This window comes from Staphylococcus marylandisciuri, assembly GCF_025519785.1.
Classification (GTDB): Bacteria; Bacillota; Bacilli; order Staphylococcales; family Staphylococcaceae; genus Staphylococcus; species Staphylococcus marylandisciuri.
Genome location: NZ_JAOPKZ010000013.1, coordinates 1 through 57,671, shown reverse-complemented (window position 1 = coordinate 57,671; position 57,671 = coordinate 1). Strand labels below are relative to the sequence as shown.

General features: G+C 36.8%; 55 protein-coding genes, 1 pseudogene and 1 riboswitch (1 of these 57 running past the window's edge). Of the genes and pseudogenes, 30 read left to right on the top strand and 26 right to left on the bottom strand.

Annotated elements, in window-relative coordinates:
* Together fusA and tuf are read left to right on the top strand one after the other, a co-directional pair.
* Positions 1-1,822, top strand: the 3' portion of a protein-coding gene (gene fusA / locus N9R04_RS08485; protein WP_262856328.1) for an elongation factor G. It extends 269 nt beyond the left edge of the window; only the last 1,822 of its 2,091 coding nucleotides appear in the window; the start codon falls outside the window, past its left edge; its stop codon occupies positions 1,820-1,822.
* Positions 1,823-2,095: 273 nt separating this feature from the next.
* Positions 2,096-3,283, top strand: coding sequence for an elongation factor Tu (gene tuf / locus N9R04_RS08480; protein WP_262856327.1), 1,188 nt, complete (start codon positions 2,096-2,098; stop codon positions 3,281-3,283).
* 270 nt (positions 3,284-3,553) lie between these two features.
* Here the strand turns inward: tuf and N9R04_RS08475 are convergent, their stop codons facing one another.
* Entirely contained in the window at positions 3,554-4,726 is a 1,173-nt protein-coding gene (locus N9R04_RS08475; RefSeq protein ID WP_262856326.1) for a M20 family metallopeptidase, read from the bottom strand.
* 310 nt (positions 4,727-5,036) lie between these two features.
* Here N9R04_RS08475 and N9R04_RS08470 point away from each other — a divergent pair, with 310 nt between their 5' ends.
* Positions 5,037-6,224 (top strand): glycine C-acetyltransferase, encoded by a 1,188-nt coding sequence (locus tag N9R04_RS08470; RefSeq protein ID WP_262856325.1) that lies wholly within the window; start codon positions 5,037-5,039, stop codon positions 6,222-6,224.
* 506 nt (positions 6,225-6,730) lie between these two features.
* Here the strand turns inward: N9R04_RS08470 and N9R04_RS08465 are convergent.
* A complete protein-coding gene (locus N9R04_RS08465; RefSeq protein WP_262856324.1) occupies positions 6,731-7,171 on the bottom strand; it encodes a hypothetical protein in 441 nt (146 codons plus the stop codon).
* Between the two features lie 277 nt (positions 7,172-7,448).
* Here N9R04_RS08465 and N9R04_RS08460 point away from each other — a divergent pair, with 277 nt between their 5' ends.
* The 5 genes from N9R04_RS08460 (at position 7,449) to N9R04_RS08440 (ending at position 11,373) form a co-directional block, all read left to right on the top strand.
* Positions 7,449-7,955: a GNAT family N-acetyltransferase gene (locus N9R04_RS08460; protein WP_262856323.1), complete on the top strand. Its 507-nt coding sequence runs from the start codon at positions 7,449-7,451 to the stop codon at positions 7,953-7,955.
* Between the two features lie 1,145 nt (positions 7,956-9,100).
* Positions 9,101-9,463 carry a DUF3147 family protein gene (locus N9R04_RS08455; protein WP_262856384.1) on the top strand — a complete coding sequence of 121 codons (363 nt, stop codon included), beginning with the start codon at positions 9,101-9,103 and terminating at the stop codon, positions 9,461-9,463.
* Positions 9,464-9,478: 15 nt separating this feature from the next.
* Entirely contained in the window at positions 9,479-9,871 is a 393-nt protein-coding gene (locus N9R04_RS08450; protein WP_262856322.1) for a DUF3147 family protein, read from the top strand.
* Positions 9,840-10,385, top strand: coding sequence for a TetR/AcrR family transcriptional regulator (locus N9R04_RS08445; RefSeq protein ID WP_262856321.1), 546 nt, complete (start codon positions 9,840-9,842; stop codon positions 10,383-10,385). The genes N9R04_RS08450 and N9R04_RS08445 overlap by 32 nt, the downstream gene beginning before the upstream one ends.
* 25 nt (positions 10,386-10,410) lie before the next feature.
* Complete coding sequence (locus N9R04_RS08440) at positions 10,411-11,373, top strand: ornithine cyclodeaminase family protein (protein ID WP_262856320.1); 963 nt, start codon at positions 10,411-10,413, stop codon at positions 11,371-11,373.
* A 598-nt stretch (positions 11,374-11,971) separates the two neighbouring features.
* Here the strand turns inward: N9R04_RS08440 and N9R04_RS08435 are convergent.
* Positions 11,972-12,613, bottom strand: a complete 642-nt coding sequence (locus tag N9R04_RS08435) for a YIP1 family protein (protein WP_262856319.1) — start codon at positions 12,611-12,613, stop codon at positions 11,972-11,974.
* Positions 12,614-12,851: 238 nt separating this feature from the next.
* Between N9R04_RS08435 and N9R04_RS08430 the strand changes: the two genes are divergently transcribed.
* From N9R04_RS08430 to N9R04_RS08405, 6 genes are all read left to right on the top strand, one after another.
* Positions 12,852-13,922 (top strand): efflux RND transporter periplasmic adaptor subunit, encoded by a 1,071-nt coding sequence (locus N9R04_RS08430; RefSeq protein WP_262856318.1) that lies wholly within the window; start codon positions 12,852-12,854, stop codon positions 13,920-13,922.
* Positions 13,919-14,599 carry an ABC transporter ATP-binding protein gene (locus N9R04_RS08425; protein ID WP_262856316.1) on the top strand — a complete coding sequence of 227 codons (681 nt, stop codon included), beginning with the start codon at positions 13,919-13,921 and terminating at the stop codon, positions 14,597-14,599. Before N9R04_RS08430 ends, N9R04_RS08425 begins: the two co-directional genes overlap by 4 nt.
* Positions 14,596-15,792, top strand: a complete 1,197-nt coding sequence (locus N9R04_RS08420) for an ABC transporter permease (protein ID WP_262856315.1) — start codon at positions 14,596-14,598, stop codon at positions 15,790-15,792. Before N9R04_RS08425 ends, N9R04_RS08420 begins: the two co-directional genes overlap by 4 nt.
* 236 nt (positions 15,793-16,028) lie before the next feature.
* The gene (locus N9R04_RS08415; RefSeq protein ID WP_262856314.1) at positions 16,029-16,271 is read left to right on the top strand and encodes a hypothetical protein; all 243 of its coding nucleotides are present in this window, start codon (positions 16,029-16,031) and stop codon (positions 16,269-16,271) included.
* Positions 16,264-16,494 carry a hypothetical protein gene (locus tag N9R04_RS08410; RefSeq protein ID WP_262856313.1) on the top strand — a complete coding sequence of 77 codons (231 nt, stop codon included), beginning with the start codon at positions 16,264-16,266 and terminating at the stop codon, positions 16,492-16,494. The genes N9R04_RS08415 and N9R04_RS08410 overlap by 8 nt, the downstream gene beginning before the upstream one ends.
* Positions 16,495-17,701: 1,207 nt before the next feature.
* Positions 17,702-17,902 (top strand): LSM domain protein, encoded by a 201-nt coding sequence (locus N9R04_RS08405; protein ID WP_262856312.1) that lies wholly within the window; start codon positions 17,702-17,704, stop codon positions 17,900-17,902.
* 477 nt (positions 17,903-18,379) lie between these two features.
* Here the strand turns inward: N9R04_RS08405 and N9R04_RS08400 are convergent, their stop codons facing one another.
* From N9R04_RS08400 to N9R04_RS08390, 3 genes are all read right to left on the bottom strand, one after another.
* On the bottom strand, positions 18,380-19,045 hold the full coding sequence (locus N9R04_RS08400) for a hypothetical protein (RefSeq protein ID WP_262856311.1): 666 nt from the start codon (positions 19,043-19,045) through the stop codon (positions 18,380-18,382).
* A 15-nt stretch (positions 19,046-19,060) separates the two neighbouring features.
* Positions 19,061-19,453, bottom strand: a complete 393-nt coding sequence (locus tag N9R04_RS08395; protein ID WP_262856310.1) for a hypothetical protein — start codon at positions 19,451-19,453, stop codon at positions 19,061-19,063.
* A 252-nt stretch (positions 19,454-19,705) separates the two neighbouring features.
* The gene (locus N9R04_RS08390) at positions 19,706-21,508 is read right to left on the bottom strand and encodes an acyltransferase family protein (protein ID WP_262856308.1); all 1,803 of its coding nucleotides are present in this window, start codon (positions 21,506-21,508) and stop codon (positions 19,706-19,708) included.
* 375 nt (positions 21,509-21,883) lie between these two features.
* Here N9R04_RS08390 and N9R04_RS08385 point away from each other — a divergent pair, with 375 nt between their 5' ends.
* Entirely contained in the window at positions 21,884-22,948 is a 1,065-nt protein-coding gene (locus tag N9R04_RS08385; RefSeq protein ID WP_262856306.1) for an aldo/keto reductase, read from the top strand.
* A 352-nt stretch (positions 22,949-23,300) separates the two neighbouring features.
* On the opposite strand, the gene thiC is transcribed toward N9R04_RS08385, so the two are convergent.
* The 5 genes from thiC to N9R04_RS08360 form a co-directional block, all read right to left on the bottom strand.
* On the bottom strand, positions 23,301-25,037 hold the full coding sequence (gene thiC, locus N9R04_RS08380) for a phosphomethylpyrimidine synthase ThiC (RefSeq protein WP_262856305.1): 1,737 nt from the start codon (positions 25,035-25,037) through the stop codon (positions 23,301-23,303).
* A 433-nt stretch (positions 25,038-25,470) separates the two neighbouring features.
* Positions 25,471-25,573: riboswitch (TPP riboswitch) on the bottom strand.
* Positions 25,574-25,942: 369 nt separating this feature from the next.
* Positions 25,943-26,140 carry a DUF6440 family protein gene (locus N9R04_RS08375; protein WP_262856304.1) on the bottom strand — a complete coding sequence of 66 codons (198 nt, stop codon included), beginning with the start codon at positions 26,138-26,140 and terminating at the stop codon, positions 25,943-25,945.
* A 23-nt stretch (positions 26,141-26,163) separates the two neighbouring features.
* Complete coding sequence (locus tag N9R04_RS08370; RefSeq protein ID WP_262856303.1) at positions 26,164-26,358, bottom strand: hypothetical protein; 195 nt, start codon at positions 26,356-26,358, stop codon at positions 26,164-26,166.
* A gap of 400 nt (positions 26,359-26,758) precedes the next feature.
* Positions 26,759-27,982, bottom strand: a complete 1,224-nt coding sequence (locus N9R04_RS08365; protein ID WP_262856302.1) for an Nramp family divalent metal transporter — start codon at positions 27,980-27,982, stop codon at positions 26,759-26,761.
* A 59-nt stretch (positions 27,983-28,041) separates the two neighbouring features.
* Entirely contained in the window at positions 28,042-28,983 is a 942-nt protein-coding gene (locus tag N9R04_RS08360; protein ID WP_262856301.1) for an agmatinase family protein, read from the bottom strand.
* 217 nt (positions 28,984-29,200) lie between these two features.
* On the opposite strand from N9R04_RS08360, the gene N9R04_RS08355 reads away from it, so the two are divergent.
* Positions 29,201-29,794: a histidine phosphatase family protein gene (locus N9R04_RS08355; protein WP_262856300.1), complete on the top strand. Its 594-nt coding sequence runs from the start codon at positions 29,201-29,203 to the stop codon at positions 29,792-29,794.
* Between the two features lie 333 nt (positions 29,795-30,127).
* Here the strand turns inward: N9R04_RS08355 and N9R04_RS08350 are convergent, their stop codons facing one another.
* On the bottom strand, positions 30,128-30,286 hold the full coding sequence (locus N9R04_RS08350; RefSeq protein WP_262856299.1) for a hypothetical protein: 159 nt from the start codon (positions 30,284-30,286) through the stop codon (positions 30,128-30,130).
* A gap of 460 nt (positions 30,287-30,746) precedes the next feature.
* On the opposite strand from N9R04_RS08350, the gene N9R04_RS08345 reads away from it, so the two are divergent.
* The 3 genes from N9R04_RS08345 (at position 30,747) to N9R04_RS08335 (ending at position 32,855) form a co-directional block, all read left to right on the top strand.
* Positions 30,747-30,878, top strand: coding sequence for a beta-class phenol-soluble modulin (locus tag N9R04_RS08345; protein ID WP_262856298.1), 132 nt, complete (start codon positions 30,747-30,749; stop codon positions 30,876-30,878).
* A 144-nt stretch (positions 30,879-31,022) separates the two neighbouring features.
* Positions 31,023-31,154, top strand: a complete 132-nt coding sequence (locus N9R04_RS08340) for a beta-class phenol-soluble modulin (RefSeq protein ID WP_262856297.1) — start codon at positions 31,023-31,025, stop codon at positions 31,152-31,154.
* A 744-nt stretch (positions 31,155-31,898) separates the two neighbouring features.
* Positions 31,899-32,855, top strand: coding sequence for an NAD-dependent epimerase/dehydratase family protein (locus tag N9R04_RS08335; protein WP_262856296.1), 957 nt, complete (start codon positions 31,899-31,901; stop codon positions 32,853-32,855).
* A gap of 283 nt (positions 32,856-33,138) precedes the next feature.
* Here N9R04_RS08335 and N9R04_RS08330 read toward each other — a convergent pair.
* From N9R04_RS08330 to N9R04_RS08315, 4 genes and pseudogenes are all read right to left on the bottom strand, one after another.
* Positions 33,139-33,807, bottom strand: a pseudogene (locus N9R04_RS08330) (replication initiation protein); the annotation flags it as partial.
* A 1,424-nt stretch (positions 33,808-35,231) separates the two neighbouring features.
* Positions 35,232-35,393, bottom strand: a complete 162-nt coding sequence (locus N9R04_RS08325) for a hypothetical protein (RefSeq protein WP_262856295.1) — start codon at positions 35,391-35,393, stop codon at positions 35,232-35,234.
* Positions 35,394-35,497: 104 nt separating this feature from the next.
* On the bottom strand, positions 35,498-35,854 hold the full coding sequence (locus tag N9R04_RS08320) for a hypothetical protein (protein WP_262856294.1): 357 nt from the start codon (positions 35,852-35,854) through the stop codon (positions 35,498-35,500).
* A gap of 1,477 nt (positions 35,855-37,331) precedes the next feature.
* Positions 37,332-37,490 (bottom strand): hypothetical protein, encoded by a 159-nt coding sequence (locus tag N9R04_RS08315; protein WP_262856293.1) that lies wholly within the window; start codon positions 37,488-37,490, stop codon positions 37,332-37,334.
* A 187-nt stretch (positions 37,491-37,677) separates the two neighbouring features.
* On the opposite strand from N9R04_RS08315, the gene N9R04_RS08310 reads away from it, so the two are divergent.
* The 5 genes from N9R04_RS08310 (at position 37,678) to N9R04_RS08290 (ending at position 41,132) form a co-directional block, all read left to right on the top strand.
* The gene (locus tag N9R04_RS08310) at positions 37,678-38,757 is read left to right on the top strand and encodes a branched-chain amino acid aminotransferase (RefSeq protein WP_262856292.1); all 1,080 of its coding nucleotides are present in this window, start codon (positions 37,678-37,680) and stop codon (positions 38,755-38,757) included.
* 418 nt (positions 38,758-39,175) lie between these two features.
* Positions 39,176-39,757, top strand: coding sequence for a signal peptidase I (gene lepB, locus N9R04_RS08305; RefSeq protein WP_262856291.1), 582 nt, complete (start codon positions 39,176-39,178; stop codon positions 39,755-39,757).
* A 125-nt stretch (positions 39,758-39,882) separates the two neighbouring features.
* Entirely contained in the window at positions 39,883-40,581 is a 699-nt protein-coding gene (locus tag N9R04_RS08300; protein WP_262856383.1) for an HAD family hydrolase, read from the top strand.
* A gap of 9 nt (positions 40,582-40,590) precedes the next feature.
* Complete coding sequence (locus N9R04_RS08295; protein WP_262856290.1) at positions 40,591-40,980, top strand: UCP033725 family protein; 390 nt, start codon at positions 40,591-40,593, stop codon at positions 40,978-40,980.
* 14 nt (positions 40,981-40,994) lie between these two features.
* Positions 40,995-41,132: a hypothetical protein gene (locus N9R04_RS08290; RefSeq protein WP_262856289.1), complete on the top strand. Its 138-nt coding sequence runs from the start codon at positions 40,995-40,997 to the stop codon at positions 41,130-41,132.
* Positions 41,133-41,523: 391 nt separating this feature from the next.
* Here N9R04_RS08290 and N9R04_RS08285 read toward each other — a convergent pair whose 3' ends face one another.
* Complete coding sequence (locus N9R04_RS08285) at positions 41,524-42,468, bottom strand: LPXTG cell wall anchor domain-containing protein (protein WP_262856288.1); 945 nt, start codon at positions 42,466-42,468, stop codon at positions 41,524-41,526.
* Between the two features lie 407 nt (positions 42,469-42,875).
* Here N9R04_RS08285 and N9R04_RS08280 point away from each other — a divergent pair, with 407 nt between their 5' ends.
* Positions 42,876-44,915, top strand: a complete 2,040-nt coding sequence (locus tag N9R04_RS08280; RefSeq protein ID WP_262856287.1) for a helix-turn-helix domain-containing protein — start codon at positions 42,876-42,878, stop codon at positions 44,913-44,915.
* Positions 44,916-45,165: 250 nt separating this feature from the next.
* Here N9R04_RS08280 and N9R04_RS08275 read toward each other — a convergent pair whose 3' ends face one another.
* Together N9R04_RS08275 and N9R04_RS08270 are read right to left on the bottom strand one after the other, a co-directional pair.
* A complete protein-coding gene (locus N9R04_RS08275; protein ID WP_262856286.1) occupies positions 45,166-45,828 on the bottom strand; it encodes a deoxynucleoside kinase in 663 nt (220 codons plus the stop codon).
* Positions 45,821-46,438, bottom strand: a complete 618-nt coding sequence (locus tag N9R04_RS08270; RefSeq protein ID WP_262856285.1) for a deoxynucleoside kinase — start codon at positions 46,436-46,438, stop codon at positions 45,821-45,823. The genes N9R04_RS08275 and N9R04_RS08270 overlap by 8 nt, the downstream gene beginning before the upstream one ends.
* A 64-nt stretch (positions 46,439-46,502) precedes the next feature.
* On the opposite strand from N9R04_RS08270, the gene tadA reads away from it, so the two are divergent.
* The 3 genes from tadA (at position 46,503) to N9R04_RS08255 (ending at position 48,548) form a co-directional block, all read left to right on the top strand.
* Positions 46,503-46,994, top strand: coding sequence for a tRNA adenosine(34) deaminase TadA (tadA, locus tag N9R04_RS08265; RefSeq protein ID WP_262856284.1), 492 nt, complete (start codon positions 46,503-46,505; stop codon positions 46,992-46,994).
* A gap of 98 nt (positions 46,995-47,092) precedes the next feature.
* Positions 47,093-47,962, top strand: a complete 870-nt coding sequence (locus tag N9R04_RS08260; protein WP_262856382.1) for a Cof-type HAD-IIB family hydrolase — start codon at positions 47,093-47,095, stop codon at positions 47,960-47,962.
* A 19-nt stretch (positions 47,963-47,981) separates the two neighbouring features.
* Entirely contained in the window at positions 47,982-48,548 is a 567-nt protein-coding gene (locus N9R04_RS08255; protein WP_262856283.1) for an NADPH-dependent FMN reductase, read from the top strand.
* Between the two features lie 443 nt (positions 48,549-48,991).
* Here N9R04_RS08255 and N9R04_RS08250 read toward each other — a convergent pair whose 3' ends face one another.
* From N9R04_RS08250 to N9R04_RS08230, 5 genes are all read right to left on the bottom strand, one after another.
* Entirely contained in the window at positions 48,992-49,330 is a 339-nt protein-coding gene (locus tag N9R04_RS08250; RefSeq protein WP_262856282.1) for a transcriptional regulator, SarA/Rot family, read from the bottom strand.
* 1,374 nt (positions 49,331-50,704) lie between these two features.
* Positions 50,705-50,899: a hypothetical protein gene (locus tag N9R04_RS08245; protein ID WP_262856281.1), complete on the bottom strand. Its 195-nt coding sequence runs from the start codon at positions 50,897-50,899 to the stop codon at positions 50,705-50,707.
* Positions 50,900-51,311: 412 nt separating this feature from the next.
* Positions 51,312-52,193, bottom strand: a complete 882-nt coding sequence (gene folE2, locus N9R04_RS08240) for a GTP cyclohydrolase FolE2 (protein WP_262856280.1) — start codon at positions 52,191-52,193, stop codon at positions 51,312-51,314.
* A gap of 15 nt (positions 52,194-52,208) precedes the next feature.
* Positions 52,209-52,874 (bottom strand): bacillithiol biosynthesis deacetylase BshB2, encoded by a 666-nt coding sequence (gene bshB2, locus N9R04_RS08235; RefSeq protein ID WP_262856279.1) that lies wholly within the window; start codon positions 52,872-52,874, stop codon positions 52,209-52,211.
* A 12-nt stretch (positions 52,875-52,886) separates the two neighbouring features.
* Positions 52,887-53,282 (bottom strand): YojF family protein, encoded by a 396-nt coding sequence (locus tag N9R04_RS08230; RefSeq protein ID WP_262856278.1) that lies wholly within the window; start codon positions 53,280-53,282, stop codon positions 52,887-52,889.
* A 286-nt stretch (positions 53,283-53,568) separates the two neighbouring features.
* Between N9R04_RS08230 and hxlA the strand changes: the two genes are divergently transcribed.
* Positions 53,569-54,201: a 3-hexulose-6-phosphate synthase gene (gene hxlA / locus N9R04_RS08225; RefSeq protein ID WP_262856277.1), complete on the top strand. Its 633-nt coding sequence runs from the start codon at positions 53,569-53,571 to the stop codon at positions 54,199-54,201.
* Between the two features lies 1 nt (position 54,202).
* On the top strand, positions 54,203-54,751 hold the full coding sequence (gene hxlB, locus N9R04_RS08220) for a 6-phospho-3-hexuloisomerase (protein WP_262856276.1): 549 nt from the start codon (positions 54,203-54,205) through the stop codon (positions 54,749-54,751).
* 749 nt (positions 54,752-55,500) lie between these two features.
* On the opposite strand, the gene vraX is transcribed toward hxlB, so the two are convergent.
* Both vraX and thiD read right to left on the bottom strand, forming a co-directional pair.
* A complete protein-coding gene (vraX, locus tag N9R04_RS08215; protein ID WP_262856275.1) occupies positions 55,501-55,668 on the bottom strand; it encodes a C1q-binding complement inhibitor VraX in 168 nt (55 codons plus the stop codon).
* 479 nt (positions 55,669-56,147) lie between these two features.
* A complete protein-coding gene (thiD, locus tag N9R04_RS08210; protein ID WP_262856274.1) occupies positions 56,148-56,978 on the bottom strand; it encodes a bifunctional hydroxymethylpyrimidine kinase/phosphomethylpyrimidine kinase in 831 nt (276 codons plus the stop codon).
* Positions 56,979-57,671 lie beyond the last annotated feature (693 nt).

The following is a 57,671-nucleotide window of genomic DNA, read 5'->3' as shown; positions in this document are numbered from 1 at the left end:
TGAAGTTGAACGTTCATTACGTGTGTTAGACGGTGCGGTTACTGTACTTGATGCGCAATCAGGTGTAGAACCTCAAACTGAAACAGTTTGGCGTCAGGCTACAACATATAGCGTTCCTCGTATCGTATTCGTAAACAAAATGGACAAATTAGGTGCTAACTTTGAGTATTCAGTGAGCACTATCCATGATCGTTTACAAGCTAACGCTGCGCCAATTCAATTACCAATTGGTTCAGAAGATGACTTCGAAGCAATCATCGATTTAGTTCGTATGAGATGCTTTAAATATAACAATGACTTAGGAACTGATGTCGAAGAGATCGACATTCCTGAAGATCATCAAGAAAGAGCTGAAGAAGCGCGCACTACATTAATTGAAGCTGTTGCTGAAGTTGATGACGAATTGATGGAAAAATATCTTGGAGATGAAGAAATCTCTGCAGATGAGTTGAAAAACGCAATTCGTTACGCAACTAACGAAGTTGAATTCTACCCAGTGCTTTGTGGTTCAGCATTTAAGAACAAAGGTGTTCAATTAATGCTAGACGCAGTTATCGATTACTTACCATCTCCATTAGATGTTAAGCCAATCGTAGGTCACCGCGCTGATGAACCAGATGAAGAGGTTGTTTGTAAAGCAGATGATGATGCAGAATTTGCTGCATTAGCATTCAAAGTTATGAGTGACCCTTATGTTGGTAAATTAACATTCTTCCGTGTTTACTCTGGTACTTTAGATGCTGGTTCTTACGTTAAGAACTCTAGTAAGAACAAACGTGAACGTGTAGGTCGTTTACTACAAATGCACGCTAACCACCGTGAAGAGCTAAACACAGTTTACTCAGGTGATATCGCTGCAGCTGTAGGTCTTAAAGACACTGGCACAGGTGATACATTATGTGGAGAGAAAAACGATATTATCTTGGAATCAATGGAATTCCCAGAGCCAGTTATCCACTTATCAGTAGAGCCTAAATCTAAAGCTGACCAAGATAAAATGACTCAAGCTTTAGTTAAGCTACAAGAAGAAGACCCAACTTTCCGTGCGCATACTGATGATGAAACTGGACAAGTTATCATCGGTGGTATGGGTGAATTACACTTAGACATCTTAGTAGACCGTATGAAGAAAGAATTTAACGTTGAATGTAATGTAGGTGCTCCAATGGTTTCTTATCGTGAAACATTCAAGACACAAGCATCAGTTCAAGGTAAATTCGCTCGTCAATCTGGTGGTCGTGGTCAATACGGTGACGTTCAAATCGAATTCACACCAAACGACACTGGTGCCGGTTTCGAGTTCGAAAACGCTATCGTTGGTGGTGTAGTTCCTCGTGAATACATCCCATCAGTTGAACAAGGTTTACAAGATGCTATGGAAAATGGTGTCTTAGCTGGTTATCCATTAATCGATGTTAAAGCGAAACTCTTTGATGGTTCATACCACGATGTCGATTCATCTGAAATGGCCTTCAAGATCGCAGCATCATTAGCACTTAAAGAAGCTGCTAAAAAATGTGATCCAGTTATCTTAGAACCGATGATGAAAGTAACAATCGAAATGCCAGAAGAGTACATGGGTGACATCATGGGTGACGTTACAGCACGTCGCGGTCGCGTAGATGGTATGGAACCACGTGGTAACGCACAAGTTGTTAACGCATTCGTACCACTTTCTGAAATGTTCGGTTACGCTACATCATTACGTTCTAATACTCAAGGTCGTGGTACGTACACTATGTACTTTGACCACTATGCAGAAGTACCTAAATCAATCGCTGATGACATCATTAAGAAAAACAGTGGCTCTGCAGCTGAATAATAGTGGATTAAGCGCTTAGCGTTAGGTCAAGTTAATTCAGTTTAAATTTATAGGCTAGAGCAAAGTTTTATACATTGATTTTTTGGTAAAAATGCATTATAAAGGATATGTATGGTTTATAATAGCATGCATTATGCAGTCAAGTTTCGTTGATAGCTATAGTGCCTTGTGCTTCCATATAGCTATCTAGCGAACTGATTCTCATGGTGGTGAGAAACTGTCATGGGAGATAAATTTCAAAACAATTATCTATTGAAGAGGAGAGATTCTATAATGGCTAAAGAAAAATTCGATCGCTCAAAAGAACATGCCAATATTGGAACTATTGGTCACGTTGACCATGGTAAAACAACTTTAACAGCTGCTATCGCAACTGTTTTAGCAAAAAATGGTGACACTGTAGCTCAATCTTATGACATGATTGACAACGCACCTGAAGAAAAAGAACGTGGTATTACTATCAATACTGCTCACATCGAGTACCAAACTGACAAACGTCACTATGCTCACGTTGACTGCCCAGGACACGCTGACTACGTTAAAAACATGATCACTGGTGCAGCTCAAATGGACGGCGGTATCTTAGTTGTATCTGCAGCTGACGGTCCAATGCCTCAAACTCGTGAGCACATCTTATTATCACGTAACGTTGGTGTACCAGCACTTGTTGTATTCTTAAACAAAGTTGACATGGTAGACGACGAAGAATTATTAGAATTAGTTGAAATGGAAGTTCGTGACTTATTAAGCGAATACGACTTCCCAGGTGACGACGTACCTGTAATCGCTGGTTCTGCATTAAAAGCATTAGAAGGCGAAGAACAATACGAAGAAAAAATCTTAGAATTAATGCAAGCAGTAGATGACTTCATCCCAACTCCAGACCGTGACTCTGACAAACCATTCATGATGCCAGTTGAGGACGTATTCTCAATCACTGGTCGTGGTACAGTTGCTACTGGCCGTGTTGAACGTGGTCAAATCAAAGTCGGTGAAGAAGTTGAAATCATCGGTATGGCAGAAGAATCACAAAAAACTACAGTTACTGGTGTAGAAATGTTCCGTAAGTTATTAGACTACGCTGAAGCTGGTGACAACATCGGTGCATTATTACGTGGTATTTCACGTGAAGATGTACAACGTGGTCAAGTATTAGCTGCTCCTGGTTCAATCACACCACACACTAAATTCAAAGCTGAAGTTTACGTATTGTCTAAAGATGAAGGTGGACGTCATACTCCATTCTTCTCTAACTATCGTCCACAATTCTACTTCCGTACTACTGACGTAACAGGTGTTATCACTTTACCAGAAGGTACAGAAATGGTTATGCCTGGTGACAACGTTGAAATGGAAGTTGAATTAATTTCACCAATCGCTATTGAAGACGGTACTCGTTTCTCAATCCGTGAAGGTGGACGTACTGTAGGTTCAGGCGTAGTTACTGAAATCAAAGAATAATAAACCGACTATAGTAATAAGAGGCTGGGACATAACTCCCAGCCTCTTTTAGCATCTTGGCAGTAGATGACTGAATTGAAAAAAGCGCTTGTATCGAGCTTTTTTCAATTCTAGTCATCCTTGTCGGGGCGGGACTACAAAATTTTTTGTTCAAATTAGATTTCTGTCCCGCTCCCTTTTTGTATTGCTTACTTAACAGAGTTTAGTCCATGTAAGTCTCTATTCTCTATCTTTGATGATGAACTCAAAGGGCTCTTGTGAGTAGTTAGCTTAAGCTCTCAAGACGCCTTCTTTCTCAAGGATTGTTAAAAAGACACTTAGTGCGTACTTTAAGGCGGCTTCATCTATATCGAAATAAGGACTATGGTGCGGGTGCATAGTATCTTTCTCTTCATTGCCACAACCTGTAAGGAAGAACCCCCCAGGTATAACAGATTGATAGAATGAGAAATCTTCTCCTGTCATCATTAAATCGCTATCTGAATAAAGTAAATTGAGCGCTTTTGTAGCAGTTTTAATAACTTCATAACATTGGGGATCGTTATTTACTGGTAAATAGCCTTTAATATAATCAAGCTCGTAGGTGATATCATTGGCGACAGCGAGTCCCTCTAAAAGCTTCTCCATCTTATACTTGATATGAGATTGAATATCTGTATCAAACACACGTACTGTACCTCGGCAATAAGCAGAATCAGGGATGACATTATCGGCTGCACCAGCTTGAATCATACCGAAACTAATAACAGCATGTTTAACTGGATCAATCGTTCGTGTAACTATTTTCTGAGCGCTTAGAATAAATTCTGCCATAACCACTACTGGATCGATCGTTTCATGAGGCTTAGCGCCATGTCCCCCACGACCATGGATAGCTATATTAAATTCATCAGGCGACGCCATCATGGAACCTGAGCGAGAATATATTGAACCCGTTGGATAGCCAGACCATAAATGATTTCCATAAATACGATCTACACCTTCCAAACATCCAGCTTCAGTCATTTCTTTAGCTCCGCCTGGCATCAACTCTTCTCCATGTTGAAAGATGAGGACGACCTCGCCATTTAGTTGAGATTTATACTCTTCTAAGATTTCTGCCACAGCTAATAACACAGAAGTATGTCCGTCATGACCACATGCATGACTAATACCAGAGTGCTTTGATTTATATGGACTATCTCTCAATTCCTCTACGGGTAATCCATCAAAGTCTGCGCGTAAAGCAATCGTCGGTCCATTTCCATTACCTTTAAACGTAGCGACGATACCATTACTGCCCACAGGGTGTTGAATTTCACAAGAGAGCAACTGAAGTTGACTGAGTATATAATCATGCGTTTGATGTTCTTCAAACGAGATTTCAGGATATTGATGTAAATACCGTCGTGTTTGAATCATACTATTCTCTTTATCTTTGGCTAATTGTAACCAATCTGCCATGTGACATCCTTCTTCCCTTAAATATTTCAATTTATTATAACACTTTTATGAGTGGTGCAATAGGGGAGGAGACTGTATTGAATAGTTATTTATGTGATGGGAAATCGATCTCTAAATACGAGTTCTTTCGCTGTCATTGATGAGGTTTGTAAAAGCGCTTTCTTAATTTTCTACATTTACTTTTCAGAGTATTTAAAATAGGGTATGATTAAAAGTGAGTGATCATATTATCAGCGTGCAGATGTAATCAATGCTGAGTCAGTAATAATGTATTGCTAAGCAGGTTACACATAACAAAGGAGGATTTCTAGTGGTACAATCACTAAATGATTTTTTAGATGAAAATCTAAATTATTTAAAAGAAAATGGTCTTTACAATGAAGTAGATACTATAGAAGGTGCAAATGGTCCGGAAATTCAAATTGATGGCAAACAATATATCAACTTATCTTCTAATAATTATTTAGGTTTAGCTACGGATGATGATTTGAAAGCGGCGGCTAAAGAAGCTATTGATAACCGAGGCGTAGGTGCAGGTGCTGTTCGTTCTATTAATGGTACTTTAGATATACACGATGAACTAGAACAAACCCTTGCAGAATTTAAAGGCACAGAAGCAGCAATTGCATACCAATCAGGTTTTAACTGTAATATGGCAGCTATTTCGGCAGTAATGAATAAAAACGATGCGATTCTGTCAGACGAATTAAACCATGCTTCAATAATTGATGGTTGTCGCTTATCTAAAGCTAAGATTATTCGCGTAAACCACTCTGATATGGATGACTTACGTAAGAAAGCGAAAGAAGCGGTAGAATCTGGTGAATACAATAAGGTCATGTACATTACTGATGGTGTCTTCAGTATGGATGGTGATGTAGCGAAATTACCTGAAATCGTTAAAATTGCTGAAGAATTTGGTTTGTTAACGTATGTTGACGATGCACATGGCTCAGGTGTAATGGGGAAAGGCGCAGGTACTGTTAAACACTTTGGACTCCAAGATAAGATTGACTTCCAAATCGGTACGCTATCTAAAGCTATCGGCGTAGTTGGTGGTTATGTAGCTGGTAGTCAAAAACTGATAGATTGGTTAAAAGCTCAATCACGCCCATTCTTATTCTCCACTTCATTAGCGCCAGGAGATACGAAAGCTGTAACTGCAGCTGTTAAGAAACTAATGGCTTCAACAGAGTTACATGACCAGTTATGGGAGAATGCAAACTATCTTAAAGATGGTTTGACTAAATTAGGTTTTGATACTGGCGAATCTGAAACACCAATCACACCTGTAATTATTGGTGATGAGAAAGATACTCAAGAGTTTAGTAGACGACTCAAAGAAGAAGGCGTTTACGTTAAATCCATCGTCTTCCCAACGGTACCACGTGGCACAGGACGTGTGCGTAACATGCCAACAGCTGCCCACACTAAAGAGATGTTAGATCGTGCTTTAACAGCGTATGAAAAAATTGGAAAAGACATTGGTATCATTTAACAACTTTATATTGAACAGCATATATAGAGCATATTAAAAGTTCCTGAGGTATCGTTATCTCAGGAACAGAAAAGCTTCGAGATTTTCGTGAATATTTACGAGAAATCTCGAAGTTTTAGCTTTATTGATAAGTTGAAGAGATCGGGACATAAAAATTTCTGTGTTATGGGAAACCGATGAATGGCCTGCTAAAAACAAGATTGTCGACAGATAAGCGTACGATTCGGGAGCGGTACAGAAATCTAATTTGAATAAAAAGATTTCGTAGTCCCGCCCCAACTCGCAGTGTCTGTGGAAACTTGTTTACCAGTTTCTCTGTGTTGGGGCCCCGCGCCCAAATCTTCAATGCTTTTGTCCCGACCTCACATATCTCTCTGTATTTCAAATATTAAGGACAAGCCCTACTTATCGATTGACTTAAATAGTCTTCGAACTGCTATTAGATTGAGGCTCGAGTATAATTATAATGCTCCTATCTATACTCTAGACGTAATTATTATGAATCATTATCGTTTGACTTTAGATTGTGCTTCCTTTAAAGAACGGCTTTGCATAAATGGTATAACACACCAAACGATGTGTAACAGCATTGCTAGTATAACAAGTATTATCGGAATAAAAATTTCAATAATACTAATATTGACAATGAATGAAATAATGATGAAAGCCGTAATAAATGGTAAGGCACACACTACGATGAGTACAAGTAGTACAAATTGCAATACTTGTGTGGCAAATGAGTTAAATAAGTCTAATGCCAGAATACCTAAATAGAAAATAGTAATAATAATTAGTATCACGACCAACCAGCCTTCAGAAATACCGTTTTGACTTTCGATATATTTCTGATAGGGAGTTAGCGTAGGTAAGATAAACAAGAACATCGTTGATAACCAGGCAAGTATGCCAAAGAAAACGAATAATATTCTGGATAAATTTCTATTCATCATTTACACCTCCTATGTAGAATGTATCTTAAGAGGTTAAGTTATGAGTAACTTTACGTAAATATAGGTTTCTTATTAGTAATATTACCCAATTTAGTATAATTAACTCATTTTATGAAAATAGGCACTATATCGAGTGAAGTGATGGATGGGATAAATATTATTTCCTGGTCACCTCTTGCAATTTAGTTCAGAAAGGCTTAAGATGAGTCCGTCAGTAAAGTCAGCCGGAACGTTGATAAAGTTTATGTAATGACGAGAGAAAGAAGGTGGCAACATGGCTGAGTTTCGTGAGTTAACCTTGTCAGACGAAGAACGTTATTGTAAATACATTAAAGAGTGGATCGATAATGATGAGTTAATCATTCCACGCGTAACTGATATCGTTAAATATGAGAATTTTGAAGATTTGGTTAAATCTCTTAAAGATAATAAGTCTCATGATAAAAGCATTGATAACACGACTTACTTCTTGTTTGTAGAAGGAGAAATAGTAGGGGCGGCTAACATTCGACACGAGCTTAATCATAATTTAAAGCAAGTTGGCGGTCATGTTGGATATGGCGTGCGTCGAAGTTATCGAGGCAAAGGCTATGGAAGCAAGATTTTACGCAAAGCACTAGATTACCTGTCTCGAATTGATGTGAAAAAAGCTTTAGTGACTTGTGAGAAGACGAATACTTCCTCGGCAAAAGTAATCGAGAAAAATGGTGGTGAAGAGATAGACCCTAGTGTATTAGACGATGGTACTGAAATTCGTCGTTTCCTTATAGAGATAGCCTAAAACAATGCTTTGTATGAAACTAAATGTGTTTATATAGGAGCGCTGATTAAGGGATTATTTAAGTTCTGAATAGAGAGTTTCTACAAAGTATAAAACGCTATAGCTATTTCACTTTTAATTGGCTATATGCTTTAAGATAGCATTAGGTATAGCTATTAGAGCTCTTAGTAGTTAAGTGGAGCAAAATCAGATGCTCAATTAGTTGTACTTCACCATCAACCAAATCATAAATTTATGATTAACTAACTGGAGTTACAGGAAGATATTTAATAGCCTAACTGAACACTTAGTACAAAGCGAATGTAATCAGCAAATAGCAGGTGTGGTAGCAAGAGTGGTGATTGAGTTGGCTGTGTAAGTTATGAGCAAGAAAAGAAAGATATACTTATTATTGCTGATAATTACAGCTCTTGACTATTTTATTTTGCCTCTAATAACGGGTAACTATAATATTATAACTAGATCATTTGGTATTATTCCTTTTATTTGCTTTGCTTTATTTATATTGAGTTCTGATGAGAAATCTGATAGAAGAAAGCATTGAGGAATTAGGGAGCGGGACAGAAATCTAATTTGAATAAAAAGATTTCATAGTCCTGCCCCGGCAAGGATGACTCGAATTGAAAAAAAGCTTGATACAAGTGCATTTTCAAATCAGTCATCTACTGCCAAGATGCTGAAAGAAGCTGAGACACTACATTATGTCCACTTGTAAGCGGCACCTGACTGCTTTTTTGGAACGAATTTCGTCTTATCTCAATATGTGCTCAACCGTCCAAACTCTCTGGGCGGTTATTTTTATATAGACGGACAAGGGATCTCTCAAATTTATAGGGTGATTGAATGATGGCCATTAAGGCAAATGTAATAGAATTCTATAAATATAGAAGGGATTAGTGTTAGATAAAGACCACATGACACTACTATTTTTGAACGCAGCGATCTTTATTTAAAGATTATATAGTGAACGATCGCTTATATCTTATGCCTCTCTTGTATAAATATAGAACAGTGCTTCTTAACATTTAGATATAACTATAAGAAAGCCCTTACATAAAATTCAGTATTTACAATTTTTATTAAGCGCGTTAAGCTAATTATTGAACGAAACGTATCGTTTTATAATGGAAGGAAGTTTAGATAAGATGTTTGGTATATCTATTACAAGTTTAGTGTTAAGGTTCCTCATTGGTGGCATTGCAGTTGCTGCGGCTTCTGTGCTTGCTGCGAAAGTAGGAGGTAAGGTTGGGGGCATCATTGCTACTATGCCTGCAGTGTACCTTGCAGCTATCTTTGCCCTTGCCATAGATCATAGAGGTAAGACATTAGTCAACATGTCTATTCACTTAAGCTCAGGGGCCATATTAGGAATTATATCTTGTATCGTAACCGTCTTCGTTACAGCTCTATATATTCAACGAAAAGGGTACCAGCGCGGAACTTTATTTGCCATTGGATTTTGGTTGATATTGTCTTGCGTGTTCTTTGGTATAAAGCATTTTATATAAGGAGAGCGAATAACAGTGAAATCATTAGTGATTAAATTTTTACTCGGTGGTATAGCTGTGGTAGTAAGTTATATCATCTCAATGGTTATACCGTGGAAAGAATTTGGCGGTATATTTGCTACATTTCCAGCCGTCTACCTTGTTTCAATGTACCTTTCTGGGTTAGAATTTGGAGATAAGGTAGCTATGTACGTAAGCCGCGGTGCTGTTTTCGGCATGATGGGTGTGCTAGCAAATATTATCGTGACATGGCTCATGTTGACGTATACTGGTATGTGGTTTATAAGCATATTGGTAGGTTTCATTGCGTGGTTTATCACTGCAATGATCGTTTTTGAAATTGTTGAGCTTGTGGCACGTAGAAGAGGTGGCGAACATGGCAGGGAGACCCAAAGATCCCACGGTTAATCGAAAAATATTTAATACAATAGAGACTATTCTTAACCAACAGCATTATCATGATATGACGATAGATCAGATTGCTGAGAAATCAGGTGTCTCTAAGACGACGATTTATCGTCGTTGGCCTGATAAATCATTTATTATTATTGATATGTTTTTGGAGAAGACTGAAATGTACAAGCCTGAACCCGTAAATCTCTATCAAGATTTATATGCTTTTCTAGTGCATGTGATGACTATTTATAAATCAAACCTTGGTATCGCAGTCATGGAAGTCTTAATCAATCAGTATCATAAAGAAGCTAAGAAACGTTTCATGGAAGCTTATTTTAATCAAAAACGTTCAGTTTTAAAAGAAATTATAGAGTATTATGCAGAAGTTGATGATGAAGATCTGTTTATAGATTTAATCTTTGCACCGATATATTTTAATTTAATTATTAAGCCAGAAGAGCTAGATGAATCTTATATTGAGAAGATGCTCACTCTAATTCTGAACTTATATGATACAACAAAGTGAGTAGTAAAGTGATGAGGGTGATTAGATGCGTGTAATCAGTAAACACGATCAACAAGAGTTACTTAATATGCGAGAAGTTATTTCAGAAACTGGGAAAGCTTTACAGGCATACTCTGAAGGTAAGACTGAGACGCCACTACGTTATTCATTGCCTTATAATAAGGATAACCGTTACTTAGTTATGCCCGCACTAAGCGAAGAGTTAGGTATAGTAGGCATTAAAACTGTGAGTTACGCTCCTCGTAATCCTCAAAAAGGCAAGCAAACAATTGAAGGTTCAGTTCTTTTAACAGATTATGATACAGGAGAAACTCTAGCAGTACTTGATGGAGCGTATCTTACTAAGATTCGAACAGGAGCAATTTCAGGAGTAGCCACGCAATACTTGGCTCGTCAAAATGCTGAAACGCTAAGTGTAATAGGCACGGGTGAGCAAGCGGAAGGGTTGATTGAAGCGGTTCTCGCTGTGAGAGCTATTAAGCGAATTCAATTCTTTAACCGCACCTATGACAAAGCTGTTCACTTTGCTAAACAAATAAATGAAAAATACAGCGATATCGAAACTGAAGTCTACAAAGATGTTGCAACAGCTATGGATAATTCAGATATAGTTATCACTGCGACGAATTCATCTCAACCGGTGTTTAAGGGGCAATTGGCTCCTGGGACACATTTGAATGCAGTAGGCTCATTCAAACCAGATATGCAAGAGTTACCGAGTGAATCTGTCGTGAACGCAGATAAAGTGGTGGTGGAAGCGACCGAAGCAGCACTAGAAGAAACAGGCGATTTCTTCAAGCCTATTGAAGAAGGTAAGTGGAGTGCAAAAGATTTACATGGTGAACTGGGTCGTATCGTAAGCGGCGAACTGGCTGGAAGAGAGAGTCCAGAAGAAGTTACCCTCTTTAAATCAGTGGGGCTCGCGATTGTAGATATAGTAGTAGCAAATTATTTTTATAACAAAGTAGTAGAGCAGGATAGAGGATAAGATGAAATCTTGACTCGAGAGGAAATCATGATACTGAGTGTTAACAGTGTGGTATGATAGCTATTTCTATTTTAAATCAAGGGAGCGGGACAGAAATCTAATTTGAATAAAAAGATTTTGTAGTCCCGCCCCGGCAAGGATGACTAGAATTGAAAAAAGCTTGATACAAGCGCGTTTTCAAATCAGTCATCTACTGACGAGATGTTGAAGGGAGCGGGACAGAAATCTAATTTGAACAAAAAGATTTCGTAGTCCCGCCCCGGCAAGGATGACTAGAATTGAAAAAAGCTTGATACAAGCGCATTTTCAAATCAGTCATCTACTGCCAAGATGCTGCAAGAAGCTGAGACATTACATTATGTCCCAGCCTCTTTCTCTCTAGTCAAAGACCATTATATCCCAGTTTCTCTGTGTTGGGGCCCCGCTGGGCAACCGATTAACGGCGCCCCCAAAGCAGGATTGTCGACAGAAACACTTACGCGTCGACAAAATTTGGTTCACAATGTTGCTCATCGTTCGATTCTGCTGATATCCTTAACGCTTTTGTCCCACCTTCTTTTTAGGGAGGTTAGTCCCAAGGTCTTAAATCGCCATTCGTTTAGTGATTTTGCATACCTTCTTGTATGAGATGGTTGAAGCCGGCTCCGATTAAGGAGACCCCAATTAAGACTATAAGTGCTACAATTGCCCAAGTAATCGATGCTTTTTTAGAAAGTCTAGCTGTAAAGAAGTAGTACAAGCCTATTAGATAAGCAGCGATAAAGGATTTTAAATCAATAGCTGATAAGAATGGATTTCCTTTATCGAAAATGCTTAGAGAAGAAATAGTTTGCTCTGCCATATTAATCCCCGCCATTGCTTGGATAGCTGCCACAATTAAGGCGAAAGATTGAATGATTAAACTATATGACAGCGCTGCAGAAAAGATACTTAAAGGCGAAACTTCCGATTTCATAATCTTTGAAATAATTAAGAATAGCACAAAAGCGATTAATACAGAAAAAATACAGCTACTTAGTGTTCCGCCTATAACTTTCCCCCAAGAAAATTGAGACTGAGTTTCTATGGTTTTATGATCAACCCCCATTTTTTTGAGTTGTTCAGTTACATCAGTTGCAATCTGTGCAAACCAGCTCGCAAAAAATGAAATAATTAATAAAGCGATTAATTTAACCAACCACTTTGGTCTTTCACGCAAGCTTGCGAAATGGTCGGCTAAAGGTAGTTTTGAATTTTCCACTATCATTCTCCTCCTATGTATGTAATCCCTTTCAGAGTAACATGTTAATTTCATTTTTAAAATATAATTTTAAAACTTAAAGACTAATTACTAATATTTTAAGACTTATTGATAAATCGTAATTTTGTATTTAGTGAATAATAAAATTATTTGTACTTAAATCTCCTGACAATTGTTTTTTTACAACTGTATATATGCTACAATCACAGTTGGAAAATTTATAAGGGGGATTTCTAACGTGAAGAATAAATGGTTATGGATAATTATTGCTGTCGTTATTATTATTCTCATCGGTATTGCTTTTATTTTAAAGCAAGTCAATGGAGGCGGATCTCACGATGATGATAGCAATAAGGGATACGATACATATAAGGTTAAGCATGAACAACCGTTACATTTAGAAGGTAAAGCGTCACCTAAGTCAGTAAAGACCTACACGAACAATAGTCAAATTGGTGATTTCTCAAGCGTTCAAGTCAAAGATGGCCAAAAAGTGCAACAGGGTGATCCGCTTATTAGTTACGATACTAATCAAGGTAAACGTCAAGAATTAGCGGATAAGGTGGATGATCAACAAAGTGTGGTCAATGAAGATTATCAAAAGGTTAACCAAGAACCAAATAACAACGATTTACAGAAAAAGCTAAATCAAGATCAAAATGCGCTTAGTCAAGCTCAACAACAATTGAGTAAACATGATAAACAAGTGAATAACAGCACATACGCTTCATTCGATGGTAAAGTTGACATCAAGAACAAAAATGATGCAAGCGACGGTCAACCTATCTTGAAATTAATATCTACAGAACCACAGTTAAAAGCTACTGTTTCAGAATTTGACCTTGATAAGATTAAAAAGGGAGATAGCGTTAATGTCAAAATAGGTAACAACGGCAAGACAGGTAAAGGTGAGATCACTAAGATTAGTGAATTACCAACTAGCTATGATAAATCAGGAGGCCAAGGATCTGGCTCTAACCCTGTCGATAACGACCCTAGCGGTGGAAGCTCAGACAGTGCTTCAAAATATAGTGTGACAATTGGTAATATAGATATTCCAGTACGTGCAGGTTTCTCTATGCAAGCTGATGTACCATTGAAGTCGATGAAGTTGCCAGAATCTGTATTAACTAAAGATGATAAAGTATTTGTGGTTGATAGTAAGGATAAAGTGCATAAAAAAGACATCAAGATTAACAAAAATAACGGAGAAATTTTTGTGAAGAAGGGACTTGAACCAGGAGACCAACTTCTCAAACATCCGAAAAAAACTTTAAACGATGGAGAAAAAGTTGAGGTGTCGTCATGATTGAGCTTAAAGATATCAATCGACACTTTAAAAATGGTGACCAACTTAATCACATCCTTAAAGATATTAACTTTAATGTACAAGAAGGCGAATTCGTTGCGATTATGGGGCCATCAGGTTCAGGTAAGAGTACATTAATCAATATTTTAGGATTTATTGACCGAGGCTACGACGGCGATTATCTGTTTAAAGGCGAAAATTTCAAGAAAACGTCGGATAACCGTTTAGCAGAAATTCGAAATAAAACGGTAGGCTTTGTCTTTCAAAACTTTAAGTTGATCCAGAATAATACTATTTTAGAAAATGTAAGTATTCCGCTTGTTTACGCAGGAGTCTCTTCTCAAGAACGCAAAGAACGTGTACGAAAGAAACTCAATCAGGTAGGTCTATATGATAAAGAAGATCAACTTCCTAACAAGTTATCGGGGGGTCAACAACAACGTGTAGCCATCGCCCGGGCGGTTATCAATAAACCAGAGTTTATTATTGCAGATGAGCCTACAGGTGCGTTGGATCAAAAAACATCAGAAGATATCATCAATTTATTCGAAGACTTAAACAAAGAACTCAACACGACAATCATCGTAGTTACTCATGAACGTGAAGTAGCTGAAAAGGCGGATCGCATCATTCATATTTTAGATGGTCGTATCCAGGAAGAAGAGGTGATGAAATGAGCAACTTATCAAATATCATCGCCGTATCATTTAAATCGATAATGAAGAATAAACGCCGTAATATTTTAACTATTATCGGGATAGTTATCGGTATTGCTGCTGTAATGCTAATCATGTTTTTAGGAAATGGATTTAAGCAAACTTCCAAGGATCAGATAGAAAGTTCAGGAGCTGGTAAAGATACAGCCTCTATTGCTTACTTTCCTAACACTGAAAAAGTGACTGAGAATCCATTTAAATCAGATGATATTAGTGTGGCTGAAGAAGTGGACGGAGTAAAGAGTGCTAAAGTGAAAGAGTCGGATGATAGCGGCTATAGTTCAAAAATGACGAACGCCGAAAAGAATAAAGATATTAACGTATTTAAAACGAAATCTCTTTCTACTGTAGATGAAGGCAAAGGTTTTTCTGAGGAAGACAACGATTTAAAAAATAAAGTTGTCATTGTAGATCATTCTATTGCTAAGAAAGCGTTTCATAATAAAGCTGTAGGTAAGATAATTTATATCAATAATCAAGGGTTCGAGATAGTCGGCGTTGCTGATAAATCATCTAGTGATCCTATGGGCCTAGGAGGCTCTGATAATGCAGTCCAAATGCCATCTAAAACCTTTAAAAAATATATGAGTGATCTCTCTCAAGAATCTCCATCACTTACTGTAAAATTAACCAGCGGAGCGAATAAAAAGGAAGTTGCTAACAAGGTAGCTGACAAATTAGAAAAGAGAGGTAGTGGAGCAGACGAGGGACAATATATGTATCAAGACTTTGATAGTATGAGTAAACAATTTGATCAAATATTTAACATGATCACTTACTTTGTTGCCGCTGTTGCCGGAATCTCATTATTTATCGCAGGTATCGGTGTGATGAACGTCATGTATATTTCAGTAGCTGAACGTACTGAAGAGATTGCAATTCGTCGTGCATTTGGTGCTAAAAGTCGTGATATAGAGTTACAATTCTTAATTGAAAGTATTGTGCTTTGCCTGCTTGGAGGTTTAATAGGCTTAATTATTGGCATACTCTTAGCATTATTAGTAACAGCAGTTACGCCAGATCAAGTTAAAGCGGTTATTACCATCGGCCCGATCATTTTAGCTATAGGCGTTTCCACTCTGATCGGTATTATCTTCGGCTGGGTACCTGCACGTGCAGCTGCTAAGAAAGAACTCATTGATATTATTAAATAAATGGGAGCGGGACAGAAATCTAATTTGAACAAAAAGATTTCGTAGTCCCGCCCCGGCAAGGATGACTAGAATTGAAAAAAAGCTTGATACAAGCGCATTTTCAAATCAGTCATCTACTGCCAAGATGCTGAAAGAAGCTGAGACATTACATTATGTCCCAGACTCTATTATTAAATAAATGTCTATATAGTTCATGAGAGAAAGCAATAGCGTTGAAACGTTGAGGAGTATGGTGAATGAGTGAAAGTGAGTTTATGAGAAAAATAATTATCGCTTTTGAAGCTTTACCCGTGTTACTGTTATTTATAATAATGATAGATTGTTTGCTAGGTTTAATTGATTATCAAAAAGGAACACATCTAGAATTTCTACACTTCATACCTCACACAGAAATCATATTGTTCGTAACTTTCGCAGTGCTTGTAATTATAGGTCAATTACTAAAAAGTAAGTACAAATATAAAGAAGAGGATGAGTGAGATCATGCGCTATTTAGCTAACTTTTTTGCAACGCTAGGTTCGATAATAGGATTTATTTGCTTAGTTAATATATTGTTTAAAGTATTAGCAGCAATGACAGATTATGATTTTCGCTTTATGCAACTTATTCCTCACGGTCAAACTATTGCCGTTGTTATAATAATCTTATCTGTTGTCTTAGAAGAGTATTTTAGAGATAAAGCTAATAAATCAACCGATTAAGTAGTAGCATCGTTCATAAATACTAAAGGAAGAAGGACACCCTCAAGTGATATGGGGAGAAAGATTTTTGTGGAAGTACTATGCGAGCAAATACTAAAGTTAGCTCTAAAGTGACAGGGTCAATGTAATTGATTGTATTTCAAACAGGGGACATATTTATAAGTGGTATCATACCATAGTTGGCGTTTATGCCTATATTGTACCTATCACAGAAAAAGGTAACTTTACTTACAATACATTGTTGGTAACAAATACACCTCCTATAAAAGTAGAAAGTATACTAACGTGATTTACTTGTTAGTTAAATAGGTGTGATAGATTATAAAATAGGCTCTTTGTCAAATAGGACTGGTTATTGAAAACCAGGGAGCGGGACAGAAATCTTTTTTGTTCAAATTAGATTTCTGTCCCGCTCCCATTGGCCATGCTCTTTTTTTATGCTCATTACGTAGAGAAAGTAGGGGGCGAATGTAATTGATATGCTAGAATGCCCCAATCTTTAGTAGTATATTCAATAGGTACACCTCTTTAAACCACATAGACAATGGTATAGCCATAACAAAGATAAAATTTATGAAACAAAACCAAGAAAATAGTTACTTGGCAAAGTCAATGGTGGTAAAATAAAAGTAAATTTAAACAACGAGAAGTAAAATAAACATTAAAAAGTTCTAATACTCTGTAATTTTAGGTATAAGGTATACGCATGTGCTTTACAACACGCCTACGGACAGTTTTAGTACTCTGTAATTTTAGGTATAAGGTATACGTCACCAATGGAAATAACATACCTGCCTAGGTTTTAGTACTCTGTAATTTTAGGTATGAGGTATACCATTGATGGCTCAAAATCGCCGTTTTCACAGTTTTAGTACTCTGTAATTTTAGGTATGAGGTATACTGACAACGATTACTAACTCTTTGTTACGTGGTTTTAGTACTCTGTAATTTTAGGTATGAGGTATACTTGTTGAAAAATCTGTATTGAAGGTAAAACGTTTTAGTACTCTGCAATTTTAGGTATAAGGTATACTATTCATGCAAGATGGTTCTATTTTCATCGGTTTTAGTACTCTGTAATTTTAGGTATGAGGTATACATGGATACGGACATTATAAGTTTGATCGTCGTTTTAGTACTCTGTAATTTTAGAAATAAGTATACCAATGGACGTACACTATACCATTGGTTAAGAAAGGGTGATTAGATGAGTTTTAAATTATGGGAATTTGAAGGCAAAGAAGTGGAAATGCGTTTAGATGACGGTGATGTATTAAAAGGTACAGCTTTTGACTTTGATGACAAAGAAGATAATGTTAGTGGTAATGACTCAATTTCAATTAAATCTACGGAAGGTACATTTGATATTGATGAGAGCAGAATAGTTAGTATTAAAGAAATTAAGTAGTTCACTCACTCGACTTAATGACGTTAAAAAGATCTATTTTATGACAACATTCTTCGTCGAAAAGGGGTTAAAAAGTAACACCTCATTTTTACTGTATAAATCAGTTGAATGAGGTGCTTTTTCATTTGAGTGAGGGATTATGTCCCAGCTCCTTTCAGAATCTTAGCAGTAGATGACTGATTTGAAAATGCGCTTGTATCAAGCTTTTTTCAATTCTAGTCATCCTTGCCGAGGCGGGACAGAAATCTTTTTATTCAAATTATATTTCTGTCCCGCTCCCAATATTAAACATAAGCGCATTATCTCCTTAATTTTGAGTGGTTGAGTACTTTTAATTATAGAGATAATTGCGCTCTTTTCGTATTAAAAAATAGGACCGGTTAAAGTCGCCAGTCCTATTTAGTATAGACCCATAAAGGTATTACAACATCTAAAATTGTAAAGGTGTTAGGAAAATCCTTTGTCTTAAACGAAATATTATTCTACTTCAATCTTACCATTATGGTATTTAATATTAGCGCCTTTATTAACTTTATCATAATCTTTTTTCGGTAAAGTTATCAGGCGTTTCCCTTTATCGGTAGAGACTGTGATTGTATGCAATGTCTCTCCATCTTTCATTTGATGCTTTAACATGCGGCGTTGCTGATCGATACTTAGAGGCTGTACTTTCTTATCTCTATTTTGATTTGTATTGATTATGGCGTAATAAAGTAACCAATTGTTGTAAAAGCTAGTACCCATAAATTGGGGAGTATAGCCAGTAGTATCACTATAGCGACGATTTAATGGTGTTAAGGAACGCGTGCGTTGTTGAGCCTGATGTGAACGATTTAACTGAGCTTTATTTGTTCCTCTTTGTGCTGCATTCCGAGCAGCGTTCTGACTTGCTTGGCGTGCACTTTGACGACTTGCGTTAATGGCACTTTGTCTTGCCATAGAAGATGTGCTCGCCGAACTTGAAGAACTTCTAGCGCCTGCGCTCGAGCTTGAAGAAGAACTACTAGAACTGGATGAACTCGATGAGCTACCGCCGCTCGTCCCAGCTGCATGAACTATTTGTGGGGTTGTTAATCCAAGAGCGAGAACTGCAGTGACAGCTATAACGAGTAAACGTTGTGTTAGTGAATATTTATACTTCATTTGAGCACCTCACTGTTACTTCTTAACATCGCTTTTATCTTCAACTTTTCCACTAAAGTCATCATCACCATACGTCATATAAGGTGGACGATAGATGAAGAATTTCTTTCCATCCTTCACAACATAGGGCTTTTCATTCCCATCAGATAGGATGTGTTCATACACATGGTCAAGGGAAGGATGATAGTGTTTAATCTTAGATGAACCTTTATCACGGTAAGCAACATCTGTTTTCGCATCGTCAGCATCACCATTGTTCAGAACTTCATAGTAAACTAGCTCCATTTTATGTTTCTTAGCTGCTTCTTCACTTGGTTTCTTAGTATCTTTTGAGCTATCTTCACAAGCACCGAGTGCAATACTAGCACTGATGACTAGAGCGGTTAACAACAGAAATGATTTTCTCATCGAAATAAAACTCCTTTTTAACTTATTCATTATATAACATATCATAAGCAGTAAAATTAATCATGGCAGTTTATAGTATACGTGCTGCATCAATTAGGGAGCGGGACATAATGTAATGGCTCAGCCTCTTGGCAGTAGATGACTGATTTGAAAATACGCTTGTATCAAGCTTTTTTCTAGTCATCCTTGCCGGGGCGGGACTACGAAATCTTTTTATTCAAATTAGATTTCTGTCCCGCTCCCAATAGTAAGTTACTCATTTTTTAGCAGTTCGTCTTGAATTGCTTTAGTGAGTCTTTTCACGCCTTTATATTCAAGATGGATACCATCATATGCAAAGTAATCACTATGACCCTGTGAAATCTTATTCCAATCTACGAGATGTACATTTTTGTGATCCTTGCTTGCTTGTTTCATTAACTGATTAATATGGTCTTGATAATCCTTAGGAACACGTGTTGTGACGAGATAAATATCTGCTTTATTAAATTGCTGTAGTAATTCCTCAAGTTGTGCTTTAGTAAAATCCCCGTTAGTACCTAGTTCTAAGACTACTTGTTTGTTATCAGCGTTATAGCTTTGATAATTGTTGCTCGCAAGGCTCGGCACGTCTGAAAGTTGGCGCCCGACTTTACCATCAACTTCCGCGTTAGGTATTTGATTTTGAACTTCTTTCCCAATATCTACCATGATGGAATCACCAATGAGAAGTGGTGATAAGTCTTTAATTTCGTCTTTATTAGAGGTATTGTTCTTGTCATTATTTTGTTTAGCTTGGTTCTTATTGGGCTGTGAAGATGTCTTTTTCTTAGGGTGAAAAGCTGTTTGTTTGTTTTCTTCGTGGGCTTTACCACGCGCATCAAATTCGCCGGTAAAAAGCAATACAGACGGGATGAGCAAGACGATAGCTAGGGCGAGACGACTGAAGCTTTTATGAACCCAAGGTGAGATTGAAAATGCTTTTATTCCTTGTTTACGAATAGGTCGTTCTACTAGGTGATAAGATACTTCAGTGAGTAGCAACATGAGCACAATATCAATAATATACACATAGAAAGGAATTTGGCCTTGTACAAAATGAGTATGTACATACGAAATGACAGGATAATGCCATAAATAAAGACTATAAGAACGCTTTCCTATATATACAAAAATTGGATTGCCCATGAGCTTAGCAAATAGTCCAGTAGGATGAACAACACTCGCGATAATAAGAATAGTTAGCAACGATATAGCATAAAAACCACCGTAGTATAACCAAGTATCTTCAAAATCAATGTAGAACATGATAAATCCAAGAAATACAAGGCTGACTGTTCCAACCGCATCTATAATAAATTTAAGTTGTAACGGTATATGTGTCTTCAATTTAAATGGAGGCCATAGAAAAGCAAGCAAACCTCCTAATAACAAAGTTTGTAAACGCGTATCTGTCCCAAAGTAGACACGTGAGTCGCCACTACCAAAGTGTGTAAGTATTGTCATTAGTATGAGTGAAAGTAAAGAAATCCCTATCATTATATAAGCTATCGTCTTTTTGCGAACGTTATTTAACAATATGAGTAAAGCTACGGGATATAGCAGATAGAATTGCTCCTCAATAGCTAGTGACCATAAATGTTTCAATGGTTGTATGCTAAATTGATCGAAATAATCTACGTTCTTAAAGATATACCACCAATTAGAAACATAAAAGAAGGCAGCTATTATATCTCCTTTAATCTTTAATATGAATCTAGGCTCAAATACGATAGTATAGGTAAGTACAATTGCGAGTAGAAATAGAACAGCTGGTATCAAACGTTTAATACGACGTTTCCAGAAATCGAATAAATTAATCGAACCAGTTAGTTGATGTTCTGAAAGTAATAACGACGTAATGAGATACCCCGAGATGACAAAAAATGTATCTACGCCTAGGAATCCGCCTGTTAGCCATTTCTCATTGAGATGAAAGATGATAATAGCTAAGACAGCAAACCCGCGAAACCCATCTAGACCCGGCAGGTATCGATGATGATGCACTTGAGCTCGTTTTCTATCCCCTTTTTCCATTTATTCATCATTCCCTATTTTATATTTTATTTACAATGAGATTACAATTTAATGACATGCAGTAATTACTATAACATTTTCATGTGTAAAATAAACAATTTTAATAAAAGTTTTACATTGTTAATTAAGGTGTGGCTTTCTGAGTTTAACAGTTACTATACTTGAATCTTGCTTACTATCCAAAAAGCTCATCGATATACGATTATATCTAATTATTATACTATGTCTTGAAGGATTTGTTAGCTTCAAAGAAGTGAATTTGAGAATTTTATAACCCTAGCACAAGAGGAGAGGACTTTAGAAGATTAATATTAAGATATTAAGGGAATTTAAGTATCGAACTGAAGATAGTCTATTTTTAAGGAGGTTTCGAAATTGGAACATAAGCAATTGGGTCATTCTGGATTAAATGTCTCTCAATATGCCTTAGGTTCAGTGCCTTTCTCTGGTACTAATGGCTTTGAGAATGCAGGTGGGATAGCTAAAAAAGAACTGAATTACATGATCGACTATGCTTTAGATCAAGGTATCAATCAATTTGATACGGCTAATTTATACGCTGAAGGGAATGCAGAGCGCGCTCTAGGTAAAACGATTCGTGATCATCGTGAAGATATGATCATTAGTTCTAAGACTGGCTTTCCATTATCAGACAACCCTAACCTACAAGGTGGCAAACGCCTCAACATTGAGAAATCGATTGATGATTCGCTTAAACGTTTAGGCACAGATTACATCGATTTATATTATATGCATTTATGGGATGGCAATGTGCCAGTAGAAGAAACGATTCAAACTATGAATGATTTAATTCAAAAAGGTAAGATTCGATATTGGGGTGTTTCAAACTATAGCAGTTGGGGGCTAGCTAAGACGGTAACTACAGCGAAAGAAAATGGCTTAGCTCCACCTGTAGCGCAACAAATATATTATACACCAGAATCAAGAGAAGCGGAATATGAATTACTACCTGCTGCCAAAGATTTAGGTGTAGGTAATAGTATTTGGTCTCCGCTAGGGGAAGGGCTTTTAACTGGAAAAGTAACTCGAAATAACAGTGGTGAACCTGGAACACGCCAAGGTGATGGGTGGCCTGAACCCTATATTAAAGATTACAAATTGTTATATGACTTGGTAGATACTTTACAAGAAATAGCCAATCATCATAACGTTTCAGTGCCTCAAGTGACGTTAGCTTGGTTAAGGGAACGACCAAATGTAGATTCCATAGTGTTAGCAGCTAGAAATAAAGAACAACTGATCGATAATATTGCCTCTTATCAATTACAGCTTACTCAAGATGAGCAGCAACAAATTACTGAATTAACACAGCCCGAGCCTATCTATCCACATTGGCATAAAGCGATGAATTCAGCGCATTTAGGGTCGCCGTCCGAACAGCCATATCTCAAAGAATTTAAGGGGCGTATGGGGCTCTAACAGAGAGGGAGCGGGACAGAAATCTAATTTGACTAAAAAGATTTCGTAGTCCCGCCCCGGCAAGGATGACTAGAATTGAAAAAAGCTTGATACAAGCGCATTTTCAAATCAGTCATCTACTGCCAAGATGTTGAAAAGGGTGAGACATTACATTATGTCCCGCTCCCAACAAGCACAGCGAGTTGGGAGCTAGGAAAGCGAAGCTGTTCAATACGTAGTGTTATACAAGCAGAGAACAGCAGTAAGATCATTTTCACTTAGAAAACATCTTACTGCTGTTTTTAACTGATTGATATGTTATTGGTTTAGAATTGATGTCTCAGACCCATAGGGGTGTGGTCAAAGCTATAAATTAATGATAAATTTTACTGCCTTGTTCTTTAAATTCTTCAGCTTTTTCTTTCATTCCTTCCATCTTTTCTTGATGTTCTTCTCTGATATTATGAGATATCTTCATAGAACAGAACTTAGGTCCGCACATGCTACAGAAGTGAGCTACTTTCGCCGCTTCAGCTGGCAATGTTTGGTCATGATAGTCACGTGCGCGCTCAGGATCTAGTGAGAGATTAAATTGATCGATCCATCTGAATTCAAAACGCGCTTTACTAATTGCATGATCACGTTTTTCAGCATTTTTCAAACCTTTAGCTAAGTCAGCTGCATGTGCTGCAATTTTATAAGTAACGACACCTTCACGGACATCATCTTTATTCGGGAGTCCAAGATGTTCTTTAGGCGTCACGTAACAAAGCATTGCTGTACCGTGGCTGGCGATATTTGCAGCTCCGATTGCTGAGGTAATATGATCGTAAGCTGGTGCGATATCTGTCGTTAAAGGTCCAAGCGTATAGAAAGGAGCTTCTTTACAATAAAGATCAGCTAAATCTTGGTTTTCTTTTATTTTATGCATAGGGATATGTCCAGGGCCTTCGATCATTACTTGGACATCATAATCCCAAGCGATATCTGTTAACTCTCCAAGCGTTTTTAGCTCTGCGATTTGACTTTCATCATTTGCATCATAAATAGAACCTGGACGCAACCCGTCACCGAGTGAAACTGCAATATCATAAGCTGCTAGAATTTCACAAATCTCATCAAAGTGGTCGTAGAGAAAACTCTCTTCATGATGTGCGAGACACCACTGCGCCATGATAGAGCCACCGCGTGAAACGATCCCTGTTAATCGATCTACAGTCATTGGAACGTGTTGTAAACGGACACCAGCATGAATTGTAAAGTAGTCGACACCTTGTTCGGCTTGTTCAATGAGGGTGTCGCGATACACCTCCCATGTAAGGTCTTCAGCAACGCCATCTACCTTTTCAAGCGCTTGGTAGATTGGCACTGTTCCAACAGGCACTGGAGAGTTACGCAATAGATATTCTCGTGTTGCATGAATATTTTTACCCGTAGATAAATCCATGATAGTATCTGCGCCCCAATGAATGGCCCAAACAAGTTTTTCAATTTCTGCTTCGATTGAAGAAGAGACTGCTGAATTACCTATATTTGCATTGATTTTTACTTGGAAGTTCTTGCCGATGATCATAGGTTCTGATTCAGGGTGGTTGACATTATTAGGAATAATCGCACGACCACGCGCAATTTCCTCACGTACAAATTCAGGCTCTACATCTTCGCGACAAGCGATAAATTTCATTTCTTTAGTTATAATACCTTGTCTTGCATAGTACATTTGAGTTACCGGACGACCTTGATTTGCTCTTCTTGGTTGATAGTTAAAAGGGTGTTCTTCAAGTTTTTTATGATTGGCTTTCTTAAATCCGTTATCGATCGATTGCACGCGGCGACCCTCATATTGTTCTGTATCTTTACGGTCAGTGATCCACGACTCACGTGTCTTTGGAATCCCTTTCATGACATCTACGTCGTACTCTTTCTCATGATATGGACCAGCGGTGTCATATACGTGAAGAGGCGGATTCTCCTTTGTTTCGTTTTCAAAGACTGTATCCGATAAAATAATTTTACGGAAAGGGACTTGAATGTCATCATCCACTCCTTGTTTGTAAATACGTTCGCTTGCTGGAAATTCTTTTTGTAATTGGATATTTTCTTGTTTCATGAGCTCCTCCTTAAGTTTTAATGCTAGGAGGGCTTTGAAGATTACACAGAGAAGATTTCTCAAACTTGGAAGAAAGTTAGAGGTAGGGTTTAATAACCAAAGAAGAATAATTCAATAGAGTTTATCATACTGAAAAAACTCAAGCATAAATTCTTTAATTTAAGTGAAGTAACTATACTGTAGCTGTCTGAAATTCAAGATGCGTTAGCGAATAGCTTGTTAGATTTCTAGCCAGCTGTGCAGAGTGAGATGGTGCAATGAATGATGATGCAGCCGCACTGCTGACAAGTGATAAACTCAGTTAACGAATTGATACAAGGATTGAGGATAACCCGTGTATCAGATAAAGGATAAGCTGACTTAAGTCGTATATACTTCCATCTAACTTCGAGTTAAGATGAAGTGATAGAGAAATATAGACGAGAAGTAAGTTCAGTTCGTTGGTTTGCTTCCCTACGCTAGTATTATCTAGTTCAGGTTCAAAGGGTTGAGGAATCTTCCTCTTTCAGCACTTAAAAGCACCCCTAGCAAAATTTATGAAATTACATCTGTATCATAGCAATAACTAGGAAAAGTTACAACTTTAAGAAGAATAGGGTGATACTGAAGGTAATGTTGAAGCATACCTCTTTGACAGTGTAAGAGGTATGGCAGGTGACGAGCTCTTTAGTTTAGATAAGAAGACATGATGTAACCAGGAGGCAAATGGGGGTACATCATAATGATATGTAAAGTGCACAGTATATTATACTCACGAAGTAAAAGCATGTATCTTAATAAAAAATATAAATCAACTTTGCTTGCTCATAAAAAAGAAGCTGGAATAGTGACTTTATGATAAGTGAGGTCATTCCTCTCAGTTCTAGTGAGAAAGTCATACCCAATTCCAGCTTTTTTTAAAATAACTATTCAGGATATCTATCGGATTTACTAATATTCCCGTTCTCGTCAAGCAGGGGAGTGAGACCTCCACCTGTCGAAATCCAATTGGCTAAATATTGATTGCCAGTGACTTTATCAGTCAATATATAAGTGGCGAGTGTCCTATCACTAGATGCGCGTTCTATTACGAAACGGTCATTCTCATTCTTTTTGCCAAACATACTAACTTCCACCTTTCTTTAAATTAATAGCGTCTGTTATCTTGATTCTGAATATTTTTCTTATAGTTAAAGTAAATTTTAACCGCCTGTAAAATAATCAACACAAGACCGAAGAATGCTAGCAAATGGTGATGACCAACTAAAGCAACAATAAAGATAAGGATAGCTACAATCAAAGCTATGATAGATATTAGTGGTGAGATAAAGTCTCGATCCATTGAAATTCCTCCTCTCAATTAATTAGGAAGGGTTGCTAGAGGTCGGGACAAAAGCTTTATGTCCCAAACCCTGCTATCGTCAGCGTTAATAGCAAAAGATTTAATACTTATATTGATAACTATTAACACGATACCGCAACCAACAATAACGTACCCCTGGTAATGACTACGATACGTACTAACTTATAGCTATAATTACATCTATGGTAGCAAAAGGCAATAGTGTTCACTAAAGTTTATAACATTACATCTACTTATATCATTGGTTCTAATAAACGTTTTATTATACTATACAAGTTCTTTTTTAATATCTACATAGCAATTAGCATATTATAAATTAAATAGACTGTTCATCTATTAATAATAACCGTCTCTTTCTCGGTCGAGTAGTGGTTAATACTTACGTCCCAAATAATGAGTTCAAAGAATCTACTAAACTATAAAGACCGAGGAAAGTAACAATGAGAACGACAGCACCGCCAACAATGTTCCACCACAATGTATTGACGTACTGCCCCAAGAAACTCCGCTTATTTACAATGATAAAGACGACGATAGCGACAATAGGTAGAATAGTTCCGTTCAAAGCTTGTGCTACCAGTACCACTTGTAACGGCTTAAAGCCCAGAGCTGAAGAAATAATGCCAACGATGATGATAGCGCTAAAAACCAGCTTATACTTCTTGCTCGACATACCACCTTGCCAGCCTAGCAAACTGCTTATCGTAGCTGCCGCCCCCGTAGGAGAAGCAAGAGCAGAGGAAAGACCTGCCGCGAATAGTCCGATACTAATAACATAAGGAGCTGCGTTTCCTAATATAGGTTCAAGAGGCTTTGCGAGCTGAATGACACTTGAAACTTCTTGTCCTCGTATTAATGTTGCAGCAGAAATCAATATAGAAGCAGAAATAACTCCACCTATAGTGATTGAAATCACGGTGTCCCAACGGGCAAATTTCAGAGCTTTCATGCTATGAAATCGCTCGTGTACTGCAGTCGAATGGATGAAGAAATTGTAAGGGACTACAGTGGTTCCTATCAGTGCAATCACTGTGAGAATCGATCCTTTAGGTATAGTAGGAATGAGAGTCCCTTTTACAATGCCACTCAAATCAGGTTGAATGATGAGCATCGTAGTAATAAAGATCAAACCCATCACAATCATGAGCGTGAGCATAATTTTTTCTAAAAAGTGATAGTTACCTACAATGCCGATAATTAAAATAATGATCCCCACTATGGGAGCTACCACTTGTTTAGGTAAGTGAAGTAAATAAGAAGCTCCGAGAGAAGTTCCTATCAGATCTCCACTAATATATGCTGCACATCCCATCGTAACAGCAATGAGCATGAACCAAACAAGTATGAGTTTGCCTACTTTGTGTGTCATCAGATCTTGGATTGCTTCGCCTAAGCCCTCACGCGTGACAAGGGAAAGGCGAATTATCATTTCTTGCAGAACTATTGTGGCGACAACTGAAAAAACAACAGTCCATAATAAACTATAACCAAAGCTCGCACCACTGTGTGTCATAGTCGTAACTGTGCCGGGCCCGATGAAGGAAGCGGTGACAATCATTCCAGGCCCGAGCGCTTTTACCCCATTAATTATTTTATTTAGCATTATCCCAACCCCTTGAGCTAGTTATGAAATTCTGTGCACTAGACATTTTACAGCTATATCTATTTGTGCTTTAAATATTCAACGTGGCCAGCTAATACATAGAGTACAGCAGTAGAAACGAAGTGAGCAGAATTCTGATTCGCATCATTCATCGGGTAGACTTCAACGTAATCCATCCCGCATAATCCAAGTTTCCCGAATTCGTGAATCATAGTGAGTAATTCGTAAGAGGATAAGCCATTAGAATCTACTGGTCCACCAGGATTAAAAGCAAAATCTAACACATCACTACAAATCGTCAGGTAAACGACGTCTACATCTTTAGCTGCTTGATTATAAATTTGACGTGCTAATTCTTTAAGGTCTTTAGCCTCTCTAATATCGTTGATTGTTAAGGTTGTAGCTCCAGCTTCTTGTGCGTAACGACCTGTTTCTGGTTTGTTGCGTGGTCCATGAATACCAGTGTGAATAATACTTTCGTTACGTATGCCATCCGTGTTGTATAGATGCATAAATGGAGTATTACGTGCATACTTCTCCCCTTCGTAATCTGGATGATTATCATAATGAGCATCCATGTGAATGATGCCAACTTTTTTACCAGTCTGTGTTAAACCTTTTAAAATGGGATAAGTGACACCATGCTCACCTCCAAAACCAACTAAGAATTTACCCGTCTTCCAAAGACTTTCGGCAAATTGTTCTATATTATGGTAGCTTTCTTCGTTATTGTGTGCGACGTAAGGAACGTCACCTACATCGCCTAGAGATAAATGCTCACTGACGTCAACATGGTCTAGCTCTGGTAAGTAACAACTGTACCGTGCAGAACTCACTCGTATTTGCTTCGGTCCAAGTTCAACTCCTGTGTAATCCCCCCATGTACTTTCACCTTCAAATGGTGCACCATAGATGATTACATCAGTATCGAGCGTGTTAGATTGCGATAAATTCTTACTATTTAAGAAACATGGCGTGTTACCATAAATATTGTTCTTCATATTACCCACTCCTTCGTTGATAGTTATTATATAGACGTATGTTTTGTTATTCAAATAAATATAAAGGTTATTTAATAGAATTATGTGAGTATTTTGCTCTATTGTACGCAAATAGTTAGTCTTTAAACATATAATATAGGATGAAACACGTTATAATAAGAAATGATTGTGAGCTATCGAACTCTAATTTTAATTTTTAGTAAAGGGGGAGTGTGAATTGCCAAGAATTTGCTTTGTTAGGCACGGAGAAACGGATTGGAACAAATTAGGAAAGCTACAAGGACGGACTGATACTGAATTAAATGTAAATGGTAAGGAACAAGCTTTAGAATGTGCTCAAGCTCTACAAAAGGAAGAATGGGACGCTATCTATTCAAGTCCTCTACAAAGGGCTTACAAGACAGCTTCTATAGTAGCTGACTATATTGATGCGCCGCATCGAGTTATGGAAGAACTGGTAGAACGATCCTTTGGTAAAGCTGAAAGTATGACTGTTAAGGAGCGTCTATCTGCTTATCCAGACCGTCAATACCCTAACCAGGAAGATGAGACTGCTCTGAAAGACAGGTTGATATGTGCTCTAAATCATATTAAAGAAGAGTACCCTGAAGGGAATGTGTTAGTCGTTACACATGGCGCAGTCATCAATTTTTTATTGTCCCAACTCTGTCTTAGTAAGTATGAAATACCACCTAATAGTCTAGTTAACGGGAGTTTGTCTTATATAATTAGTAAGAACAATGATTGGTACGTTGAAGACTTTAATGTGACTGATCACTTGTCTTATTACAATGAAATTGGAAAAGTCTAGCTTATACCGTTTGACTTAGAGTCAGACTAGAATAGAGGTAGCAGAAATGATCTCTAATATGAGCAGTGGAGCTGACTGCAGCTCAATGTAACTGTACCGAGTAACTACAAATAATTGGTCTCTTAATTCAGTTGAGATAAGAGGTTAAGACATAAAGTTTCTGTGCTCTGGGAAAACGCTTAACGGCGTCTCAAAAGTAGAATTTTCGACAGAAACGCTCACGATTTGGGAGCAGGACAGAAATCTAATTTTAACAAAAAGATTTCGCAGTCCCGACCTCTCTTGAGACGTTAATAACTTCGGAATAAAAAAGCTTCGAGGGTTTCGTAAAATTTACGAAAGGTCTCGAAGTTTTTTCTTTCTTGATGCGTTGAGTGGCGCACGTGGTACTTGTTTCCTTATCTTTAATACCAGATAGATAATATTAAATTCTCGATTGACCTTGCTTAATTCTCGAATCAACATTTGATTGAAGCTCAGATTAGTCTTCATCAATATAGAGACTGGTTTACATTAACTCTCCTTTGAAAGGAAGTGTTATATAAGCAGTAGTAAGTCTATGATAATCTTCATACGTAACGCATCTCGTTAAATGAGTGATGTTATTTTTATTAAATAATATGAAAGGTTATATATATTTGTTTATCTAATTGTGCTTTCAAAGCCTGTAATTTAAGGAGAAAATTAATATATAAAAGATATATTCTCAAAAAAATCGAACAAATTTTGCTTAATTTAGAAGCGTGCTAACTAATATTAGGGTAAAAATTACATTATAATGTAATAGGTAATCAAAATGACCACAATTCGGAATAGCGAGTGTGTAACTTTTATACTAAATGTAACAGTTAGGTACTCGATAAGTACACTTAGGCACTCATTCACTACAGAGTAGAAATATCATTTACACTGTAGTTAACAGTTCAGAAGGCAATAGAAAGGGGTGAAAATCATGGAAGGTATCATTAAATCAATCTCAGATGCAGTTAAAGCTGGTTTAGATAAAGACTGGGCTACAATGGGTACAAGCATTGCTGAAGCATTAGCTAAAGGTGTTGACTTCATCTCTGGCTTCTTCGGTTAATCTCAAATGATTGTACTAACTCTTGCTAAGATGGTCAGTTTAAGGCTTAGACATTTAAGCATTTATATCGACCATCTAAGCATTATATCTTAAAAATAATAATTACGATTTTTATATAAATTATTTCGAAAGGATGAATCAAACATGGAAGGTATCGTAAAATCAATTTCAGAAGCAGTAAAAGCAGGATTAGACAAAGACTGGGCTACAATGGGTACAAGCATCGCTGAAGCATTAGCTAAAGGCGTTGACTTCATCTCTGGCTTCTTCGGCTAAGATTTAGCTGTCAATAATCTAATTCGATAACTATAAATAAGAGGCTGGGACATAATGTAATGTCCCAGCCTCTTTCAGCATGTTGGCAGTAGATGACTGATTTGGAAACGCGCTTGTATTAAGCTTTTTTCAATTCTAGTCATCCTTGTCGGGGCGGGACTACGAAATCTTTTTATTCAATTTAGATTTCTGTCCCGCTCCCTTTTTTAATATTTAGACAGAGATATAACTTTCAGTTTCATTATAGAGCAATATTGATCGAGCGGTTATCATTTCCATGAGTATACACGCTATTAAGACGTGCTCCTCGATGTTCGGTATCGTGAAATTGATAGAGGGAAGATAGAAATTATCATCTTTAATTACCTTTCTTAAAACTTTCTAGTAGTAACATATTGTAAAACTTGAAGAGGTCGGGACAAAAGCGTTTAGGATTTGATTACACCTGAACGATGAGCAAAAATTGTTGTCCAAATTTTGTTGAAAATCTTGCTTTTGGAAAGCCGTTAACCTCTTTCCCAGAGAATAGAACCCCTCTATCTCGGTTCAACATATATGCTATGGGCATCGACTGATATGAAAAGTCATCTCTAAATATTGAAGCGGGAATAAAATGGTATCGCAACTCTGTACGTTCTATGTATACAAGAAAGCGTTTTTATACTATAATAAACATAATAATAAAACTTTTGTACACACTGAGAATACACAACATCGACTATTGTATACAAGGGGAGAGATAGAATGAAAAAAATTATTATTACTGGTGCATTGGGACAAATAGGTACAGAACTTGTAGTTAAATGTCGTCAATTATATGGGACAGAAAATGTGCTTGCCACTGACATAAATGAGCCGGAAGCAGATTCAGAGGTAGCTCAAGGACCTTTCCAAGTTTTGGATGTTACCGATAAAGATAAAATGTTTAAAACTGTAGAAGAATTTGGTGCTGATACGATCATGCATATGGCTGCTTTATTGTCAGCCGTTGCTGAGAAGAGACCGATGTTTGCATGGGAGCTTAACATGGGTGGTTTAATGAACGCCTTAGAAGCGGCGCGAGAATATAATTTACAATTCTTTACTCCTAGCTCTATAGGGGCGTTTGGTTCTTCAACACCTAAAGTAAATACGCCTCAAGTTACTATTCAACGGCCATCAACGATGTACGGCGTCAATAAAGTTGCTGGTGAGTTACTTTGCCAATACTATTTTGAGAAATTTGGTGTTGATACACGTAGTGTGAGATTCCCGGGTCTTATTTCATACGTCAAAGAACCAGGCGGCGGTACGACAGACTATGCTGTTGAAATATACTTTGAAGCGGTAAGAAAAGGTGAATATAAAAGCTTCATCGATAAAGGTACATACATGGATATGATGTTTATGGACGATGCTATAGACGCAATCATTAAATTGATGGAAGCAGACGGAGGTAAATTAATACATCGCAATGCTTATAACTTAAGCGGTATGAGTATTGAACCAGAAATGGTTAAGAATGCCATTCAAGAATACTATCCAGATTTCAAACTGAGCTACGATGTAGACCCTGACAGACAAAGCATTGCAGACACTTGGCCTGATAATATCGACGTGAGTTGTGCACGTGCAGAGTGGGGCTTCGATCCTCAATATGATTTAGATAAAATGACGAAAACGATGTTAGAGGCTATTGAGAATAAAGAGGGAGTAAAGTAACCGTTTTGGCGCGTTACAATAGACGTATTTAAATTTCTGTAAGATGTTCAATAACATATTCTTCACAAATCAATACAACGATAAATGCCAGCACTTAGGCTTCCTGTCTTAGGCAAGCGGGACGAAGTGCTGGCTAATATTTTAATGAATTTATGCTTGTCACTGCTTAGAATGAAAGTGGAGTATGATAGTCAACCCCTGCAATTATAGTCGCTGTATTTGAACCTGTTAATAACAGCTGAGTTTATCTTTAATCCCCATTACGACTGTTCATTGATAGATATTTTTTCTTAGGATTAAAAGTAAACTCTAATGACTCAATTTTACGACCTTTTTCAACTTTGACTTTATTTATATTTAAATTTGTAAATATGAGACCTAATTCTTTAATGATAGGTGTTAAGACTTTTTGATTAATATGTGTCATCCGATAGCTTTCAGGAATATCCAACTGTTCTCTGAAATCACTGATTGTTATTTTAAAGTAACCAGTCTCGGCATGTTGTTTGAGCAGTCTATACATATTTTTTGAGTACACAGATTTAAGATTCGTCATCACTTTTAACTCGTACTGAGTAAAATTAGAAATAATATCGTCTAGAACGTGCTTTAGATTAGGATTAAAACGAACTGTTAAAGTTTCAGTCGTGACATCGACTTTATATCCTGTAAACAACACCACTTTTTTGAATGATAAATTATCACGCTCTGTATAAGTGAGATCTAATAACTTGTCATATACAAACTTTAAATCTTGGACAAATCTTTTCTGTGAATACCGTGCCTCTTCACTCAAAAGACGAAGCTCCTCAAAGGGAATCGTAAGTTCATTAACATCTTGTTCTCTTAACTTATTGCAAAGGCTAAAAAATACATCAATTTCTGCGCTCGTGAATTGACGCAAAGGTGCTAAGTTCATTTCATTCTGGTGTACAACAGCTTCATCAGACATATTTGCGATCCCTCCTCGAATGAAAGGAAACTTAAATTAAAAAAGTTTCTAAAAATACGTTTAACCCTGCCAAAATGTGTTAGAGAATAATATAAACAATTTGGAGGTGAAATAATGTTACATCGTTTCTTAACTATCTTTGGTCAATTCTTCAACGATCAAATTGAATATTATGGCCAAAATAAACCTTACAAAAAATAAGCGTTACCAATATGAGCTGAAAATGAAATAAGGGAGGTGTACTACGTATGTTAGAAGATACTTATGAAGCATTCATCGGCTTTCTAAAAAGAATTGGACTTTAATTAAAAAGCCCAATGAAAAAAAGAATCTAACGAATGAAAACTGTACGCTTCGTGAAATTTCATTCGCCTAGAATGTAGCCCGCTAGCTGTCATCTAGCGTTTACAACTATTGAAATATATCATTCTTAAAGACCCTAATTATGAACTTTTCATTAGATTTGATTTATTAATAGTGCATCATAAGGGTAAGTTATGATATATTAAAGTCATAGTGGCTACTTGCAATAGTATCCACTATCATTCCCAAAAACTTATAGGGAGGCTGTCCCTTCGTAGAGTGGCTTTCTTAAGGCGACAGTCTTCCTTGCTTATTAATGAAGCTATATTTGTAAAGTTATGAGTGGTTTTATAGCTTACATTCATACCCAATATTCATTGTGCAACGCTTATCTTATAAATACACTTTACCTACTTAAAGGTTGATTAAACTATATTGAACCATTATTAAACGCTTACAATAATAAGGTTCTTCGTTTATAGTTTAAACGTTTATTGCCGATAGTAAACATATAAATAGGATTTTCTAAGTGTATAATGGGGGCTGGGACATAAATCCTAGCCTCTTCAACATCTCGGCAGTAGATGGCTGATTTGAAAACGCGCTTGTATCAAGCTTTTTTCAATTCTAGCCATCCTTGCCGGGGCGGGACGACGAAATCTTTTTGTTCAAATTAGATTTCTGTCCCGCTCCCTCTTTCAGCATCTTGGCAGTAGATGGCTGATTTGAAAATGCGCTTGTATCAAGCTTTTTTCAATTCTAGCCATCCTTGCCGGGGCGGGACGACGAAATCTTTTCATTCAAATTAGATTTCTGTCCCGCTCCCTTTTATTATACTATATAATAAGACTTAATAGGTCACATTTTCAAAAAAATATTTTATATTTTTGTTTTTAATTGTAGCTTAGCAGACTATTTAGTTATGTATTGGAACATAATAATTTGTGTGGAATCTTCACTGTTGCATCAATCGGCATGTTTTAGCTGCGATGATGTGGTCATTGGAAGGTCTAGGGCATTTAATGTATTAGGGGCTCAATGTCTATCTAAAAGATGCAGAGGTGATAGGTAGTTCTTGTCGTATAAAATGCTTAACCATAATTTTATCATATCAAATATCTTTAAGAATTTGTTTGCGTTTGTTTGTTTATTATAGCTTGTATATATATAGCTATTAATATCTCTTTTTCTATATTTTTATGACTTAACTTTAAGTGATGTTGCTCACCTCGTTGATTTGTAGAGGCTGGGACATAATATAATGTCTCAGGCTGTTTCAGCATCTTGGCAGGCAGTAGATGACTGATTTGAAAATGCGCTTGTATCAAGCTTTTTTCAATTCTAGTCATCCTTGCCGGGGCGGGACTACGAAATCTTTTTATTCAAATTAGATTTCTGTCCCGCTCCCTCTTTCAGCAACTAATAATTCTTCATTACGATTATTCAAAATTGTTGTTTTTTTACTAAGGTAAGGATTTTTAAGTATTAATTGTTCTGAACCATAATTCAACTGATATGGAAGTTGTTGTTTCCCTTCGCTATCAAAAAATTTTTTCATTTCAAACGTACCTATTTGTTTGTCATTCATGTAAACATTGTATTTGGGTCTTAGTGTTAATATTTTATTAGGTATTACCTTAACATTAATATCTTCAGAATTTAAATATATACTATAAATTGGTTGGAAACCGAAAATACTTATTAATTTATGAAAATTATTAAAAAATACTGTGTTATATGTCATATTATGTCCACCATATATAGGAATGGTTTGTTTATCTACAGTATATAAAGGTCTCTGAAAAAATATTCATGTTCATTTAAGCTAATTGATGATTTTAAACTGTTATTTAAAGAAGAATATTTGTTTTGCATTAATTTTCTAAAAATAATTAAGGCAATAATAACTATTGTAACAATTGCCCATAAAACCCAAGTACTCCAAAGGGGAATGTTAAATAATTGATCTTGGTTTAGTAATAACAGAATCGTATTTATTAAATTGAAAACTAAAAGTACGACCCATAAGAGCGTTTCGCGAAACATTGCCAATGAGAAAACTCCTTTTTAGTTTGATGATTTAATAATAAATTAAGATAATCACTTATTAAATTAAAAACTATAGATATTTCATTTAGTGAAGAGTTGTCCCAAAGCGCAGTTATGTTTGTAACTGTTTTAGCTTGAGGTATATAACTTGCAATAAATCCAGCCACTTCGCTTAATTAAACCTCCGATAACATATTAAAGAGAATATGGTTTGTTTGGTAACTTAATATAGAAATAGATAAAAATTAAATATTCTAGGGAGCACGTTCTGTTAAAAGGTAGAAAATAAGGGAGCGGGACTACGAAATCTTTTTATTCAAATTAGATTTCTGTCCTGCTCCCTTATTATTGAGGAACTTCTATTTATATGTTTACTATTTGCGATAAACGTTTAAACTACTAATGAAGAACCATATCATTATTGTAAGCGTCTAAGGGATGGTTCCTTTATTAATTTATCTTTATACACAGTTTAAACGTATTCATAAGATAAGCGTTACAAATTGAATGTTGGGTTTAAATGTAAGCTATAAAAGCACTCATAACTTTACAATTATAGCTTCATTAATAAACAGGGAAGACTGTCACCTAAGAAAACCACAATAAGAAGGGACAGCCTCCCTATAAGTTTTTGGGAATGATAGTGGATACCACTATAACTTTAACATATCATAACTCCTCCTTATGACGCACTATTAATAGAACAAATATAGTGAAAAAGTACATAAAGTTGGAGTTATGTGTTAGAATACAATTCAATAGTTGTAACCGCTAGATGACAGCTAGCGGCTACATTCTAGGCGAATGAAATTTCACGAAGCGTACAGTTTTCATTCGTTAGATTCTTTTTTTCATTGGGCTTTTTAATTAAAGTCCAATTCTTTTTAGAAAGCCGATAAATGCTTCATAAATATCTTCTAACATATGTAGTACACCTCCATTATTTATTTCCATTTCGCATTAGGTAATGCTTATTTTTCGTATGGTTTATCTTGGCCGTAATATTCAATTTTGTCATAGAAGAATTGACCAAAGATAGTTAAGAAACGATGTAACATTTAGTTCACCTCCAAATTGTTTATACTATTATCTAACCCATTTTTGAAGGTTTAAACCTATTTTTGGAAACTTTTTTTATTTTGGTTTCCTTAATTTTATAAAAAAGCCTTAAACTAGTTAAAAATCAGGGGAGCGGGACAGAAATCTAATTTGAATAAAAAGATTTCTGTCCCGCTCCCTGTCCCAGCCCCCGGCTTCGCTTTTATAGGGCCGCCCCAACTCGCTGTGCTTGTTGAAACTGGTTTACCAGTTTCTCTGTGTTGGGGCCCCACCCCAACTCGCAGTGCTTGTAGAAACTGAATTATCAGTTTCTCTGTGTTGGGGCCCCTGCCCAAATCCTAAACGCTGTTGTCCCAAACCCTTCGGAGTTGTTTGAAATTTTTAGATAATTATTGAACGCCCTGAGCGCGATTGATATAATTATTTATAGTGATAAATTAATATTAGGAGGAAATCATCATGTCAGATAGAATTGAAATTGTGAAACGCGATCAACTTAAAGAAAAACCAGATCCACAAAATCTAGGATTTGGTAAACACTTCACAGACTATATGCTAAGTTACGATTATGATAAAGATAAAGGTTGGCATGATTTGAAGATTGTACCTTATGGACCAATCGAAATTTCTCCGGCAGCTCAAGGTATTCATTACGGTCAATCTGTGTTTGAAGGATTAAAAGCATACAAACATGGTGACGACGTTGTATTGTTTAGACCTGATCAAAACTTTAAACGAATTAATAACTCTTTAGAACGTATTAATATGCCTAAAATAGATGAAGAAGAATTATTAGAAGGATTAAAACAGTTAGTAGATGTTGAACGTGATTGGGTACCTGAAGGCGAAGGGCAATCGTTATATATTCGTCCAGTAGTCTTTGCAACTGAGGGGACACTTGGCGTGCACGCATCTAATAATTATAAATTATTGATCTTGTTATCACCATCAGGCTCTTATTACGGCGGTGGTTCATTAAGTCCAACTAAGATCTATGTGGAAGATGAATATGTACGTGCTGTGCGTGGCGGTACTGGCTTTGCTAAGACAGCTGGTAACTATGCTGCAAGTCTACTTGCTCAATCGGAAGCAAACAAAGATGGTTATGATCAAGTTCTCTGGTTAGATGGTGTCGAACGTAAATATGTTGAAGAAGTAGGAAGTATGAACATTTTCTTTGTTATTAATGGTAAATTAGTAACTCCTAAATTAGATGGCAGTATCTTACCAGGTATTACGAGAAAGTCTATTATCGAACTTGCTTCTAAACTAGGTTATGAAGTTGAAGAACGTCACGTTGGCATTGAAGAGCTCTTTGATTTATATGACAACGACGAATTAGAAGAAGTATTCGGTTCAGGTACTGCAGCAGTGATTTCTCCAGTAGGTAAGTTGAAGTACGAAGATCGTGAAATCACAATTAACAACTTCGAAACAGGTGAAATTACACAAAAACTTTACGATAACTACGTAGGTATTCAGAGCGGTGAATTAGAAGATCCGAATGGTTGGAGAGTTGTAGTTCCTAACTATCAATAAGTTGTAATAGCATAGAGGCTGGGACATAAAGGTCTTTGACTAGAGAGAAAAAGAGGCTGGGACATAATGTAATGTCTCAGCCTCTTCAACATCTCGGAATGACTGATTTGAAAACGCGCTTGTATTAAGCTTTTTTCAATTCTAGTCATCTTTGCCGGGGCGGGACTACGAAATCTTTTTATTCAAATTAGATTTCTGTCCCGCTCCCTCTTTCAACATCTCGGCAGTAGATGACTGATTTGAAAATGCGCTTGTATCAAGCTTTTTTCAATTCTAGTCATCCTTGCCGGGGCGGGACTACGAAATCTTTTTATTCAAATTAGATTTCTGTCCCGCTCCCTTTTTCTAGCTTTTATTTCGTACTTCGGGTGGAAAGTGATATATTATACTACTGAAGACTACTCTAGGAGAGATAGAAGTGCGTAAGTCTATAATAGAATGGGTCATAGCTATTATTATTGGTATAACTCTAGCAATTCTCTTAAGCCAATTTGTAGTAACTAAATATGACGTCAACGGTAATTCAATGTATCCTACTTTAAAAAACGAGGATAAATTACTAATTAATGAATTCTCAAAGTACGTAGGTACAGTTAAACGAGGGGATATAGTGGTATTTCATGCGGATCATGAACATGACTTTATCAAGCGTCTAATAGGCAAACCTGGGGATACAGTTCGCTACAAAAGAGATCAATTATTTATTAATGGGAAAAAAGTATCGGAGCCGTACTTGAAATATAATAAAAAGGTCACTCTGAGGAAGTACCTGACAGAAGATACTGACGTTTCTAATATGCGCCATTCAAGAGGCAAGCACCATGTACCTAGAGGGAAGTATCTCGTCCTAGGAGATAACCGTGATATTAGTAATGATAATCGTCGAGATTTAGGTTTAGTTAATGAAGATCGCTTAGTCGGTAAAGTATTTATGCGCTACGCTCCTATTAGTAAGATGAAGTTTAAAACATATGCTCACAGTTTTGATAAAGTGAATTAAGAGAGCGATTTATCAGTCAAGTCAGTTAATATATTGAGTGATACCTTGCTCTCTTTTTAATAACCGCGAAGGTATTATTGAATATAAGAAGAATGTTAAAGAGAGGTAGAGGTGTTGCAACATTGATCAAGTGGATTCTCTTCGATAAAGACGGTACTTTAATATACTTTGATGAGAGTTGGAACAGAATAGGCATGCAACTTGTTGATGATTTCATAACTGAATATCGCCATGACATTAATGATATTAATGAGGCTTATAGAGCATTAGGTATAATTGAAGGTAAGATTCAGCCTGGTACAGTGATGGCTTCGGGATCACTACAAGATATCATAAACGCATTTAATAATTTAACGAATAAAAATGTAAGTCAATGGGCTCAGGAGCGTAGTCAAGCTTTAATTGACCAACGCGTGCCAGATAATAAACGGGTGGAAGGCGTCTATAGTACTCTTAAAACATTAAAATCTCGAGGCTATAAACTCGGTATCGTCACAAGTGATACTAAAAAAGGTTTAGATCAATTCTTAAAGGCTACAGAAACAACACAATTCTTCGATGTGGTCATACCTACTGAGGCTCATGCTGTCGAAAAACCTAATCCTGATGTGTTGAAACCGTTATTTGATCAATTTGATGTAGAACCTTATGAGGTAATGATGGTAGGCGATACACCTAATGATATTCTAACAGCGATAAATGCCAAACTTGGCTATAGTTTAGCAGTATTAACCGGGGTTGGAGAGAAAGAAGACTTTGACCAAGCAAACTATATAGCTAATGACGCCAATGAAATACTCACAATATTAGATGAAGTTAAATGAGGTGCTCGAATGATTGATGGACGCTATGCTGATTATCAGAATGTAGCCTTTAAAGTAGTCGATGAAACGGGAAATGAATATGTCTTAGTTACGGAAGATGCTGAAGCAGAGTCATTAGGTTTTGAAGCACAAACTACCAAGCATACAACCCATACGCTTTATTATAAAAAAGTTGCAAAAAATGAAGTAGATCGTATTTACGTCTTGTCTCAAGAAGCGCGTTACGGTGGCGCAGTGTTCGATCTATTCCAAGACGTGGAAGGTAGTAACTATATTGGTACAGATAATCAAGATAAAGCTGAAGCTTTCGGCTTAGAATCAAATGGAGAAGATTATTATAGTAAAAAGGTAGATGAGGATGAAATAGACAAGATTATTTATCGTAAAGATATTGATTGAAAGTTGCGAGTAAGATGAGGTTGGGGCAAAAGCGTTTAGGATTTGAGCAGGGGCCCCAACACAAAGAAACTGGTAAACCAGTTTCTGCAAGCACTGCAAGTTGGGGTGGGGCCCCAACAAAGAGAAACTGGGCCATATTGGTCTTTGACTAGAGAGAAAGAGGCTGGGACATAAATACCAGCCTATTCAACATCTCGGCAGTAGATGACTGATTTGAAAATGCGCTTGTATCAAGCTTTTTTCAATTCTAGTCATCTTTGCCGGGGCGGGACTACGAAATCTTTTTGTTCAAATTAGATTTCTGTCCCGCTCCCTCTTGCAGCATCTTGGCAGTAGATGACTGATTTGAAAATGCGCTTGTATCAAGCTTTTTTCAATTCTAGTCATCCTTGCCGGGGCGGGACGACGAAATCTTTTTATTCAAATTAGATTTTTGTCCCACTCCCAAGAAGAAACACTCAGATGAAATGAATTAAATCATCTGAGTGCTATTTTTTCTGGGATTTATGTCTCAACCTCAATATTTAGAACAAATTTATTACACTATTGATTGCTTTGGCGTCTACGCACAAGTAACGCTAAACCGCCAATTAACATCGCTGTAGATGCACTTATAGGAAGTGTGTTATCCATACCTGTAGATGGTAGTTGTTGTTCTGTATTACTCTCATTTTTACTTTGTACCGCTTTATCTTTAGATGGACTGTTTGCAAAATTATTATTATCTTGAGCACTATTCATCGCATGAGAGGTACTATCTTGTTTCATGACTTCTTGCTCGTTTGAATAAGTTAAAGGGTTAGAGTTGTTAGAGCTGCTGCTTACCCCATCATTAGAATCTGCTGAGGAAGGGACACCTGGTTTTTCTGATATTCCAACGTCAGTGTTATTAGTTTGGCTATTGTTATTTATATTGCTCGCTGATGCTGAATCTTTAAGATCTGTACCGAAGTAAGGTTCGTTTACCCCAGCATCTAGATCGCCAGACTGACCGTCGTTCACATTATCTATTGTTGCTAAATCGTTTGGGTCTGCACTAAGGTAAGGTTCGTTCACACCAGCATCTAAATCGTCAGATTGATCGCCATTACCTGGATTTTCTTGATCAGAATCCACGCTTTGATCGTCGTTACCTGGATTTTCTTGATTAGAATCTACGTTTTGATCATTATTAGTTGGTTCGCTTTGATCCTCTTCTGGTGAATCGATAATCACTTCATGCTCAGTTTCAGGTGGTAGGTTTTTACTTAAATCGACTGCATCATTTGGGTTAGGTGCTTTTGTGTAAGTAGGGCTATTATCATCTATAACTACAGTGTTTGGATCATCGTTCTCAATATCTACTGTCACTCTATCATTTTCTGCTGCTTCAGCTGAGTGACTTACTCCGAAGTAGAGTAGTGTTGATAATAAGGCAGTGCTCGCCCCTACATTAAACTTATGCATATCGAAACTATCTTTTCTTTTAAAAGAATTTTCTTTTTTCATATTTAACTTCCCCTCAATCAATTTTAGTGTCCGCTTCAAACTGCTACAATATTTGACCCTACGAGTTACTGTATATTATTAATCTTAGCACCGTTTTTAAGGTATTTTATACACGTTTCATTTTTTAAAATGTCTAAATTGTTAATTTTTCCTCTTCTTGCAGTAACAGATTTAAGAAAAATAGTCATTATGTCAAAAATACTTATTATTTTTTGGCAAAGAGGGTCTGTTTTTGAATCTCTTGAGGAGTTAGCTCTGTAGTTTCTAAAAAATGATAATAAAACGAACACGCTATATACGTCACTCGCTATATTTTTAATAAATATAAAGATAGTCTTCCTATAGTCTTGTGCATAATATAAAATACTAAGAAACTACTGATATAAAGGGGATTCATAAGAAACATCATGAAGCCACACGTTTGCTATTTACCTGAAGGTATGACACGGCCTAGTCGTTGCTATAATGGTATTATTGTCGCTTTTGCTAAAGAAGGTCAAGTTGAGGTTCAAATAGAAGATCAAATATTTAAAGATAGAGTGGTACATATTATTAATGAAACCGAGTTGTATAGAATTCATAGTCGAGAAGTATTGATATTTTCTTTTCCAAGGGATTGCATTCTCAAACATAGTCAATATCACAATTCTATTAAGTTCGATGTGAATCTTAATTATCAACTAGAAGTGAAAAGGGATTTAATAGCTCTCTTTAAGCAATTGATAAATGAAAGACCTGATGACCAAGAAATTGATACTTTAATATTTAAGATACTCAGGAACTTCCATACTCAAGCTAAAAATAGTTCAACTCCTAAGCAGGATTTATTCAATGAGATAACAAGTTATATCTTTGCTCAGCTTAAGCAAAAGATAACTTTAAATGATTTAGCACAGAAGTATTATATTTCACGATCCTATGTATCAAATTTATTTACTAAAAGATTAAATATGACGTTTAATGATTACTTATGTTCATTAAGAGTAGCGCATACCATGACAGATCTTCTATCTAGAGAGAGAACGGTCGAGGAAATCGCTCGTCAGTGGGGGTATACGAGTGCTTCGAAATATATCGGTCATTTCAAACGTTTCTTACGTACAACACCTAAACAGTACTTGCAGAATGTTCATACATATGCGCACTTACCTATATTAGATGGGATTCACGATATATGTAGATTGCGTGATCTCCACTTTGGAGTTGTAAATTGTTATGTAGAAACTACTGTGTCTATAAAGGATACTGAATTTCAATCAGAGGGTTTAAACTTTTTTCAAATTATAAGTGTTGAAACCTTCCGTCAGCTAAATAAAATAGTGAATAATTCCTCATCTTTTAATGTTAGTTTAACTGAGCAACCTAGGTTTACTTATGTTCATATTAAGGAACCTCTAATTGATAGTGAGGATGTTCAAAATAGTGTGATAGAGTGTTTGAAAAAACAAGTACCACTAGCTATAAATATTAGAAGTGTAGAGGAGTATTTAAGGCTAGACAACTGGATAAAAGAATTTCAAATGTATGAGATACGAGGGTATTCATATACTCAGTGGGAAAATGCTAATTTATTAATTATTATAAATGGCGAAGGTAATATACTACCGAAAGATTTTAAAGTATTGCCACAGAGGATAAATGGAGTGCGTGTGAAATATGCAGTGGATATAACTTCTCAATATGTGGGTTATCTTAATTCTTCTGAATATGAGGAGATAGAAACAGATTATTATCTTTTTAACTTCTCTCTAGCAATGCCACAAGACGAAGACAGTTGCCGTCTTTGTTCAAAAGAAAAAGAACGCCTTAACGACTTTTTAAAGGCTATTAAAGCTCAAGGAAAGCTCATCGTGCTAGATTCAGGGATTATAGAACAAAGTGCAACTTTAGATTATCGTACTTATCTCAATATGTGGGTTGAGTTGAATGATTACTTAAGTGGTGTAAGTATTCATTTCTCATCTCAAGTAACTACGGGGTTGGCTCTGATTAATCAATATGATATCAAGCTACCGTTTGCACATCTGCATGAGATGTTAGGTTTGTTTGTGCAGGCACCCATTCAATATGGTGAGAACTACATAGTTGCCAAGAAAGCATATGGTTACCTTATCTTGCTTTATAATTACACATCTCCTAGATTATCGGAGTCGTTAGCGAGCACGCACTTCACTATTCAGTTAGATGATTTAGCTACTGCAGGGACACAGACCATTTCACTTGAAACTGTAGATATGAATCCTCTAACTGGTCTAGAGGGGGTAGCTACTCAAAATGTAAAGTCACCTGAGTGTTTATCACCGTCGTTGAAATACAAAGTTAACACTTACACTCAGTCAACACTTACTATAGATGCACATGAATTTTTAAATCGTCCGTATTTTGTCACTTTAAAGCCTAATATGATAACACTATGTACGATTTATCACTCATGGGTTGGTAGTTAACAGGTTAGGAAGGGTGCCGTTACCTTTTCACAAATTATCTATGTCAATTTTAAAACTTTCAGACCATACTTTTTAATTATAAGCGTCTGAGAGTTTTATTTTTTGTTGAAAGCAGAACAGAGAGCGAGAGAAAAGTGTTGAGGATTTGAGTTGAACCGGGACATGGGAGCGCGACAGAAATCTTTTTATTCAAATTAGATTTTTGTCCCTCTCCCATGTCGTTCTACCTTATAATCTGCCGCATACGTCATTATCTAGGATCTACCGCTCTATGTGTGTCTATAATGCGTTTAATCTTATTGATGACTGGGTCTAGGGAATCCGGATTGTCAAAAATATCATATTCGTTGATGTTAACACGGACTACAGGGCAAGCTTTAAAGTTATCAATCCAATCTTCATAACGTTGGTAAAGCTTCTTCCAGTATTCTGGGTCTGTATTTACCTCCATATCTCTACCACGTGTCTTGATACGCTCTATCACTTCTTCGTAATCACATTCGAGAAAGATAAGTACATCTGGTTGTGGGAAGTAAGGCGTCATGACCATTGCATCAAATAGCTCAGAGTAGGTTGAGAAATCAGCTTCACTCATCGTGCCTTGTTCTTGGTGCATTTTAGCGAAGATATCAACATCTTCATAAATCGAACGATCTTGAATAAAGCCACCACCATATTCAAACATGCGTTTCTGTTCTTTAAAACGTTCTGCTAAGAAGTATATTTGAAGGTGAAAGCTCCACCGTTCAAAGTCATTGTAAAATAGATCTAAATAAGGGTTGTTATCGACGTTTTCAATAGACGTACGGAAATTTAAGCGTTGAGCTAGAGCTTTTGTTAACGTAGATTTGCCGACCCCTACTGTTCCTGCTATCGTGATGACAGCATCTTGCGGTATTCCATAGTTAGTCATGGAACTCGCCTCCAATCATCGGTTCAATTTGATTGAGTATGTATTGATAATCTTTTTTGTTATTTACAAAATCAAGATGGCTTGTATTGATATACAACGTTTTAACATCTTGTGCTTGTAGAGAGCGATAGAAAGACGCGTAATCATCTTGTAACTGTAAGAGATAATTATCCTCTATTTGATGTTCAAAGCTACGATTTCTTTTAGCGATACGGGTCTTTAATACGCGTAAATCAGCATCTAAGAACACTACTATATTTGGCATGATAAGGTCTTCTGTCAATATGTCGTAAATGCGCTTAAATTTATTGAATTCAGTAGTGGTTAAGGTATTATGAGCAAATATTTTATTTTTAAAAATATGGTAATCACTTACTACACCTTTATTAGACTGAGCTAGGTCTTGAACTTGCTTATAACGATTACATAAGAAGAACATTTCAGTTTGGAAACTCCACTTGGAAATGTCGTCATAAAAATCAGAAAGAAATGGATTATTCTCAACGACTTCTCTTTCCTCTTCAAAGTCAAGTGTCTTACTGAGTTGGTGTGCAAGTGATGTTTTGCCTACGCCAATAGGGCCTTCAATAGCTATAAAAGTTTTTTTCATCTTTATCGCTCCAATGATAAAATAGACAGTAGCTATTTTATCATATCAGAGGTGAGTCAGACACATGACAAGTGATGAATATTATATGAACGTTGCCCTTGAGGAAGCAAATAAAGCTTCGCGTATAGGTGAAGTGCCTATAGGAGCAGTGATCGTTAATAATGAGAGTATTATTGCTAGAGCGCATAATTTAAGAGAGACATTACAACAACCCACCGCACATGCTGAACATCTTGCTATTGAAAAAGCAGCTGAGGCTCTAGGAAGTTGGAGGTTGGAGAATTGTACTTTATACGTTACCCTTGAACCTTGTGTCATGTGCGCGGGTGCGATTGTCATGAGCAGAATTCCTCGTGTCGTCTATGGCGCAACTGATCCTAAAGGTGGGTGCGTGGGGAGTCTAATGAATTTGGTTCAAGAATCTCGTTTTAACCATCGCTGTGAGTTGACTCAAGGTATCTTGGCAGCGGAGTGCGGGGCGATGCTGAGAACTTTCTTCCGTAATTTAAGACAACAGCGAAAATCATCCGAACAGACGATGATACAGAACGATTAATATTTGATAGAATGGGATTATGTTACTAAATTGTGACAATAATAGTTATGAGAACAACTGCTCGTGTTACTATAAAGAGAGAGGAACGACTTAAGATAATGATTAAATTGATAGCTTCTGACATGGATGGCACATTACTTAATGCATCGCATGAAATATCTGATAAGAATATCGAAGCAATAAAGTATGCACAGTCCCAAGGGATAACTGTTGTGATAGCTACGGGAAGAGCTTTTTATGAAGCGAGTGCGCCGGTAGAGGATGCAAAGCTTGCTGTTCCTTATATATGTTTAAACGGTGCAGAAGTCCGAGATGAAACATTTAATATAATGAGCACCTCTCACCTCAATCACGAACTCATACAACGTATCAAGAACGAACTCAATAAAGAGGGCGTATATTTCCAAGTTTATACTAATCGAGGAATTTACACAGAGGATCCTGAACATGATGTCGAAATATATGTAGATATCGCTGAACGCGCAGGGCAGAAAGCTGATGTTGAGAAGATACGTGCAGCTATTCAGAAACGTCTCGATAATGGAACGCTTAAAGTGGTTAGTGATTATAATGCTATCGAAAGTATCCCGGGTGAGATCATTATGAAAATATTAGCTTACGATAGTGATTTGGAGAAGATCGATCGTGTAAGTGAGCGATTAGCAGAATCGACTCATCTTGCTATTTCGTCCTCTTCAAGAGGTAATATTGAAATTACTCATAGTGATGCTCAAAAAGGTATTGCTTTACATAGAATTGCAGAGCAATTAAATATTGATATGGAAGAAGTCATGGCTATCGGTGACAACCTAAATGATGTATCAATGTTAGAACGAGTCGGTTATCCGGTTGCAATGGAGAATGCGACTGATGAAGTGAAAGCAGTCGCTAAATACGAGACAACCTCAAATGAAGATGATGGGGTAGGCCATGCGATCATGAGATTAATAGAGGAGAGTAACAAATAAATATTCGAGGTGATAATAGATGAAAGGATTAATTATAGTAGGTAGTGCTAAAGTAGGTTCTCATACAGCAGCTTTAGCGCAATATTTAAAAGGTCAATTTGAAGAACATGAGTTGAATGTAGATATTTTCGATTTAGCTGAGCAACCTATCCATCAGCTCGATGTATCAGGTGCTTCAGAACCTACTGAAAGTTATAAAAATAATTTAAAAGAATTGCAAACTAAAGCGAGAGAAGCGGATTTCTTTGTCTTAGGTAGCCCAAATTATCACGGTTCATATTCTGGCATTTTGAAGAATGCTTTAGATCATTTAACGATGGACGATTTCAAGATGAAGCCTGTAGGTCTCGTAGGTAATAGTGGGGGTATTGTGAGCGCAGAACCTCTTTCTCATCTGAGACTAATTGTGCGTACTTTACTAGGTATTGCAGTACCGACGCAAATTGCTACACACGATTCAGATTACGGCAAGCTTGACGATGAGACTTATTATTTGGCAAATGAAGAGTTTCAACTACGTGCGCGTTTATTCGTCGATCAGATTGTGTCCTTTGCACAGAACAGTCCGTACGAACATTTAAAATAACTTAGGAATTCATAGTAAAACCTTAGTAGAAGTTGATATAAGCTTTGAGGTCGAGACAACAGCGTTTAGGATTTGGGCAGGGGGGAAACTAGGACATAAAGGAATTTGACTAGAGAGAAAGAGGCTGGGACATAAATCCCAGCCTTATCAACATCTCGGCAGTAGATGACTGATTTGAAAACGCGCTTGTATCAAGCTTTTTTTAATTCTAGTCATCTTTGCCGGGGCGGGACTACGAAATCTTTTTATTCAAGTTAGATTTCTGTCCCGCTCCCGAATCGCGAGCGTTTCTGTCGACAGTCCTGCTTTTGTGAGGCCGTTCATCGGTTTCAGAGAGCATAGAAACTTTATGTCTCCCCTCAGGTAGTGAATCATGAGAAAGGGGTCACTTGTTTCTCATGCCCATAGTATATCGCACTATCTACTAAGGTTAATTTTCTATTTTATGCATCAGTATCAATAATAGAACTAACGATTTGATGATAGTCTTCAAGCGTTACAGCAATCTTATTTAAATCGATGTCATATAAGTAAATTCTACGTTCATCTTTCTTATCACGTTGTTTTTTGAAATATTCATTTTTAATTAAATTATTCAATTGAGCTGAAATTGGCGCATTCCCATTAAATAAACGCTTCTTTAAGTCGATAACATCTACTTGATTTTGACCTATTTCCTTTAATTTTTCTAAAATGATGATCTCAATTAAAGATAACTCTAAGCATTGTTTGATTTTCTTCTTGATGATATTTCGCTTTTCTTCATAAGCAATAATATTCATTTTATTCACCCCAAATATAATTGAAATTTGTCTAATCAGTTTCCCAGTTCGTATTTTCTATGTTTCTAAAAATAAATTAAGGACTAATGATTTGATATAATGTCATTAATGAGACTGTAACACCATGCACAAAGATAAAATGATAGATGTAAGAATTTTCTAAAGAATTAAACAATAAGTTAGGTAGTATATTTATATACGATCGTTATTATGATTATTTAATTAGAGATAAGTATTGAATAATATGAGTTTATACTTTCTACTGAACTGTTTCAGAGCCAAATATATAGCGCTGTGCACGTAAAATAACACTACTTGATTAAAGTGAAGCTATGAGCATTGAGTATAATAAAAGGCTTGATACTAAAATCATGGATAGCGATAATAACTTCCGCATACTATGTTGATTTAGAAGATGAAACCTTACTTCCCGTGTGAGCTTGAAGTGCTAAAAAGTACAAGTGTTTACTATCCTTATTTTTTCTAAAATTATTCTATTCAGTTTCAAGTTGTACATTCTTCTATGTGATATTTAATTAAGTCTACTTAAAAAATATAATGACAGTATAATAGTAATTGTACTATGAATTAAATCATTTTGATACGCAGTTTTTTTACACTATATAACATAAAATTTAATAACTTGACTTTATTAGAAAAGAAAAGGTCTAAAATTTTACTAAAACATTTAAAATTTTACTCTAAATTAGAATAGCTATTTGAAGTATGGAAATATAAATGAGATAAATATAAAAAGATAAGAAAAATTGGTTTCTCAAAAAGGGTCTACAACAATTGTGCTGTGTGGTAGTTTTATTTCTGGTTAGAAGGTGTTTAATTAAGTTGCGCGTTAAAATACTCGCCAATATAATTTCTTACATATTTAAATAATAAAAGGTTGCACCACGATGAGTTTTAACTTTATCAAGTTTATTTAAGTATTATTCCAACTCGATCATTTACATAGCGCGATAAATCATATTTGATATTAAAAAGTAAGTTATAGTAGATTATAGAACAATCTTTATACCTATGGCGGCTCGATAATTTAGTGCTCAGTTGTGTAGTTAAAATACAATAGTGACTAATTACGAGGCTGGGACATAAAGGTCTTTGACTAGAGAGAAAAAGAGCCTGGGACATAATGTAATGTCCCAGACCCTTTTAGCATCTTGGCAGTAGATGACTGATTTGAAAATGCGATTGTATCAAGCTTTTTTCAATTCTAGTCATCCTTGCCGGGGCGGGACTACGAAATCTTTTTAGTCAAATTAGATTTCTGTCCCGCTCCCTTACTTCTTATTCTATACTTCGTATTGAACGGCTTCGCTTTTTATAGGGCCTCCCCAACTTGCTGTGCTTGTGGAAACTGGTTTACCAGTTTCTCTTTGTTGGGGCCCCGCCAACTTGCTGTGCTTGTGGAAACTGGTTTACCAGTTTCTCTTTGTTGGGGCTCCGCCAACTCGCATTGATTGTAGAAACTGATGTCCCAGTTTCTCTTTGTTGGGGTCCCGATGGGCAACCGACGAACCACGTCCCAAAAGCAGGATTGTCGACAGAAATGCTCATGAGTCGACAAAATTTGGAACACAATTTTATCGACTCGTTCGGTTCTGCTCAAATTCTAAACGCTTTTGTCTTTACCTCTTTGGGGAGCACAACATTATAAAAGATCATCTTAACGCTATTTCTTAGTTATGTCTGAGTCTCTTTCACTCTGACAAACAGCGCTCATTTGCTAGCTTAGCGAAATTTAATACTCCGTACGTTATGGTATATTGAAGGAATTTATCTATTATTAGTACTCAACCTTTTCTACTTATCATTCTTGAAAAGTGAAGTAATCCAAGATTATTTATGCTTTTCACAGTTTGATTTTAATACTATTCATAGATGTGTTGATAGCAAGGGGTTGTGATAAATGTAGATTTCACTATTCCCTACATAAGATTTTCAAACGCTTCAATTTAGTGATGACAAATTAAGATTTACGATGTGTTAACTTGGCATAAGCATCATGTTGATGGATCGATTCTTCATTACGGCACTCGATATCAAATCCTTCTAACCAATCTAATTCGACTAAGTCAGCAGCGATTAACCGAATTAAATCCTCAACAAAACGAGGGTTTTCGTAGGCATGTTCAGTCACACGCTTTTCATCAGGTCGTTTCAATATAGGGTATAGAATAGAGCTCGCATTTGCCTCCATAGCATCTAAAATAATGGATTTATAATCATTCTTAAGCGTTGCCTCTTTATCAATATAGGCTTTAACAGTGACTATACCACGCTGGTTGTGCGCTGAATACTCACTGATTTCTTTCGAACAAGGGCACAGCGTTGTCACTGCAGCTTCAAGTGTTAGCTCCTTCCGTGTAACGCGTTCGCTTTGAATAGCTAAACCGTATGTCACATTTGCATTGCCTACCGCTTTCATATTAGTTATAGGACTATAACGATCAAAGAACCATTTACCAGAAACATCAACACCTGCTGAGGATTGCTTCATGTGTTCTTGTAGACTACGTAAGACCTGATACAAAGCATCGAAATCTAGTTCAATTCCGTGATTATAGTGTTTTTCTACACTCTCAAGAATACGGCTCATATTAATTCCTTTTTCGTCTTGATTTAAGCTTGTAGAGAAGCTGAATAGCCCAGCTGTTTGAAAACGATCAATGTTAACTGGATAAACTAAATTTTTAATTCCTACTTCTTCTATCTCGAAAAGAAAATCCTTATTTGTACTTTGTAAGTCTGTCATCTCTTCTTTTGTTGTAGGTTTCGTCCCTTGAACTGGATCCACTGAGCCGAAGTGTTTCCAGCGTCCCTCTCTAGTAGATAAATCAAATTCACTCATGTTATAGCCTCCACTTTAAGATTCAAAGTTATAAATCCAATAAGGTTCAACTTCTAAAAAGCTTTGTGCTTGCCCGCTCACATCAGGAGTAGCGAGTTGCTCTAAGAATGATCCTGTTTGCGAAGCGTGGGCTTCAAATGCGCGAAGTTTCACCTCTTTATAATCACTGATCTCATTGAGAATGTCGGGGTCGCCTAACTTTTCAGGTGCATCATTACTAAATGCGACGAGCTGAAGTCGCGGTCGCTCGCTTTCGGGCATTTGGCCTACAGTTCTTACTACGGCTTCAGCTGTAGCTTCGTGATCCGGATGAACTGCAAATTTGGGATAGAATGAAATAATGACGGAAGGATGTAGTTCATCTATAAATGATTTGACCATTGCATCCATTTCGTCATGAGGTTCGAATTCAACTGTTTTGTCACGCATGCCCATTTTACGTAAATCGGTAATTCCGATGGCTTGAGCTGCTTCTTCTAGTTCCCGCTCGCGAATCGTGGGTAATGATTCACGTGTAGCGAAAGGAGGATTACCTAAGTTACGAGCCATTTGACCTGTAGTGAGACAGACATAAGTAACAGGCACACCTTGATCGATATAACGTGCGATCGTTCCCGCGGATGAGAACGTTTCATCATCTGGATGAGGAAAGATGACGAGTACGTGATTTTCTTTAGACATAATATCCCTCCTTTAAGCCTTAAAAGGTTTCTTACTAATTTCTAATGTAGCTGCAAGCTGTCCCTCATAATTAAATCCAGCTATTAAAAACTCATTATCTTCATTGACCTCATAATGCGTTAGACCTTGGACGTACACCCAACCGTTTTCTTTGAGTTTCAGACCGACTCGGAAAGGATCTTTTTCGCCACCTTTGAGTTGTGCATGCTCGTATGTAAGCTGTATGTTTCGTAAAAATGCACCTGCGTTAAACACACGTTGGTCGAAATGGTTAGCATAGGCACCATTTGTCGTTTCGACGTGTAAATATACAGGTGTATTAGCATAGGATGATAATAATGATTGAACTTCTGTAGCATTTATAGGTTTCAACGATTCTTCCTCCAATCGGTAATCGGTCAAATTCATTATCTATATATTTTACTAGAAATAGAGTGAGAAATGTATATCTATGCTCAAGAAATTTCTAAACTAAGTGTATTACACTAACTACTATTGTGTGCTATCTTTAGATAAGACTAATTAGTAATTATTATATTTATTGTTATCATAGCATTTATAGATAGTTTCAATATTTTGAAGTGTTTAGTTTTATAGTGCAAGGGTACTAAGGATATGAGAATAAAATATAGACTCTCGCCAAGTGATTATTTTAAAGAATAGATAGGCAGTAAGATAAGAAAGGATGTTAAGGTTGGAACTACAATTAGCAATTGATTTATTAAATAAAGAGGAAGCAGCAGAATTAGCTAATAAAGTAAAAGATTATGTGGACATAGTGGAAATTGGTACGCCAATCGTTATTAATGAAGGTCTACCTTCCGTTCAACACATGGCTGACAACATCGATGGTGTTAAAGTCTTAGCTGATCTTAAAATTATGGATGCAGCTGATTATGAAGTAAGCCAAGCAGTTAAATATGGTGCAGATGTTGTTACCATTCTCGGCGTGGCTGAAGATGCTTCTATTAAAGCAGCAGTGGAAGAAGCGCATAAAAATGGTAAAGAATTGCTCGTTGATATGATTGCGGTTCAAGATTTAGAGAAACGCGCACAAGAGTTAGATGAATTAGGTGCAGATTATATAGCTGTTCACACTGGTTACGATCTACAAGCTCAAGGTGTTTCTCCTTTAGATAGCTTACGCAAAGTTAAAAATGTTATTAAAAACTCTAAAATAGCTATTGCGGGAGGTATCAAACCTGAAACAATCGAAGAAGTAGCATCAGAATCTCCAGACTTAGTTATCGTAGGTGGCGGTATTGCGAATGCTGATAATCCTGTAGAAGCAGCTAAACAATGTAAAGCTGCGATTGAAGGTAAGTAAGATGGCTGAACTAACTAATTACCGTTTAATACTAGACGAGTTGGAAGGTACTTTATCTCATGTTGAAGCTAAGCAAGCTGAAGCATTCATCCAACAGCTAATTGATGCTAAACACATCTTCGTGGCAGGTAAAGGGCGTTCAGGATTTGTAGCTAACAGCTTTGCGATGCGGTTAAATCAATTAGATAAGGCTGCACATGTGATTGGCGAATCTACCACACCTTCCATCCGTGAGAAAGATGTGTTTATAGTTATCTCAGGGTCTGGGTCAACAGAACATTTGAGGCTTCTAGCTGATAAAGCGAGCGGAGAAGGTGCAGAAGTGGTGCTTATAAGTACGAAACCTGATTCACCAATCGGCAAAAGCGCGAGTACGGTAATAGAACTTCCAGCAGGCACTAAACACGATACAGAAGGTTCTCGCCAACCGTTAGGGAGCTTATTTGAACAAGCTTCACAAATCTTCCTAGACAGCTTAGTCTTAGATTTAATGCAGAAATTAAATGTTAGTGAAACGACCATGCAGGCGAATCATGCTAATTTAGAATAGATGAAATTACGACCAATGCAGGAGCTATGCAGCTTAACTGCATTGGTCTTTCTTTTAGTAGAGGAGGAGTTCATCTTCTCTGTGATGATAAGAACTGACTCAGTTCTCCCCTAATGGTATTTTTAACAGGTTGATACATAAGGTTCTTGTACTCTGTGAACCCCATTACGGCGTACTAAAAGCAGGGTTGTCGACAGAAACGCGCACGGTTCGGGAGCGGGACAGAAATCTAATTTGAATAAAAAGATTTCGTAGTCCCGCCCTGGTAAAGATGATGAAAGGGTCTGGGACATTAAATTATGTCCCAGACCCTTTTTCTCTCTAGTCAAAGACCGTTATGTCCCAGCCTCATGTCCCGGTTCTGTGCCCCTCCATCCTCAACCCTTTTGTCCCGATCTCGAGTTACTCACTACTGCCCCACTTTGAAAGTTAGGGGACAGCCTCTACGATTTAAGAGTAAATGTCTAACTTAGGTCGTATATCAAAGTGAAAGAAAAAAGCACCGATGTTAGACGGTGTTTCGAGACAATCTCTAAACATAGAAAGGGGACAAACTTAGTCTAACATCAGTGCATACATAGGGTTATAGGGATGGTAGTATTAATTTTAATTCACTAAAAAGGGGACAAATAGGAATCGCATTAACACTTAGCTATCATATATTCTGTTAGTTATTAGGGAGCAATGCTATGTTCTTCTGTGTTCATGTGTTTATAAACTCGGTTTGAGGTGTTGAAGAAACGACTATTTCAATCACTCGCCATTTGATCTACATCACTTTCAAGTAGAGAGAGTAATTTATATGTGTCATTGGAAGTGAACGATTCATCACACTTTACGGTGATTGATTTGAAAGTTTTAGTAATGATTTCGTAGATTGGCTTGCCATTTTCAACAATCTTATTGTAGATAATCATGTTGATTAGAACCTCCTTTTTCTCTCTACACTTAATACTGTATAATATCTTCTTCTATTTAACATGAGTCTATAGTATCAAATGTATTTACATCTTTCGTCTGAGATTGATGGACATCTTTATTACGGAGGTTGATAGAGGTAGAGTGAGAAGATTTAATTGGTGAGTGGATAATAGATATAGAGAAGGGGAGGTTGAGACATAAAGTTTCTGTGCTCTGGGAAACCAATGAACGATGTCCCAAAAGCAGGAGTCTCGACCTCCCTCTCATGATAACTCGTATTTCAATATACGATTCAGTAACGCATACAAGTTCAGTTATCTACTGTTTATTTAGCTAAAAGTCTTCCTAGTTATAACCATTCTTAATTTGTGATCGATTATATTTTTAGTTAAACATTCGTTTTAGATGGATTGATTAAAGTAATTCAACTAAAACTATGCTTATCATTACTTCATATTAATAAGTAGAAATAAACTTATATTTCTTCGACAGCAACTTCTATATGTTCAACTCGATTATATGCACCATGATCTACAGGCCCTACGAATTCATTCATCTTCCAACCGTTTTTGATTGCTGATGCCACAAATGCTTTAGCAGCTATCACTGCTTCTTTAGGACTCTTACCATTGGCTAAATAAGCCGTAGTAGCTGCGGCAAAAGTACAGCCTGCTCCGTGATTATAACTCTGTTGGAACATATCTGTTTTCAGTTGATAGAAGCGGTCGCCATCATAATAAAGGTCATAAGAGTACTCTTGATCGAGTGCTTTACCCCCTTTAATCACCACATGTTTCGCGCCCTTGTCATAAATAACTTCAGCTGCTTTCTTCATCTCTTCAATTGATTTAAGTGTTCCTAAGCCGGAAAGCTGGCCTGCTTCGAATAAGTTAGGTGTTACTATCGTCGCTTTAGGAAGAAGGTGATCGATCATGGCATCTGTATTGCCAGGGTTTAACACCTCATTTTCACCTTTACAAACCATTACTGGATCTACAACGAAATACTTTGCTTTAGATTGCTCAAAAGCTTCGCCAGCGCGTTTAATAATTTCTTGAGTACCTAACATTCCTGTCTTAATAGCATCAGGTCCAATAAAAATGGCTGTTTCCAATTGTTTCTCAAACACTTTAAAAGATAGAGGAGTCACATCGTGAGACCACGTCTTGTTATCCATAGTAACGATAGATGTTAACGCCACCATGCCATAAGTATTTAATTCTTGGAATGTCTTTAAATCAGCTTGCATTCCTGCGCCTGCGCTAGTGTCTGAACCAGCGATAGTTAAAGTCTTTTTAAGTGTCATCTCTTTCACTCCTATTAGCTTTTAGTTTTATTTTACCACGTTCTAAAGGTGCTCAACATCAATGAGAGGCCTAAAGTTCTGTAAAGTAGGAGAGGAGACTGTCGTTTAACAGGGTTTGGGCCATAAAGCTCTTGTGCTCTGGGAAACCGATAAACGGCGTCTCAAAAGCAGGAGTGTTGACAGAACCGAGCACGACTCGAGAGCGGGACAGAAATCTAATTTGACTAAAAAAGAATTCGTAGTCCCGCCCCGGCAAGGATGACTAGAATTGAAAAAAGCTTGATACAAGCGTATTTTCAAATCAGTCATCTACTGCCAAGATGCTGAAAGAAGCTGAGACATTACATTATGTCCCAGCCTCTTTCTCTCTAGTCAAATTCCTTTATGTCCCAGTTTCTCCTTGTTGGGGCCCACCCCAACTTGCTGTGCTTGTGGGAGCGGGACAGAAATCTAATTTGAATAAAAAGGTTTCGTAGTCCCGCCCCGGCAAGGATGACTAGAATTGAAAAAAGATTGATATAAGCGCGTTTTCAAATCAGTCATCTACTGCCAAGATGCTGAAAGAAGCTGAGACATTACATTATGTCCCAGCCTCTTTTCCTACGATTAGTCAAGCGCTTCTACAATAAAATAAGCATACTTAACTCAACCGTTTAAATTTTATTTTTTTAAATAAGGTGTTAAACTATATTT

Excerpts from the sequence above, each read along its gene's own strand:
- N9R04_RS08415 (WP_262856314.1), top strand. The coding sequence starts at position 16,029 with ATGAGTGAAAGTGAGTTTATGAGAAAAATAATTATCGCTTTTGAAGCT.
- N9R04_RS08445 (WP_262856321.1), top strand. The coding sequence starts at position 9,840 with ATGGCAGGGAGACCCAAAGATCCCACGGTTAATCGAAAAATATTTAAT.
- N9R04_RS08280 (WP_262856287.1), top strand. The coding sequence starts at position 42,876 with ATGAAGCCACACGTTTGCTATTTACCTGAAGGTATGACACGGCCTAGT.
- N9R04_RS08230 (WP_262856278.1), bottom strand. The coding sequence starts at position 53,282 with ATGAATTTGACCGATTACCGATTGGAGGAAGAATCGTTGAAACCTATA.
- N9R04_RS08375 (WP_262856304.1), bottom strand. The coding sequence starts at position 26,140 with ATGTTTGGCAAAAAGAATGAGAATGACCGTTTCGTAATAGAACGCGCA.
- N9R04_RS08390 (WP_262856308.1), bottom strand. The coding sequence starts at position 21,508 with ATGGAAAAAGGGGATAGAAAACGAGCTCAAGTGCATCATCATCGATAC.
- thiC (WP_262856305.1), bottom strand. The coding sequence starts at position 25,037 with ATGAAACAAGAAAATATCCAATTACAAAAAGAATTTCCAGCAAGCGAA.
- N9R04_RS08340 (WP_262856297.1), top strand. The coding sequence starts at position 31,023 with ATGGAAGGTATCGTAAAATCAATTTCAGAAGCAGTAAAAGCAGGATTA.
- bshB2 (WP_262856279.1), bottom strand. The coding sequence starts at position 52,874 with ATGTCTAAAGAAAATCACGTACTCGTCATCTTTCCTCATCCAGATGAT.
- N9R04_RS08250 (WP_262856282.1), bottom strand. The coding sequence starts at position 49,330 with ATGAATATTATTGCTTATGAAGAAAAGCGAAATATCATCAAGAAGAAA.
- N9R04_RS08290 (WP_262856289.1), top strand. The coding sequence starts at position 40,995 with ATGAGGTTGGGGCAAAAGCGTTTAGGATTTGAGCAGGGGCCCCAACAC.
- tuf (WP_262856327.1), top strand. The coding sequence starts at position 2,096 with ATGGCTAAAGAAAAATTCGATCGCTCAAAAGAACATGCCAATATTGGA.
- N9R04_RS08245 (WP_262856281.1), bottom strand. The coding sequence starts at position 50,899 with ATGAGCATTTCTGTCGACAATCCTGCTTTTGGGACGTGGTTCGTCGGT.
- N9R04_RS08465 (WP_262856324.1), bottom strand. The coding sequence starts at position 7,171 with ATGAATAGAAATTTATCCAGAATATTATTCGTTTTCTTTGGCATACTT.
- N9R04_RS08440 (WP_262856320.1), top strand. The coding sequence starts at position 10,411 with ATGCGTGTAATCAGTAAACACGATCAACAAGAGTTACTTAATATGCGA.
- thiD (WP_262856274.1), bottom strand. The coding sequence starts at position 56,978 with ATGACACTTAAAAAGACTTTAACTATCGCTGGTTCAGACACTAGCGCA.
- N9R04_RS08270 (WP_262856285.1), bottom strand. The coding sequence starts at position 46,438 with ATGAAAAAAACTTTTATAGCTATTGAAGGCCCTATTGGCGTAGGCAAA.
- N9R04_RS08395 (WP_262856310.1), bottom strand. The coding sequence starts at position 19,453 with ATGAGAAAATCATTTCTGTTGTTAACCGCTCTAGTCATCAGTGCTAGT.
- N9R04_RS08365 (WP_262856302.1), bottom strand. The coding sequence starts at position 27,982 with ATGCTAAATAAAATAATTAATGGGGTAAAAGCGCTCGGGCCTGGAATG.
- N9R04_RS08260 (WP_262856382.1), top strand. The coding sequence starts at position 47,093 with ATGATTAAATTGATAGCTTCTGACATGGATGGCACATTACTTAATGCA.
- hxlB (WP_262856276.1), top strand. The coding sequence starts at position 54,203 with ATGGCTGAACTAACTAATTACCGTTTAATACTAGACGAGTTGGAAGGT.
- N9R04_RS08420 (WP_262856315.1), top strand. The coding sequence starts at position 14,596 with ATGAGCAACTTATCAAATATCATCGCCGTATCATTTAAATCGATAATG.
- N9R04_RS08460 (WP_262856323.1), top strand. The coding sequence starts at position 7,449 with ATGGCTGAGTTTCGTGAGTTAACCTTGTCAGACGAAGAACGTTATTGT.
- N9R04_RS08295 (WP_262856290.1), top strand. The coding sequence starts at position 40,591 with ATGATTGATGGACGCTATGCTGATTATCAGAATGTAGCCTTTAAAGTA.
- N9R04_RS08320 (WP_262856294.1), bottom strand. The coding sequence starts at position 35,854 with ATGACATATAACACAGTATTTTTTAATAATTTTCATAAATTAATAAGT.
- folE2 (WP_262856280.1), bottom strand. The coding sequence starts at position 52,193 with ATGAGTGAATTTGATTTATCTACTAGAGAGGGACGCTGGAAACACTTC.
- tadA (WP_262856284.1), top strand. The coding sequence starts at position 46,503 with ATGACAAGTGATGAATATTATATGAACGTTGCCCTTGAGGAAGCAAAT.
- N9R04_RS08410 (WP_262856313.1), top strand. The coding sequence starts at position 16,264 with ATGAGTGAGATCATGCGCTATTTAGCTAACTTTTTTGCAACGCTAGGT.
- N9R04_RS08475 (WP_262856326.1), bottom strand. The coding sequence starts at position 4,726 with ATGGCAGATTGGTTACAATTAGCCAAAGATAAAGAGAATAGTATGATT.
- vraX (WP_262856275.1), bottom strand. The coding sequence starts at position 55,668 with ATGATTATCTACAATAAGATTGTTGAAAATGGCAAGCCAATCTACGAA.
- N9R04_RS08310 (WP_262856292.1), top strand. The coding sequence starts at position 37,678 with ATGTCAGATAGAATTGAAATTGTGAAACGCGATCAACTTAAAGAAAAA.
- N9R04_RS08425 (WP_262856316.1), top strand. The coding sequence starts at position 13,919 with ATGATTGAGCTTAAAGATATCAATCGACACTTTAAAAATGGTGACCAA.
- N9R04_RS08360 (WP_262856301.1), bottom strand. The coding sequence starts at position 28,983 with ATGAAGAACAATATTTATGGTAACACGCCATGTTTCTTAAATAGTAAG.
- N9R04_RS08335 (WP_262856296.1), top strand. The coding sequence starts at position 31,899 with ATGAAAAAAATTATTATTACTGGTGCATTGGGACAAATAGGTACAGAA.
- N9R04_RS08405 (WP_262856312.1), top strand. The coding sequence starts at position 17,702 with ATGAGTTTTAAATTATGGGAATTTGAAGGCAAAGAAGTGGAAATGCGT.
- N9R04_RS08400 (WP_262856311.1), bottom strand. The coding sequence starts at position 19,045 with ATGAAGTATAAATATTCACTAACACAACGTTTACTCGTTATAGCTGTC.
- N9R04_RS08285 (WP_262856288.1), bottom strand. The coding sequence starts at position 42,468 with ATGAAAAAAGAAAATTCTTTTAAAAGAAAAGATAGTTTCGATATGCAT.
- N9R04_RS08455 (WP_262856384.1), top strand. The coding sequence starts at position 9,101 with ATGTTTGGTATATCTATTACAAGTTTAGTGTTAAGGTTCCTCATTGGT.
- N9R04_RS08370 (WP_262856303.1), bottom strand. The coding sequence starts at position 26,358 with ATGGATCGAGACTTTATCTCACCACTAATATCTATCATAGCTTTGATT.
- N9R04_RS08345 (WP_262856298.1), top strand. The coding sequence starts at position 30,747 with ATGGAAGGTATCATTAAATCAATCTCAGATGCAGTTAAAGCTGGTTTA.
- N9R04_RS08350 (WP_262856299.1), bottom strand. The coding sequence starts at position 30,286 with ATGAAGACTAATCTGAGCTTCAATCAAATGTTGATTCGAGAATTAAGC.
- N9R04_RS08275 (WP_262856286.1), bottom strand. The coding sequence starts at position 45,828 with ATGACTAACTATGGAATACCGCAAGATGCTGTCATCACGATAGCAGGA.
- N9R04_RS08255 (WP_262856283.1), top strand. The coding sequence starts at position 47,982 with ATGAAAGGATTAATTATAGTAGGTAGTGCTAAAGTAGGTTCTCATACA.
- N9R04_RS08325 (WP_262856295.1), bottom strand. The coding sequence starts at position 35,393 with ATGCTGAAACAGCCTGAGACATTATATTATGTCCCAGCCTCTACAAAT.